Origin of the sequence: Vibrio scophthalmi LMG 19158 (assembly GCF_000222585.1) — a bacterium.
Lineage (GTDB): Bacteria > Pseudomonadota > Gammaproteobacteria > Enterobacterales > Vibrionaceae > Vibrio > Vibrio scophthalmi.
The window spans coordinates 1-51,384 of sequence record NZ_AFWE01000156.1; the positions used below are offsets into that span (position 1 = coordinate 1).

A 51,384-nucleotide genomic window follows, 5' to 3' on the forward strand; every position below is an offset into this window, starting at 1 on the left:
AAGTTTGCGAGCCTAAAAATAGATCGTTCATTTTTATCTTCTGAGAACATTGAAATATTAAGGGCGATGATAACTATGGGTTCTTCGTTAGGGTGTGACATTATTTCTGAAGGTGTCGAGTCCAAAGAGCAGTGTGACATATTAAAAGAATTAGGTTGTAAGATGGCTCAAGGATTTTATTTCGAAAAGCCATTGTCAGGAAAAGAATTTTCCGAATTTATAGAAAACTCAAATTGTACAACATTGTAATTTAGAGTTTGAATCGAATTTAATTTATGTGTTTTTAAGGTTATTAAAGGTTGAGTTGTAATGTTCTCTTATTTGAATAAAAATGAATCAGACTTAAAAATGTCTGAACTTAAACAGTTATTAGATGATAAAGATCGGTTAATTTTAAGTTTGAAAAATGAAATCGAACAAAGTGATTATGTTTTGAAAGAATCTAATAATCAAAATTACATCCAATCATCGATCGTTAGTAACTTAATTAGAACTATGGGGTCATTGAATAGTATAAGAGATAACATTGCTCAATCAGCTAATGGACTCAAAGATTGTTTGGAGAATCACGTTAATGAACGTAGATCTGGATTAGACATATTGAGTGGCTTTAATGTTTCTATTGAGTCACTTATGAATCATTTAGATGAAAATAACGTTGCTATTGACGAATTGAATTTTAGCTCTCAGTTAATTGATAAGTTGGTTATCAACATTACAAGAATTTCAGAGCAGACAAATCTTTTGGCACTGAACGCTACAATAGAAGCGGCTCGAGCAGGAGAACACGGCAAAGGGTTTACTATTGTTGCTGGAGAAATAAGAACCCTAGCATGTAATGCATCTAAGTCAGCTAAACAGATTAATGATGTAGTTGAAACGATTAAAACCAGTTCAAGCTCCACCTCTCGTAGTTTTCGTATAATGGATCAAGAATGTAAAAAACTACACGCAAGTATATTAGAGTTGATGGAAATTGTTAGTTCGCTCATTATTAAAGCTGAAGACTTATTCTCTCTAGTTGAAACTAGTTACAGTTCTATATTTTTGCGACTGGTTCAATTGGATCATGTTGTATGGAAGATTAGTATCTATCAAGCCATTGACAATGGTTGTTTTGATAGCATTAATTTAACTAATCATAAACAATGTCGTTTGGGATGTTGGTACTATGAGGGTAGAGGTAAGCAGTATTTCCACGACTGTAGATCGTATAAGCAGTTAGAAAAACCACACGAAGAAGTCCATCTTTATGGTAAAAAAGCACTATCTTATTTTGCAAATAATGATCAAATAACAGGAATGGAGTATATCCATAAGATGGAGTCAGCAGCTGATATGGTTATGCGTTATTTAGATAAGCTCGAATTGGAAATCAATGCTAAACGCTAAGACTCATACTTAGTTTTTATCTATATAACTTAGCTAACTATTGTATTTCTAGGACAATCTAATAGAATTAGATGTGATTCATTGAAGGGCATGTGACTTTTCCTATTCCAACGGAAAAACTTCCATTGAGTCAAAGACTTTGATTTTTATAGGTTTCAGTGTAGATAGTTTTCAAATCCCTATCTCTCCGCCACTAATTCTTAGAAAAAAGCCTTTGATTTTCAAAGGCTTTTTTCGTATCTGACGGGTGTCAACTTGCTTCAATCCAATGAGGTAAGTCAATGTACTTATACAAATCACCCCAAGGCGTCTATTACATCCGTATCTGCACGCCAACACACCTTAAAGCTCTCGGTTATCCGTTTGACTTCAAAATCAGCTTGCTGACTAAAACCAAGCAACAAGCCCACATAGACGGCTTTAAACTGGTCAGTCAAATCAAGCTCATACTTCATGCATGTCCTGCACTCAGTTTCGTTGACTTTAAGAGATATCTCTTGAGTTTGTTGGATGCTCATCGAAATCAAGACGTATGTCTTACGAAATTACCCTCGAATCTCCCAGATAAGAAAACGTGCAAATTACCCGATAGAAAAGTCACTGATAGCGAAGCTCAAGATTGGATTGATGCTTTGGATACCTTCATCACAAGTAAGCAGCAGGAGGGCGTCACACCATTGACTTGCCACCAGCTCAATCAGCGGGTGACGGCATTTTTTGATAGAACTGGGATAAGAACGCTAAAGCAAGTCACAACAGCGACGTTAATGAAATACGTCACTCATTTAAACGCCTCTGAGTTATCAACCAAAAGCTGCCGCGAGTACTATGCCGCTCTTACTCAGTTTCTTCGCTGGTGCGCTGGTATGGGGCTCATTGAGCGTAATGCCGCCGCTGATATTAGCCCTAGGTTTAAACAAGGTAAAAAGGCGAGTGAGCAACGCTCTCGCTGGACGATTGCACAGCTTAATCATCTGGTAAGGTCGGATGCTTTCCAATGCATCGACAGGCGATTCCAATGGGTAACATTGCTCTTAACTTATCAAGGCCTGCGTCCCAGTGAAGCATGCCAGTTACGCACTCAAGACGTTCTGACTAACGTTCACATTCCGCATTTATCTATTACTGACAAAGGAAATCATCAGCGTCTAAAAAATAGCTATACAATTCGCCGCGTTCCGATACATCACAGACTGATTGAGTTGGGGTTCATTGAATATGTCAATGAACGGCAAACCTCACGTAGAACGCAACTCTTCGATTATAAGCCTTCTGGACTTAATGATGATTGGAGTCGCCAGTACTGCACTCAATTTGGCTCTTTATTAACTCAAATTGGTTTCAAGGCAGGGCATCGGCCTACTGCGTACTCCTTGCGCCATACCTTTATCGACATTTTAAAGCAGCAGGGAGCGCCTGAGTCAACGGTGGCCGACATTGTTGGTCACCAGCATGCCTCTATGACTTATGGGCGCTATGGCAAGCGCACAACGCTTCAGTCACTTGCTGAAGTTGTGAATCAGTTTACTTTTGATGGAGAGCATGAAGATGAATAAATACACTCCCGAAGTACTAATACAGCTTTTCGATACCTTTGAAGAGAATAATTGGCGAGGTGAGCATGATGTATCAGCATCGCTAAATGTCAGTTTGCAGTGATAGTAAGGCGTTGCTTCAACGGATATCTGATGTTCTCGGGCGGTTGTCATCATTGACTCAATGTCGTGGATAGTTCTTCAAGAGTAGAATGAACCGCAATGACAGCAAGGTCTGATAAGGTAACTTACAACGAACGTATCACCATTCCATACTTTGGTTACTTAAGGGTGAGTATCTTTTTAGCATTTCTTTGGCATTGCATTTTTTGTCTGTACTGTCCTTTTTAGTCCTTTTATAAAAGTAGTATACGAAACCGATTTTTCTTGAGTTTTAAGGTGGTTTAATGGGAATATATACCCCTTTTTTTGAGGTAATTGTTGTTATATGAAATGTAAACCGCTGGTTGTTCTAAGTGTGAGTTTATTGCTAATGGCTTGTTCATCTTCTCACCAGTTAGAAAATCCAAATGGATGGTTTTACTGGAGTAATGGTGAGACAGAAAGTGTGCGAATGTCTGACAATCAGACTGCTTTTATTTTTCGAAACGCTAAAACTGGAGAGTACGTCAACTATATACGTAATAAGATGATAGACGAAAATGGATGTGCAGCATACTCCAATAACTCTGTGGTACATCTGTATATTTGTAATGATGGAAATGCATATTTAAAAACTAATGGAGTAGCAAGCGCTGTTGGTACAACCACCGTAAGGCTCAAGGGGAACGTTAATGAACCTTTGCATGTTACTGAACGTGTAACCCCAAAAGAAACAGCGCTAAAGATGTACGAAAGATTCGTATCAGAATGCATTTCTTCACCAGCCTTAAAGCAAGCGCATCGTCTAGCCTATTATTCAAATATGGACAAAGGAGCGATAGATGCACAAAAAGCGGCTTTTGAAAGTGAAGATGATTTTATCAAACAGTGTAAAAGCGATGCGATGTTAAAAATCCAGTTATATCAAATGGATTAGAATAACGTCTAAAAACACGATAATAGGAAATGTCACATTGATATGTGGGATTTATTGATTATAGAGAGTTGTGTTTTAATTTTACCTATAGTACCTAATTTAAGCACTTTTGTGTAAGGTACAATTCAAGGTTAACAAACGATCTGAAGTTAAAAGGGTGCTATATATGACACCCTTTTAATATTGTCGATAGTTAACTGTAAAATATAAATATGAGGCTGTATTAACTTTTTTCGCCAGACTTAGAGCACTCTATAACGTCAGTTTTTCTGTCAAAGAAACCGTCATTTTTCATTTCTTTGAGGAGCGTGCGGTAAATGTTTTTTCTGACGGCTGGCACCGTGTCAAAATTATTGAAAGGATAAAAAATAGCCATAGGAAGCCACTGGACGAGAATTGTTGAGTCTTTGAATTTATAAGTTTTATTTAGTCCATTATTAGAAATTACATTAGCTTGAACTTCAAATGTATCAGTTGCCCATGATGGAATAATATATAACGTTGCTCCCGTAATAAATGCAGGTATTACGGCAATGGGACTTCCACTATTTGTTATGGTAATATTCATAAAAATATCCGCAGTAGAGTCAACTCTAGATATACGACGGAAATATTGAGAACTTTCTAGGACGTTGAGTAGTTCACCTTCAACAACCCCATGCACTGTTTCTGAACTTTCGCTAAGAGTCACCAAGTCAGTATTTGCGTGAACGTTATAGGACAAAGTTGGTATAAAAGAATCTTGTTTTAGATAATCCAAGTTTGTATGAGGGATTTCGTTACCATCAAAAACAGCACATCCGTTAAGTAATAGTGCAAATAATGAGAAAATAAGTTTTAGTTTAGTCATGTTAAGTTATAAATTAATGATATGTAATCAAGCGGTTGAAATTGTAATCATGAAGAAAAGTTATAGTTTTAGATGTAACCTTCAACATGAAGTGAAGTATCGATTTAAATTTTTAATCGTTATTCTATGTCTATAGAATTATCGTAATAACTATTTTAAATTTATTCTTTTTTTTAAATGATGATTCTAATAGACTTGCAGATTAATTTCAAAGGGTATTTTTGACCAAATTAGGGGCTTTGCTTTCTAAATAAGGGAACTAAATCAACAACTTACGATCTGATCGGCTAAGTTTACTCAAATACTTAGATCAATGGCCAAGCCTCGCTACAAAACAACTAACTGGAAGCAGTATAACCAAGCTTTGATCAATCGTGGTTTGCTGACATTTTGGATTGATGAAGATGCAATCCAACACTGGAAACAGTTCAAGCAAGGTAACCGTGGAAGACCTCGTTTGTTTAGTGACTTAGCCATTACGACTGCTCTTATGGTCAAGCGAGTATTTTCAATGCCGTTGAGGGGGCTGCAAGGATTCATTAACTCGATTTTCAAGCTCGCTCAACTGCCGTTGTTATGCCCTCATTATTCATGCATTAGTAAGCGAGCCAAAACGGTTAACGTTGTATTCAAAACAAAGACGAGAGGAACAATCCAGCATCTAGCCATTGATGCTACAGGGCTAAAGGTCTACGGTGAAGGCGAGTGGAAAGTCAAAAAGCATGGCACCGACGGGAAGCGTCGAGTCTGGCGCAAGCTACATTTAGCGGTCGATACAAACACGCATGAAATCATTGCAGCTGAGTTAAGTTTATCGAATGTAAGCGACGGAGAAGCACTTCCAAACTTACTCAAACAGACCCGCCGAAGAATCAATGAAATATCTGGCGATGGCGCTTACGACACAAGGTCGTGTTATGCAGCTATTCACATCAAACGAGCCGTCCCGCAGATCTCTCCAAGGGAAGGCGCTGCCTTCTGGGAGCATGGTCACCCCCGCAATCTAGCAGTCGGTTGCCAGAAGCTCTATGGTTCAAATAAGCATTGGAAAAAGAAGTACGGTTACCATAAACGTTCTCTCTCAGAGACGGCGATGTACCGTGTAAAGAAAATGCTCGGTGGGACATTAAGCTTAAGAAATTACAACGCTCAAGTTGGTGAAACTTACGCCATGATAAAAGCATTAAATAAACTGACGGGGCTAGGTATGCCTAAAACGACAGTGATCGCCTAATATTATCCATACTAGGCGATTTGTGTCTGAACTCGAATTAGGAAACAAAGCCGTTTCCTCGTGGTCGAAACGTTACCTGAGGAACCAGTTATTAGTTCCCTTTCATACTTATGGGTTACTTAAACCAACCTTTAGATTGAGCATCTTTAGCCATACCTGCTAACTCACCAATACCAACAAAATATTCAGTAGTCCACCTAATGAATGTTGTATTAGCTTTCTCATTGTCACCGTAGTAACGAGATAATAAAGCCACAGGATACATAACAACCATTAGTGGAATCATGATCGTTAAAATAGTTAATGTTAGAGGTAAACGAGTAATTGCATTGGTGTCTGCGACACATACTGCAATAATTACCCAAATAATACCAAATGCGCCGAATGTTGCTGCTGCATACATCATTACTAATACTCTATATTGAAAATATCTTTCCCGTTAACTTTACACCAATTTTCTAAAAATAACATCAGAAATCTAATTTTTGACATACCCATTTAATATGTACCGTTAATTAATTTGCAGTTTAACTATCCAAGATGGAAGTATACTTTGTCTAAAATTCACTCAACAGATGAGTATATTCGAAATCTAAGTCAGATATCTAGAAACGCAATGTTTCCAGACTAAAAATAGAGCATTTTGCTCATTATTAGATCAAAAAAATTAGCATGCTCACACTCTGGTTTAGCGACCTAATACTCGCTAGTCTAAAATCATCCATAGTTCATCATTAAAAAATTAAACAGCAATAACTCTCTAAATAGCATTACTTTTAATTAGAAAAAAACAGTAATTTACATGTAATTAAAGGAAGAATATAATTTAGCTATCCTGAAAATCGTGATAAGGAGTGTCAACTTCCCAAAATTATATTTATGTAATTTTGTTGATAGAAAGGTTATTCTACTTAATATATCTTTGAAAAAAGTATTATTAGTGTTTTATTTAGTGAACGATTTTTACCATGCTGCTACACTGTCAGGAACTATTTTGTGTAAAAGCAAGGTTTGGTAATTAGACAATATAAGGTTTAAATGTGAATAATTATTTTCTAGCTTTTTTGATTTTATTTTCCAATTCTGCACTTGCTGCAGAATGGCAATCAACGAAAGATGGTATTGCTATTCTAGATAAGGAAAGTAACTATTCTTCGGTTGTTACTGGGTATGATGATGTTATATTTGTATTTAGACAATCTTGCGAGAGTGAACAAGATGCTCCTGTTATTGGTATGGTTCCTATTAATGGGTCGTTATACAGTTCTTTTATATATTGCGATCCTAAAACCAATTTAAAAATCATTAAGCCGAATGATGATGAAACTAATAAAAGTGTATATGAGTTACTAGAAAAAGAAAATAATTTGTTTATTAATAACAAGTTAATTTCAACCAAGAACTTTAATCAAGCCTGGATTGAATTTAAAAGTAAATAACTAAAAGCCCCTCAGATATAAGAGGGGCTAACTATATAGGATTTAATGAAGTTAAAAGCAGTCTTTAAGTCAGCCTGGTATATACTACAGAGCCCCAAAAACCGAGTCTAGTTTTTCTCTACACTTCGGATTCTGAAATAAAGATATTTCTATGTCACCTGTAGTTTGGCATACAACAGTATGTAATGCACTATCAATAATTCCTACAGCATAAATCCTTTTTGTATGAACATATCCGTCAGAACTTAAAGACTTTTCAGTCACAGTAACCGCACCAACTGGAATTTCATATAGATTGAACATTGACACTTTGCGACCAGTTAATTGAGGAAGTGCTTTTGTAGAATAGCCATCATTCTTGAATTGTGCCTCAAGTATTTTGTTAACGCTATCATGATAGGACTTCTCCAACGCATCCACAATATTCATATCGACTTCAATTCCATGTAGTTCTTCGTCTAGTTCTTTTGAATGAATTACCGTTACATCATTCTCGATAGCTTTTTTGGCTTCAGGAGTTGACTGAGTTTTATGTGTTTGCAGCAGTAACCTTTCGGCTTGAGATCTGTTATATTTGTTAATCATAATAGAACTTGAACCAACGATCACCAACGTAAGAATTACCATTTGTACTCTGCAAAAAGTCTTTGCAGTGCTTATGATGTTTCGTTTCGATTGAAATAGCCAAGAAATTATAATTATTGGGAGTGGTAATAATAACGAAATTACTGTTGAAACACCGATGAGTAAAAATAAACTGATGTTATTTTTTAAGCCGCCACCATAAATTGAAGTAATGACTACACAAAATGTACCAATAGCAAGCCATCCTAGCACTTTCTTTAAATGTGTTTTGCTAGTGCTTAAATTGCGAGAATCGTTCATAATCTAAATGATATAAATAAAAAGGATGGCGTTTATATGGCAAAATCAACCTTCTGTCAACCACTCAATATACGAACTTAAGATTAACATAACCACAACAAAACCCTAAAAATTACTTACCTTTTACAAAATTCAGAGTTTGTAACACATTCATTGAATGCGAAGGAAGAAAACAAAGTAAGTTTTTTATAAGGTTCCGTGACTACAATTACGGTCAATAAGTATGAAAGGGATCGAAAAGCAAGGAGTGCATGCATTAAGCACTATGGTCATACTTGCCAAGCGTGCGGGTTTGACTTTGGTAAGAAATATGGAGCACTTGGGGGAGGGTTTATTGAAGTACATCATTTAAAGCCAATTCACCAAATATGTGTTGAATATGTGGTAGATCCTGTTGCAGATTTACTACCACTTTGTGCTAATTGTCATGCCATGATTCATCGAGAGCATGGCATGACATTAGAATCTTTGAAAGCCCTAATTGCTTAGGTAGTAAGGTGGGGATCGCTAAAAATCACTCAACCCAAGCGCTTCGGAGTTGATCCTGTTCATAACGCTTTGAATGATTCTTTCGATGAACTCTGCCTTATCAAGTTGACTGTTAAGAAAATCATTTTTGAAAGCTTCAGCTTGAGTATTGACTTGTTTTAATACAGCATCTTCATTCGGAATCTGACCATGAATCTGTATGGTTGTTTTTATTATCTCAGAAAATGCGATTGATTTTACGTCTTTGAAGTCATGATAATTTGGTAGACGGTTATTGTTAGGAAAATACAATACATTCATATCTATCACCTTAAATGTAGGTTTATGAGTTGAATTATCGTAACGAATGTTGGTTTGAGCACCCGTTACGAAAGTTGATAACGGAATGCTAATATGCAAATAGTGTTCTAAACGATACTTTGCTGAGTAATAAGACTCTTACTTCATGCTGTTGAAAAAGTGCATTAAAGGTAATTTTTTCGGTATTGGAAACAGACTTTTCGCTAGCCGAAAATAAGGGGGTCACCAGAGAATACAGTGTTTCTTTGGAGTGTTTTCGTTTAAAACAGGAGTAATATTTCTTCATGAAGAACCTCAACTAATCAAATAAATAAAATCATTGCCTGAGAAAACTCAGACACCATCGTGTTTACAATTTATTTATTAATTAATTAAGGCTTCCAGCCATACACAAAGTAGCCACTTTGTTGCTAAAGCTTGTTAAGAATGCTGACATGGCCCCGAATGGGTTCACTGAATCAGCTAATGCAACTAGTTTTACAACGGTAAAACTTTAATGTCAATGCATTTTTTTGACTTTTTTCAATGGGTTAGTTAATTTATTTAAGATACTCACTCCTGAACGGTACTGAAGAGCCTCACTGGCGCATATCTGGTTCGATAACCTTGATCCAAAGCCGCTTGACTATCAAGTTTCCAATCAGCATTTTCAATTGGACAAAGATCTCTCAATGCTGTAGTTTTAACTCATTGATATAAATCAGCTTAATGCAGGTTTATGAGCTGGGGATGGTGTTCAAATCCCTATCTCTCCGCCACATTTAAAGAAGCCTGCTAAGAAATTAGCGGGCTTTTTGCTATTTGGATTTTGAGATAGATAGCAAAAAGCCCTAGGAAGGGTTCATTAGAGCGACGCGAAAAAACGTTGTCAGCCTTATCAATGGGTAGCCAAGGTGACAGTGTAAGCGAAGAAAGTGTGTAGAGAGTTACTAGATACGCTCTCTAATGGCTACAGACGTCGTTACGACGTATTGACTCAGCGCCACTAAGCAGTGAAGCCAATGGCATTTGCAAATTCAATGACTCTGTAAAACATCCGGCAATAGAATGATGCCGGATGTAATGGGGCGACTTACTTCAAACTGTGAGAGTGCTCGATAATGCTTGGGGATTGTTGAGCCAGCGCTTCAATAAACTCAGGTTCAAAATGCAGCGTACTGTCAGAGTAAGCTAAGCCAGTACCTTTATAGTGCTCTAGCTTAACAGCAGGAATGAATACGTACATGTTGTCAAATATGGCGCTCTTTTCATTGTAATAGTTTACAGGCAGGGCATTAAATGGCTCAGGAACCACAAGGTTGTCACGCACAAATATCCCTGGAGTAGGGAAAAACACCAATACTAAGTCACTCATCATCGGGAAAATGGACGTATTGGGTTTGCTAGCCAATAATCCATGTTGTTTATAGATTTGCTGGATCATGATGAAAACTCCATTGGTATAAAGGTTATGCCTGTAACGCCAGCGGCTTCAAGGGCGAGTTTGACTGGCTCACTCACATAGTAATTAGACTTGTAGGTCGATAGTGTGAAGCAGTCGTGCTCGATTTTAGTGGCGTCAAATTTCCTACGATCGATGATTTGGTCAAATACAAAAGAAAACCCACCAAGGGAATCAGTGAAATTCTCTGCTTCTGATGCTATTGGGTCTAGAAGATCATAATGGGCAATAGGGTTTATAAAGGCATAATCTATGAAATCCTTTTCATTCTTCACATACACAGGTAAAAATTGTAACCCTGTAAAGCCATGCTTAAAGAATATTTGCTGTACTTTAGAACTCGCGAGTAAGCCTATTCCTTTCTTTAGAAAATCAGACATACCCCGCTCATCATAATTCTCCTTTACTTGAATTAATGAACGCTTCTGATGCAATGCATAGGCCGGATGAGGAAAATTAAGTTTTTTAGGCTCTAGCTCTTTAAAAGAAGCTTCATTTTTCTGCAAGCGCCCGAAAATCAAATAATAATTCATTTTGTCTCCAATGCAGGGATAACCGGGCCGCGGTAAATTACGGTTTTAGGCTAGCCTTGTTGTTTCGTTTTAAAAACATGATGTTTATTGTTATCTGACCGTGCAGAAATGCAGGGTTTTCTCATTTCTGAACCCTGCTCTTTTGTTGCGCGAATCTATCAATACGGAAAGTTGTCGTTTTCGTTACTAGAACTATCCAAAACGTAGGTGTACTCGTTATTTCCCAGCGAGCTGCTGGAAACGATAAATAACCCTCAGCGATATTACCGACTGTAACTAAGATCAATGCGTTGCAGGTTGGCATCAATGTTTTGATCGCCTTTAAGGCGCTGCCACAGAGTTTCTAACTGCTGTAAGCCTCTTTCGCTTGGATGACGGGTAGGGGATTCGAGCAATTGCCATTGCCCCTCATCATCCATGGTCGCTAAAACAAATTGGAACGCGAGGTTGTTCGCCATACCAAGACGTAAATCTGTCACTATTAGTTTGCCATTTTCTTCTCGATAGTTGAGGAAATTATGCGAAAACGCTTTTAGGCCTTGCAGCGTTGGTGGCTTTTCTTCCAATGGCCAAACTCCCAGAGGTCGAGAGATAAAATCGATATTTTGGTCGTGGTCTAACAGCGAGGCTAAGCCTTCCCAGTACTGGTCACCGTCACGCACAATTACTCGCCATAACACGGTATTAAAGGGTGTAGGCATTATAAGAACATGATCTGCGGGAATGTTTTGTGCGGATAGGTTTTGTTCTACTCGATCGTTAATATTTTGCTGGGCGACATAGCCCCAACCCAGATAAAGAGTAGAGATCAACACAACGGCTTGGCACCATTTGCCACCTTGAGTTTTTGTTAGTAGCGCAACGATAATAGCGGCAATTAATGGCAAGGTATAAATAGGGTCAATAATAAAGATATTGCTGACTTCAAAATAGCCTTCGATTGGCCACAGTAGTTGCGTGCCGTAGGTTGTCATCGCATCAAGCAGTGTATGGGTTACCAGCACACTGATGGTCAGTATTGAGACTCGAGTGAAGGTCCAAAAACGGTCGGGGCGTAGGCGAGTGTAGAACCACGCAAGCAGTAACCCAAAAGGGGGAAGGAGCAGTAGTGAATGGCTAAAACCACGATGTTTAATGGTATTACTGATCGCATCGCCATAATCGAGTAGTACATCTAAATCTGGCAATGTGCCAAGCGCTGCACCCGCAAGTAATACTTTGGCATTGCATTTTTTGCCTGCAATCGCGCCAGCAACGGTTGCGCCAAGTGCGGCTTGGGTTATCGAATCCATGCGTGGTCTTCTCTTAATCGTTTTCTACACAAAAAGTAAAAATAAGGTGGCAGGTTGTGCTCGTCAATCTGTCGAGCAAAGAAGCCTGTTATCTTTACCTGATTTTACGTTGGGAGAACAATGAACCAATTTAATCGTATTGAAATGGTATTAAACCAGTCCTTTCAGTTTTGCTAAACCGTAAGCGGCGGTAGTCACACAGTCTTTGATTTCGCCGTTAATTAGCATCTGTTCAAACTGGTTAATCTCAAATGCTTGGCTGATGAGATCTTCCTCTTCTTGATCAAGTTGAGTGTTAGATTGGGTCAGTTCAGTGGCGAGGTAAATATGACAGGTTTGATTAAGAAAGCCATAGGCGATGAATTGCGAGCCTAGGTAAACCATCGTGTTGGCGATTAGCCCGGTCTCTTCTCTAAGTTCGCCCTTGGCGAGTTCAAGATGATCGGCATTTGGATTTGTTTCCCATGCACCTTGAGGCAGTTCCCAGTAGTTGCCTTGCACGGTATAGCGATATTGGTTAACCAGATGAATCTTGCCATTATCAATGGCGATAATGGCAGCGCAATCAGGCTTGTCGACCACGCCATAAATGCCTTGCTTGCCACTTGCGCGTTCAATTTTATCTTCTCTCACGGACATCCAGTTATTTTGGTAAACGACGGTGGATGAAAGTTGTTTGATCGGTGGCATAGGGCGTCCAGCGGTTGTCTTTAATGGGCTTGGTAGTAAACCATATTATTGAATTTGGGGATAAAGGCTATTTTCAATCTGAGTGTTAATTTGTGATCTTGTTTTGCCACTTAGTCTCAGATGTGGTGAAGCTCGGCATTGACGACCTATAGGGCAGGCAGCTTATTCACTGTCATTAAATCGCTATTTTGTGTGTTGTTTTAGTGGTGGAAGAAAGCCACTACAGCGCTGTCGCATTTAGTCTCTTGGATAAACATCAAGCGCCTGATGGCGCTTGATGTTTTTTTATCTCTAAAGTAATTATATTCAAAACAACCGGTGTGCAGTGTTAAGCGATTACGCTTTGGCGGCTGTCATAATGGGTTGATTTTTACGCATCGCATACAAGCAGAATATTAAGAACCAAGCGCCACTCACTGCAACCCCAATCCATGCAGAATGTGTGTAGCCAATCGCGATGTAACCCAGTAGGGCGCCGAAGGCCACTGAAGTCGCATATGGTAGCTGAGTTAGGACGTGATCCATATGGTGGCAGCCTGCGCCAGTGGCTGACAATATACTGGTGCTTGAGATAGGAGAGCTGTGGTCACCAAATACGGCGCCGGCTAATACAGCAGCGAGCATCGGCAATAGCATTTGGATGTCACTGGCAGCGGCAATATCACCCGCCAATGGCAGCATGATGCCAAATGTGCCCCAACTGGTGCCTGTTGCAAAAGCCATTGCACAAGATAGGACAAACACGACGGCTGGTAGCATTTCAACCGGGATATTACCGTTTGCCATAGAGGCAAGGTACATACCGGTTTTCATGTCACGTACCACCGCACCGATTGTCCATGCAAAGAACAGAATCACAATCGCTGGCATCATGGCACTGATGCCTTGAGGCGCAGCTTGTAGCCACGTTTTTGCACTGAGTTTCAAGCGCAATGCGAGAGCGATAGAAACGACTAAGCTACACATCGCACCATAAACCAGAGAAGAACCGACATTGGTGTTCTCAAATGAGCCGATTACGCTAAATGGCAGGCCTTTCTCTGTCAGTATTGCCGCTCCTGAGTCGATCATGAAGTACACAGTCGCCAATGTGAGGGTTAGGATCGGCAGAACCATATCGATCATGCCGCCGTTGCTGTTTTCAGGTGTTTCAATGTCTAGACCGGTTGGGCGACCGCGAGATTCATCCCATAATTTACCTTCTAATGCCCATTCTTCATGCTTGCGCATTGGGCCAATGTCTAGCTGAAATGCAATGACGCACAGTACCATCACTAAAGTAAACACCGCGTAGAGGTTCATTGGGATCATTTCTACGAAGGCTGAAATTGGGCTTTGGTCGGTCACGCTATGTGCCGCCATGATGCCGCCGATCAGCGCGATGATGTAAGCGCCCCATGAAGAAATCGGCATCAAAACACATACTGGCGCAGCGGTTGAGTCAAGCAGGTAAGCCAGTTTGGCTCGTGAGATTTGGAAACGGTCGGTTACAGGGCGACAAATCGCACCCACAGAAAGGCTGTGAAAAAAGTCATCAATAAAGAAGATGAACACCATCAAACCGGTTAGAGATTTTGCACTGCGGCGATCTTTACAGCGAACCGCTGCCCAGTCTGCGAAGGCTTGAGTCGCACCAGATACGCTCATCAAGCTGATCAATGCCCCTAACAACAACATGAAGATGATCATGTTGGCGTTTTCGCCGTTCAATGCCCCGTCGGCCCAAACGAGGTTGAGCACCTTATCGAACAAGTAATGCGCGGTTTCAAGTGGGGAATACTGGTTTAACATCAGTGCACCCGCCGTGATGCCGGCACCGAGTGACAGCAATACGCGACGTGTCGTCACCGCCAAAATGACCGCTAAAACTGGCGGCACAATAGACAACAAAGAGTCTGAATAATTTATGAGGTTCATAATCTCAACACCTACAACAACAAGGTGGAGATCTACCGAAAAGAGGTGTAACGAAGACGTCAGAAGGAATGACAAAGACTTGTTACCCCTTCAGGTAGCGCTCCATAGGAAAAATACTATGGCAGTTCTGTGCCTATTCGACACAGACCCAGCAACTGAGCGTGATAACTGCAGTCACTTCGGCGCTGACTCCTTTCTCCGGCATCATCGGGATCATCCTCCGCACGGGTACTGATAGGCAGCGCGCCTCTACTGATTAAGGGTTTACCGCGACATCATAGCAGCCAAGTGGCGCAAAACAAGCATTATGTACTGCTGATATACAACAACCGAAAGAACCGATTACTGAACTCAGCATAGAAAGACGGTTTGGTGCTCTCTTCAAGTTCGTACTGGTGAGCTTTATTTTAGTCGACAAGAATACTTATGATGCTTCTTAATCTTCTTCTATGTTTGTTCGGCATATTGAATGATCAATTTTTGAGCTTGGTGTTCATTCAGTTGTATGCGGTTGATAAGCCTTTGTAATTGTTCAGGTCTAGGTGTCTTACTCTGCTTTACTTGTTCTTCAATTTCCCGTGCCTGATTGGCCAAAGTGGGTAAATCAAAACTCAGTGCAATCCCTTTGGTGGCATGTAAGGTGGTCTTGAGTGATGTTAAGTCTTTGGCGGTAAAGAAAGTAATCAGATCATCTATTGATGTCTTAAATTCATTTACGAGCCCTTTGAGTAAATTCGCCAAGGCGTCGGGACTTTGTGAAAGAGAGTGAATCACTTCTGAGTGGCTTAATTCTTCTTCTACAAGGCTCAGTTTCTCAATTGTATGGTGCTGAAGTTGGTCCTGACCTAGGTGGCTCTCTGTCTGATAGTCTTTATTTTGATTGGGTAAGCGGTAGCCAAATAGCGCTAGTGCATCGATAAAGTTTTGCTGGCGCAACGGCTTAGTTAATACATGATCGGCACCCGCTTTGATAAAATCATCGTGTGTCTCACTAAAGACATCCGCGGTATAAGCGAACAATAGCGTTTTTATGCCTAATGTATCGCGAATAAAGCGCGTCGCATCGACGCCATTCATCTCGGGCATATGGTTATCCATTAGAATGATGTCATAGTGATTTTCTTTAGCTTTCTGTATTGCTATTAGGCCGTTATCCGCAATGTCGACGGTAAAACCGAGTGCTTCACAAAAGCCTTTTGCGACGACTGCGTTTACGTGATGATCTTCGACCAGCAAAATATGTCCGCTGATTTCATTTAAGTGGTTAATAGCAGGTTGTTCGACCTGTTTTGTTGGCGCTTGTTGTTGGCGCCACTGGAGAGGTAAATCAATACAGAATTGAGTACCACTTCCTTCAATACTGTTTACGGTAATGCTACCGCCCATCAAGTCAATCAGTTGTTTTACAATCGCTAGTCCAAGGCCTGTACCGCCAAACTTACGTGTCGTTGAGGTATCAGCCTGCTCGAAAGGGTTGAAGATTGATCTTTGTAAGTGCTGTGGAATACCGATACCGGTATCTTTTATCGAGATGAGTAGATGTTCTTTTTCTTTCTCGTGTGTGATTTCAATTAAAATATGACCAACAAGGGTAAATTTGACTGCATTACCAACTAAGTTGAATAAGATTTGGCGTAGTCGCGCTGCATCACCAATAAATTCGATATCGTCGGCTATGTTACTTTGAATTAATAAGGTGATATTTTTTTCATCAACAAGTGGTTGAATGGTGCTGCGAACGGGTTCGATAATTTGTGCTAACTTGAAAGGGCTGTTTTCTAACTCCAGTTTGTTTTCTTCCACTTTGGAAAAATCTAGAATGTCATTGAGTAAGGTCATTAGGTGACGACCAGAATCGAGAATTAAATCGATGCGCTGCTTGGTTGAGGTTTCTTTAGTCTCATTGGCAATGATTTGAGAGAGTCCTAAAACACCGTTCATTGGTGTGCGTATCTCGTGACTCATTGTGGAAAGAAAGTCTGTTTTAGCTTTAGCTGCGGCTTGCGATTTTTCACTTTCCTCCTTTAATTTCACTGTGTAGTCACGCATCTTTTTATCATTTTTAACTAAATTTAATGACATGAGTCTAAAGCTGCGACTTAGCTGAGATATTTCATCGATTCCACCTGGTTGCTCAACCAAATCGAGCATTGAGGCACCTTTATCCAGATTGCCGAGAGAGACTTGTTGCGTCGCATCGACGAGTCGATTAATGCGTCGCTTTATACGAGAAGCGACCAAAATAGCCACGATGATTGAAACGCCTGCCGATAAAAAGGTGCCGATAACCAGTGTTAAGCAGGTCTTGTGAGCGGATTCTTCCGATTTGGTGGTTCGAATCGTATTGAGTTGTTTTTCTGTGGAAATAAATTGGTCAATTTTTTCACGAATAGTATCCACTAGATGCTTGCCGGTTTTGCTTTGAATCAAATCAATGACACTTTGCATTGACGCTTGCTGTTCACTGACAAGGCGACGTTGATTGATTTCCGCTTCACCAGCCATTGTTAGCCATTGGCGGTACAATTCATTAATAGCCTTTAGGCGTTCAACTTGTAATGGATTATCAGAGACTTGCTGTGAAAGGGTTTGCCATTTTGAATCCCAAACCTTACGGGCATCCTTATAGGGGGCTAAAAAGTCATCATTTCCGGTAATCAGATAACCTCTTTGACCAGTCTCCATGTCAATGATCAGATTTAACAGTTCATGAGCCCGCGTTATTGCGGTATGGGTATGATTAACCCAGCGTTGATCCTCAACCATTGAGTTAGTGTTGTTGTATACGGTGATGGAGACCAAAACCATGAGTAAAACAGGAAAAGATAGACTCGCTAGTAATCTTTTCTGGATGGTTAGATTATCAAACCAACGTGAAAACCGCATACTCTCTCCATGTGTAAGGCAGGCTCATCAGAATTGTAGGATAAATATATAGTTTTGTTGAAATTCATTCTATTTAGCGTCGTTGGGGGGAGAAAAAATTAAACAGAGTGCCGATCTCTATGGTTAGTGATCCCCTTTGGCAGGCATCACCAATGTTGATGCAGGAACAAAAGAAAAGCCCGCTATAAAGTTAGCGGGCTTAAAGGTTTGGACAAGGTGAATTGCCGATCATTCGATTGAGTATTGAGTCGACCTTCGCTGAGCAATCCATTAGTTAGGATTGCAGAGTTATTCTCGTGCGAGTAAGTCTTGCAGTGTCGGAAGGGCTGTCATGGCGCCTTTTTGCGTGGTGGCCAATGCACCACAAATATTGCCCCAGCGAACTGCCTGCTCAATAACCGTGATGTTGTTCCATTCTGAGTGCTGAGATAACTGCGCCAAAAGGCCACATACAAACGCATCACCAGCGCCTGTGGTGTCGACGACATTCACTGAAATACCTGAAATAATGCGCTGCTTGCCTTCAAATACCACGAGTGCACCTTTCGATCCTAAGGTGATCACCACTAAAGGTATATTGTGTGATCCAAGCGCCGCCAATCCTTGCTCTAAATTTACGCTGTCGGTTAAAAAGAGCAGTTCCTCTTCAGAAAATTTCACCACGTCAGCCAAGGCAATAGCTTGCATTACCACGTGTTTGATCTCTGATGGATCTTGCCAAACTTCATCACGCAAGTTTGGGTCAAAACAAACAAATCCGCTTGCAGCTTTGATGGCCGATAGCGCGTATAGAGTCGCGCTTCGGCTAGGCTCATTCGCTAATGAGATCGAGCAGGTATGTAGCCACTCTCCCGATGAAAAGGAAGGCACATCCGATTTTTCAACGAACTGATCGGCACTTGGTTTTACCATAAATGTAAACGTACGCTCTCCGGTTTCATCCAAATCAACCAACACGGTGGAGGTTCGCTGTGCTTTATCAAGCTGAAGGTAGGTAACATCGACACCTTCTGCAGCCAATGTTTTGCGCATGAAGAGCCCTAAAGGATCTTGCCCAACTCGTCCAAAGAAGGCGCAATCACCACCTAAGCGAGCAACACCCACTGCCACGTTGGCTGGTGCACCACCGGGACATTTCAAATAGGTCGTTGATGTTTCAGGTATCAAATCGACGACGGCATCACCCGTTAACCAAACTTTATTCATTTTATTATTCACTTTAATAAATCGGCCCGAATGTGAACTTTCGGGCCTAAAACGATGCTAATGCAACAATAAATTATAGAGACTCTATTGGTGTTCGCTTGTTCTCTTAATTGGATTATAAATGCGAGTTAGCATGAATGAGGTCGCAAATGCGCTCACGATAACCGCTAAGTAACCAAGTACTGCCGTTAGGGAATGTGAATACAGTAAGATACCAGGAATAAAGGTAATGCCCATGCCAGTCGCGCTGATGTTTAGAATGTAAGTGACCAATCCACCCACCGCGCCACCAACCATGCCAAAGATAAACACTTTGCCATATTGAAGGTTTACGCCAAACAATAGTGGTTCTGTAATACCAAATAGTGTCGACATTGACGCGCCGTATGCATTGCTCTTTTTCTGTTTGTTCTTCAGCAGTGTTGCAACCGCGATTGCTGCCCCAAATTGACCCGCCATTGAAGCCGTACCTAGTGGTTGCAGTGGGTTTAAGCCGGTGTCATTCAATAAACCAATTTCAATCACACCCAGAGCGTGATGGAGGCCAGTAATGACAATCATCTGTTGGAATGCACCATATAGGATGTAACCAAAACCGAGTGGTAAATCTAGCGCCATGCGAACAAGTGATGTGCAGCCATGCTCAATGCTTTGCAGTAGAGGACCAAAGCCAAATAGGATCACTACAATCGCAATCGTAATGGTCATAAACGGGGTAATAATTAGGTCCATACTGGTTGGAACAAACGTGCGCAGCTTTCGCTCTAGATAAGAGGTGAACCAACCGGCGAAGATGGCTGGTAAAACCGTGCCTTGATAGCCTACTAATGGGAAAGAGAACCCAAACAAAGTGACCATCATTGGTTCTGCTCCACCACTGGCAACCGCCCATGCGTTTGGCAGTTGTGGGGCGACCATCATCAAGCCAACCACAATAGCGATAACAGGGTTGCCACCAAATTTTTTCGAGGCAGAAAAAGCAATCAACACCGGTAAGAAGGCAAACGCAGTATCCGTTAGCATGCTAAATAGGGCTAATAATTCTGGTGAGAACTCAACTCCTGAATGTAGCAGCATGCCACGCAAGCCCATTAGCAAACCAGTTGTCACGAGCGCTGGAATAAGTGGAACCAGAATGTCTGCGAGCGTGCGAACCACTTTTTGGCTGGTGGTCATATCAGAAAATGCGTCTTGCTTAAAATCGGCGCCTTCTGTAGCACCGCCAAGCTTTTGTTTCAATGCATTATAGACGTGAGTGACCTTGCCAGTACCTATAATGAATTGGTGTTGGCCTGATTGATAAAAGTAACCACTGATCTGCTCGATGGATTTGGCTTCGTCAACATTGACTTTGTCATTGTCTTTCAAAATTAAGCGTAAGCGTGTTGCACAGTGCTCTGCGTTTTTAATGTTACTAATGCCGCCGATACTATTAAGTATCTCATTGGTAATTGCATCATAGTTCATAGTGTTTACCTAAATCTTATTAATATATTGTAGGGTTGCTTTTATTTCAGAAATTTCATCAAACGTTATTTTTAAATATTGATTTCCGTTTGATGGGAAAAATAGTGACGTAAATACATTGCGTCCTTGATCTGAAAATAGTTCGATAATACTTTGGTCACAGGATAGAGTTAGAGCACTGCTTTTTTTGGTTAATATACAAGAACGAATGGAACCAAATTCATATTCTTTTGAATTATGATTGTAATGGGTTCGATCCATTACAAGCTTGTTGTTTTTATTGTCGACAGTGAAAATAAATTCATGGTCAAAATCATCAGAAATAATAATCGATAGATTTGATGTTTGAGCGTAATCAATGTCGAGTGAAAATGACAAAGACTCTAATCTAATCACTTCACCACTTGCTAGTTCTGAACTTGCCAAACTTGGCTTGGCATTATGTTCATTCATCGGTACTAGGGTTTGATGAAGCTTATTGTCTTGAATCGATAATTTTCTTGGTGCAGTTAAGCAGTTAACCCAACCATATTGCTCTGATGGCAAATTATTATCTGTGCCAGCCCAGGCGATTAACGTTGGCTCAATGGGTGAATTGGCCATTGTTTGTGGTGCGTAGAAATCAAATCCACGGTCAAGCTCATCCCAATGAGTGACGGTGAATGTGAGTGATGCCCAATCAATCTTGCCAATGCAGTACACAACGTTATAGCGGTTGTGGAATTTTTCTTGCTTTGGTGAAATGCCTTGCGGCGAAAAAATCAGCACATCTTTACCATCAACCTCAAGTAAATCGGGGCACTCAAACATAAATGCTTCATTAAAGTCAGCATCAATATCGATTGATAGCTCACCTTTTAAAGACCAATCAATCAAATTATTTGAGCTATAGATAATGATCGAACCTTTTAAATCCTTTTCTCGCTGTGCGCCAAGTAGCATGTAATAAAGATCGCCTTTCTTAACGATCTTAGGATCTCTTACATGGCCGGTATAACCTTTCGGGAATGATGAGATAATCGGATTATGGGACGATTTTTCGACGCGATTATCTTTATGCAAAGTAGCAAGGCATTGATTCGCATCACGCTCATTTCCGTGTTTTACGTTACCGGTATAAAATAAATATGCTGAATTATCTTCAATAAAAGCCGCGCCAGAATAAGCCCCATGTGATTCGTATTGTTCAATCGGTGTTATTTTACTTCCGTGCTCTTGCCATGAATATAAATCAGATGAGGTTAGATGCATCCAATGTTTCATGCCGTGAATAGTGCCAAATGGATACCATTGGTAAAATAAGTGATATTCATTGTTGAAATAACAAAATCCATTTGGATCGTTTAATAGCCCATGAGGAGGGGTGACGTGAAAGATTGGACGATATACGTTGTTGCAGCGAATTTTGTCAAAATTTTCACTTTCTTCTCTGGTAGCACTATTAATTGTTTTGTATTTTTCTAAATCCACTGTGATAGCCGATAACTAATTTGTTTGGGTGATAATAGGCATTCCTTATCGCTTTAGAAACCAGTTGCCAGAATCTATCGTTAAGTAAGTTATCATTACCGTAGGTTGGTGATACATCTGTGATGTAACACAAAATTTTGTTACATCATTCATCGTATGATGAGCACCATTATCCGAAATCCCATCATGAGTTAGAGAATGACTATCAGAGATATTGCTAAAGAATCGGGTGTTTCAATTGCCACAGTATCTCGAGTGATCAATAACAGTGGTAAGGTCTCTGACGCCGCCCGGCACTCAGTAGAGGCCGCGATTGCAAAGTTTGATTACCAAAAACCAGAGCCAAAGAAGAGAAAGGCCACTAAGCTGTTTGGTGTTATTGTGCGCAACATGAGCAATCCGTTTTTTTCTAAATTAATTGATGTATTAGAAGAAGAGGCTTATAGGCACGGGCGCAGCATTTTACTGTTCAATAGCCGCAACAACTTAAAGCTGGAACAGACCTTTTTAGAAGAGTGCAAGCATCATCGTGTGGATGGCGTGTTTCTCATTCCACGTTCGTTAAAAGAGCAACACATTGCTCCTTTGCAGAATACCTCTTTCCCAGTAATTTTGCTTACGGCGACGTCTCCTTTGTGTTTGAGTATTGGCACTCATCACCAACATGGTGGTCGTTTGGTTGCTCAACACTTTATTAAGCGGGGTTATCAACGCATTGGGTTTATTGGCAGTACAAACCAGCAATCGGACCGATTTATAGGTTTCAAAAGAGCCTTGTTAGATAGCAACAGAATGCTAAGCGATAAATGCATTCTTACGCCTTATACAACGCAATCCCTTCAACAATTCGTTGAGCAACAGATACTGCAGTCAGAGGTGCCTTTAGAAGCAATTTTCTGCTCTGATGATATTTCTGCCAGTCATCTCCACAACCAACTGAATCACACCCAAATGAGTAAGCGGGTGGATATTGTGGGATTTGATGATACCTATATTGCGCAATCTCTTGGTTTTTCGAGTGTTCATCAGCCAATGCACCAGATAGCATTGCGTGGTTTTGAATTGATGCTTGATGCGCTTAAAAATGGTTACCACGAGCAGAGGATCGCTAATAAAGCCGTTGAGTATTTGTTAGAACCGACATTAGTACTGCGTTCTTCCCCAACGATTGCGATACAAGATCGTCTCTACGAGATCCTTAAAGAGCCGTAAGAAGCGAGGGCAATCTGCTAACATCTCCCTTTGCATTGTGGTTGAGTTTTTACAGTTTATGTCACGGGGTTGGGATATAAACTTTATGCTTTCAGCGGATTAGAGTCGATTTTTTTGCAAAGTGGGAAGATCGCTTGCTAAGCTTTATCGATATATAAATCTGGAAATAGTCAATATACACACATTTTGCACTAGTCTCTCAATATTGATTACACGTTTCGTGAAACAGTTGCGGGATTGATTGTTTTCAAGCTATTTACTGATCTGAACTATTCATAAAACTAATCAATATCAGGTAAAGGTGTGATTATGAAAACAAAAATGTCAGTTTCGGCTCTGTTGATTGCTTCTGCTCTGTCTCTAGGTTTAGCCTCATCCGCGTTTGCTCATGAATATACGCTATCAGCAGAAGATGCTGCCCGCTACGGGATCAACGTACCTACGATTAAAGTGAATTATGATCTTTTACCGTACCAGCATATTTTGTACGGATTCCAACTGCATGTGGAGTTAGACGGTGCAACATTAAACACGACTAACGTAAACACGTTGCGTGACGCGACTCGCCTTTCAACCCACAATGTTGTCCGTCCGTATCGTGTTAGTCAAAATAAAATCAGCTATCGTATCTCCGGTGAATTAGATCACCGAGCGGTGAACTTTATCGATTTCACTTTGGATAAGAGTGTGCTTTCCACTGATCATGATCTTAGTATTCGTATTCCTGTTGAGATTGATGTGACGCCACCAGATACGCCGCATCTTCTAGCCAATAAAGTCGCGACTCTTAATGTCGATAGCGTTAAAGCGGAAGACTTCCTTATCGATTCTAATCGCACTTTATATAAGATTACTTTGAATGAGGGGGAGTTTTTACCGGGTTGTGCAGATCCTATTGCTCATAGCATTATTCGAACCAGCAATGTTGACGGAATGGTCCGAATCTGGAAGAAGACCAACAAGATGGTTGAATTTGTGGTTGAAGGCGGCTACCACACGCCGATCGTTGGTAACTGGAACTTCGAACTGGAGCCAAGCACGACAACGTTGAATAAAACCTTATATATCAGTACACCAATTCAGCACTAAGGTGTTGATATAAAGTTAAAAAGCACTCATTGTTGAGTGCTTTTTTATGCTCTAAGAAAGGTAAGTTTGGGTGTGCTGAACTTGGTAGGATTAATTCAGCCGAAGGTGGTTTTTCAATAGTGCGATACGCAACCAATGGTGAACCAGCCAGATCACCATTGCGGTTAATGTTACCGCAACAAAAATAGAACTGAAGCGATATAGGATCGAGAATAGGGCATCTTTTTGCTCTGGCACCAAAGAGGTTGTTAAAGGGACAGAGAGTGCCGACATGGCTGAAAATGCGATAGCGGCTTTCACTTGCCCTTTGGTTAGCCAAAGGCAGAATGGCCCCATCGCGATGGTAAAGGCGAGCCAAAACAATAAGCCATTGCTAAACCAATGCCCCAGAATAAGTTGAACCCCCAAGCCTGCGATGCAGCCAAGCGCCGTGCCTATTATACGAATTTTCGCCATGCCCATCGCTCCCGCTAACGTCATCGGTGTGAGAATAATTAAGATGGAAGCCTGTGCTGAGAGAGAATCATATAAATCCGCTACTTGAAATAAAACAAAGGCGACCATCGCAACCACCCAACCCATGGCGACTTGGCTGATGTAATCAATATCACTTTTAACCGGGGTTATGACTTCTTCTTGGGAAGGGAAGTTTGTCTTTTCGGGAAACAACCAATACGCCAAGGCGCAAATAATGATATTGCTGGCTGCGATAACCCAAAGATTGATGTTAAATTCTTCAATATCAATAAAGCCATAGCTAGCAAAATTGAGCACAATCGATCCGACCAGCAGCCCCATATAACCAAATAAATAGGTTTGCGGCTTCATCATGGCGATGCATTCGAATAGCATCATGATCCCAACTGCGACGGTCATGATCAATGGGTGAAACTGCAAATACTCTAAAATGAAGGTGGCTTGCAGTGTTGTCCATACTGCTGAAAATAAGATGCTGAGCACCATCGGTAGATGGAATTTGTCCATGCGGCCAAGTACAAACAGGGGCAGCATGATGGCAAAAAATCCATAAGACCAATTGAATAACATGCTCAGAGCAAGGCCTGCTGAGCAACCAAACCAAATACGTAACACCTTCATTTGTTCGCCTTTATCTGCTTAGTAAACATAATGAAGCCAGCTAGCTAGATGAACTTGCGCTTCTGCCATTGTTTGCCAAAAAATGCTATTGCTCGGATACAAGACCACGGTAGCGCGAGAACCAATAAAGAGGGCAGTTGGCAGTGACTGTTCGCTGGTTAAATTCACGCGAGTTCGTTGTGCATCGCGTACCCAGCGGTTATTTACTTCCACTTTGGTTAATGCCCCATTTGGTGTCTGTTGTGCCGCGGCGACGCCATAATCTCGGCTGGTGAGTGCAAAGTTATACACTTGGCTAGGTAGTGCATCAAAGGCAATCAATGCTGCATATTGTTCTGTTACTTGGGCCACCGATTTTTCGCGAAAATCTGCAGCGACCCACATGGAACCGGTTGGAATAAAGGTCAGTAGCGGCATATTGGTATTAGCGGTCGTTCCTTCTTCCAACTGTACGTTGGTCGCCACACCATCGCTTGGTGCGACGATTGACGTGTTGGCAAGATCAAGCTGCGCTTTAGCGATCTCATTTAAGGCGAGTCGTACTGGAGTGCTTTGCCCTTTGCCATTGCCTAATTGAGTTTCGATCACTTTTAAGGCTTGTTGTTCTGCTTTTAAAACGGCTCGTGTTACTTGATCTTGGGCGAAAGCGCTATCAAGACTGGATTGTGAGATGATGTTTTTCTTCGATAGAGTTTGTAAGCGTAAGTACTCATGATGAGCGTTATTAAAGGTTGCGCTGGCGCGTGCAATATTGGCCAGTGCCGCATCACGTTGAGAATACAAACTGGCTTCCTTTTCATAAGCCGATTGTAGGGATAACTGAGCTCGCTCGAGTGCAATTTCATATTTGCGAGGATCGATGGTAAACAGCGCTTCACCTTTCTTAACCGTTTGGTTGTTGGTGACCGTTACTGAGGTGACTTTCCCAGATACTTCTGGCGCAATCTGAACAACGTAGCCTTGTACGCGTGCTTCTGTAGTGAGTGGGACATATCGATCAGCAACGATGATGTATAAAAATAGAACAATAAATAGGACAATTAGTGTGCGCATCCAATGCTTGAATTTCTGATCAGCCGTCATGGTATTTCTGTTTTTAGGGAGGTGGGGGTGAATTATAGAGATCGGCGTCACATTTCGGTAGAATCATAAATACCACATGAATGAACTAAAAGTAGGACAATGAAAGCCAGTATTGATGATATCTACCTATTTACCCAAACGGTTCTCCATGGTGGGATCAGCGCGGCTGCTGAAAAAAATCAGCTACAGCGCTCAAAAGTGAGCCGACGCTTGCAAGAATTGGAAAAAGCGATGGGATGTCAGTTGTTGATACGGACCACTCGTACCATTGAATTAACCGAACATGGTAAGCGGTTGTTCGAACTGATGGCGCAGCCGATTGAGCATATTCAGCAAGGGGTTCGCTTGATGAGCCAATATCAACATAAGTTGGGCGGTAAGGTACGCTTGGCGATTCCTGCGGCATTGATGGCATCACCAACGCTTACCGCGATCATCGATGAATATACATCAAGTTTTCCTGATATCAGTGTTGAAATTGAAAGCCATCAAGAAAGTGTCGATTTAAAGCGGCAGGCGTTTGATATTCAGTTATTACCAAGCATGGTGAAGGTCAATGATGATAGCTATGTACAGTTCAGCTTACTGCCTTATCGAAGCCACTTTGTTGTGGCTAAGAGCTATTTTGACCATCACCCTGCGATTAACTCGATCGAGGACTTAGCCGGCCATCGTTTACTGACAAATCGATATAACGCCGATTTACTCGATCCGTCGCTACCTATCGCATTGCGTTCTGACGATCTCAATTTATTGCGTTCGATGGCGATAGCAGGTAACGGCATCGCTTTTCTTCCCCATGTACACGCCAAGCCGGCCTTAGCTGAAGGGCTGCTGGTGGAAGTTCTGCCGGATTACCGTCATCCACAACAGCACCTAACCTTGATTTACCCTTCAGCGATGTTCTTACCCAACAAGGTCAAAGTTCTGATTGAGCTTTTTCGGGAGAAGTTTGGGTGATTTGATCGTATGTCATTATTGGCTTTTAGATATGTACGTTTCATGAGGGAAGGCGATAAAAACCTCTAACGTAATTTCCATTAGCGGAGGAGTATGTGATTCGAAATGAAAACGGTAGTCTGTGTATGATTGGTTTTGTTTGGCGACGAAATCATATGACAGACTACCGTTGTTGTTCCTAGCCTGTGGTGAGGCTATTTTTGAGGGCTTAGAGACCTTCATCGAATAAAGATAACGGTCTCTAAGGATGGTCTAGTGTCATTATGTAGATGAACAAATTTGGTTAGACAACTCGAAGTAGCGTTGCATGACCGATATCGAAATTGCATCTTCAATCAGAGGGTTTTGAAACTGATCAATGTATTTGTGCGCATTTTTAATAATGAGCTTTGCTTCTTGAGGGTGTGCTAAATAATATTGAATTTTATCTTCAAGATCCGAATAGTCTTCATTTAATTCGACATAGTGAACACCGGGAATCAACGTTCCTTCCATAAACCAGGTTTCAAATTTTGGTTTGACCATCAAACAAAGTGAATTTGACGATAATGTCCATTTTAAACTTGTGGCGACATCATTACCTTCAATTGACAAAATGAACTTATATTGTAATTGTTCATCAATGGACAATTTGTCTTTTTGCCATGGCACGTTTTCGACAGGTTTGTTAGTCTGACCAACATTACACAGAGGGCTTAGATAGTACTCTTGAATAAAACGCTTGCGATGCTCTTGATAGGCCGCACCTCGCCACACAAGTAGATCTTTCTTCTGCTCGTACGTATAAGGATCGTTTAAAAAATGAAAGTGGCGATTTTTATCGAGATTTATAAGCACAGCGTTTTCATTATTGCCATTAATTGGGCGAGCTTTTACGAAAAATGGATAAGATTCTAAATGTGTTTCGTCACCAAAACGATGATTAAACTTCAAGTTGGATGGAAAATATTTTAAGTACTGTTTTAAATCATAATAGTAAGCACTTGGTTTTTCATTTTTAAATTCATTAATCACTTTTGCATCGGAAGTTACGGAAAAATGATTGTGTTTTTTTAAATAATAGTTAACTCTTCTATCAATATCTTCGTTGTCGATAAATGATAATAACTGTTCTTTTCTTCTTTTATAAAAATAAGAAGGTATCAATTCTCTCAAAATGGCTTGAATATAAAAAGCATGTTTTGAAGAATTACTGTATGAAGACGAAAAAACCATAAATACCTGAGTGTCTAAGCCTAGTTTGTTGTTTTCTGTAACTAACATTGCTGAATCTGTGGCAAGTGTACTATATGTTGATTGTCGAATCTCTGAATTTGTCGCCCTTAAAAGGGGGATCTCAAATTTAGTAAATGTTCGCGATGCCCATTCAATAAGGCTAGGTTACTTAATCATCAGTAAGTCTCGTTTTCTACAGCTGTGGAGCTTACTTTCAATTTAAGCGGTGCTTCATTAAGAGTCTTCTGGCGTACTTATTTTAATGATGACTTGGTTTCGTCCATTGTGTTTGGCTTCATATAACGCTTGATCGACCCGATTTAAAACCGTGTCTATAGAGTCTTTAAGCTGACAAGATGTCACCCCTACACTCACGCTGACGTTACCTGCTTCCAATAAGTTGATTTTTTCCATATTGCGTCGGATTCGTTCAGCGCGCTCGGCGGCGAGTTCAATATTGGTTGAGCACAGAACGATGAACTCTTCGCCTCCCCAGCGTCCTTGGATATCGCCAGGTTGGGTTGAATTAATGATGGTATCGGCAACACTAACAAGCACCTTGTCACCCATGTTATGACCATAGGTGTCATTAATGGCTTTAAAGTGGTCAACATCCAACATCAGAACGCAAATGGTCTGGCTGCTCTCTGTCAGAGAATCGATAGCTTGATCTATATGTTCTTCCACATAGCGTCGGTTATAAAGGCCGGTAAGTTGGTCGGTCGTGGAAAGCTTGTAGAGAGAAGCATTTTGCTCTGTTAATGTATCGTTTGCGTCATGCAGCGCTTGAGTACGCTCTTGAACAATGGCTTCTAGATTTTGGTTTAAACGAGCAAGATCTTGATAAATAGTGGCATTTTCGAGCGAGATGGCCGCTTGAGAGGCGATGATTTTCAATGTCTGTACTCTGTCGGCGTGGAAAGCATCGGCCATGTGATGGTTCTCCAGATAGAGCATGCCAGACATTTTTTTGCCGCGTAGAATCGGTACGCATAATACCGAAATACCTTCTTTTGCTGCTAAGTATGGGCAGCGGTCAAATTGTTCGTCATGATTGGTCGGGGTGTAAACCACGGCTTCACCAATATTTACCACATAACGAATGACGGCATGTGAAAATATGACATCTGTAATACCTGGTGAGGGTGAATTTGAGTGCAGAGGAGAATCTTCAGAGCAACTTACTCTGCTACCGACGTTACTCCCAAAGGTTAAGTCTTCTACGATCAATTCGTCAGAGTCGTATGAGGATTCAATTTGATGGGTCACAAGAAACTCGCCGTTTTTCTCTAAAAGCAGTAACCCACGCGTTGCTCCTGCATTTTCAACCGCTAAACTAAGAAGTTCTTCCGCGAGTTTCTCAATATGGATATGTTGCGAAACGGCTTGCGAAGCTTTCACGACGGAAGCCATATCAAGAGTGGCTGAGAAGTCTTCTGTCCCTAATGTTGAACTAATCGCGGTACTTAGTGGTTGGGGTTGCTTATCTCTTGCAGATTGAAGATCAGGATAGTGCTCAATGAGCGAATTAACCTTACCGGTAGCCCCCCATTGCTCGTAGCCTGCTAAGGCGCGGCTGAAATAGGTATTGGCTTGATACGTTTTGTTCTGCTGTTGCCAAAATAGTCCCGTGAGTTCGTCGGCTAAAGCCGCATCGAGAAGAAATCGTGATTCGAGGGCGTTATCTCTTGCCTGTTCAAAATAGTCAATGGCTAACATCGGCTGATTATTAAGCCTTGCGATTTCAGCTTTTAACAATAGGTACTTATGTCGATAGTTAGTAGGGCAGAGATCGGCCCAAAGTTCAAATTTAGTTAAAATGCCTCTTATCGACGTGAGTAAATCTTCCCGTTCTTGACCGATTAACGAACTGCAATTGGCAGTCAGGTGTAGCCCAGTATAGAGGTAACTATCGACCAAAATAATCTGTGCTTGTACGGTATTTTCTATGACTGGAAGCCATTCAAGCAACTGACTTGTTGGTTGTATTTCCCGCGCAAGTAGTGTGGCTCGTAAAACCGAGTAGACAGTGTGACCATAAAAGAAAGGGGCGTCTTTAAAAGCAGCCAAGGTGTCAGTGGTTGAAAACTGGTCATCGTCAAGAGAGGAGAATCGGTGGGTTTCTCCTTTTAGATGGCGTAGAGGCTGATTGACAATGATGTTGAGTAAATCAGCCATGTCATTCAATCGGTTTGAAGAAAGGTAGCTTAAACTATCTTCAGCTTGTGATTCGACAGCCTTTAAGTGCGCGCCTGATGCCAATAATAAGTGAGGAAGTTGTAGAAACACCCAGCCAGCATAGGGAGAACCCGATTCCTGTGACAATTTTGACGCTTCAAACCAATAGTGATAGCTCGAATTTAGTGGCGCTAACCAGTGATTAATTCCCAACGAAAAGACATGATAAGTGTAGTTTTTGAATGCTGGATTTTGATACTTATCTGCTAATTTGATCGCTAAGCTGCCAATCGCGTGGCCTTGTTGATATTCACCACTAGAGCATAAAACAGTCGCGTAGTTGATGTAACCAACAGATGTAATAGGGCAGTTTCCTCGTTCAATTGAAATCCGAGCGCTAATGGCAGCCGCAACGGCAATGAGTGGTCCTTTCCCAAGTAGATAGGCGTCACCGAATAGGTCAAACAGCAATTCTTGAGTGAGCATGAATTCTGCATCATCGATTTCGGGCTGTATAAATAGCGCGTCTAGTTCGGTTTGTTGGAGTTGAGCTTCTATTTGCTGTTTTTCACTTGCAAACAGCGCCAGTAGCGCTTCATCATTGTCTGGTAAATGAATGCCAAGCAGTGAAAGAGCTTCGCATTCAAACTCGACAGATTTTTGATATAAGCCTTGGTGATGGTACTGCTTTGCTTGAATTGTCGCGAGGCGAAGTTTATCTCTTTTGTTTTTTAACGTCTCTCTAAGCTGCTTGTACAACGTTTCAGCTTTCTCAAATCTCGCCACTAAATAACACGCTTGGGCATAAGCTAAATTCACTTCAACAGAAATGTCATCAGCGACGTTTTCGCGATTAATCGCGACTAATTGATATGCATTATCTAAACAGGAGTAAGCAACACTATACGCCGCTGACTGATTGGCTTTTTTGCCCGCTCTTAGATTCAGTTTTATCAGTGTTAATTGCTGCTCACTGTTAGCATTACAGCGTCCTTGATTGAGATGTTCAACAGCATCAAACAGTTTATAGTCACAGTGTTGCTGTTCAATTTGGCTAAGTAAACATTGACCGATTTTCCAGTGCAAATTGACTTGTTGTTGGTCAGAAACGCTGGTGTAGGCGGCTTGTTGAATTCGGTCGTGAGCGAAGCGAAGTGTGATATCGGGTAATTGACCGGTTGTTGCAATAGTATGGAGCTCAAAATCATCGTCTAAAGGCAGCAATAGCCCTTGAGTCACGATTGGTAATAGAGCCGTCGCGACCGAATCTGTTGGCAATTGGGCTAAATTCGCCAATAGTTTGAGACTAAAAGTATTGCCGATACAACTGGCTAGTTGCAGCAGTTCAAACGTGCTCATCTCCAATTTGTTCATATAACTTTGTAGCATCGAAACGGAGTTTTCCGCCTTAGCTAATTTGGTAACTTGCTCTTTATGCCAGTTCCACCTCTTCTGCTTGTAGTCAAAATACAAGTGCCCCTTATGATGAATGGTTGCCAGCATGGTTTTAAAAATCAATGGATTACCATTGGTTCGTTCAAATAACATCTGGTTGAGTTGCTTTGCATCTGATGGGGGTAACTCGACCGCATCATTGAGTATGTTGTGCAGAGTCGATGCAGAAAGTGCAGACAATTCAATACTGCTTATGTTCGGACAACTTGCTTTGATCCCCGGCATTGCGATTGTGAGAGGATGAGTCTCGGCAACTTCATTGTTGCGATACGCGCCGATAATCATCAGGGAAGAGTGGCTGAGTGTCGGCGCCATTGCTTCTAGCAGTGTAAGGCTTGGAGGATCAATCCATTGCAGATCATCAATAAACAGGACGATGGGTTTACCCGCTGCTCCAAGACTGGTCAGTAGATTTTGAAAGGCAGTATTGAAGCGAATCGAGGCAGCTTCCATAGAGAGCTCTTGCGGGGATGGCTGTTCTCCAATTAACCAAGCTAGCTCAGGCAGAGCATCGATCACGACTTGTGCATTGGCCCCTATGCCGCAGAGGATCTTTTGTCGCCAAAATTGCACGGTTTCGCCATCTTCCGCCATGACTTGTTTGATAAAACCTGACAGCGCTTGCAAGATGGCAGAGTAGGGTTGGTGACGCAGAACTTGGTCATATTTTCCGCTGGTGATATAGCCGCCTTGTGCGGTGAGTGGACGGTAGAGTTCACGAATTAGTGATGTTTTGCCAATGCCTGAATGACCTGAAACAAATAGGAGTTGTCCATTACCAAGGCTAGTTTGGTGGAATGCATCGAGAAGCTGTTTGGTTTCTTTTTCTCGCCCATATAGCTTTTCTGGAATTAAGAACCAGTCATGTTGTTCTTGGCTAGCGAGCTCAAAATCATCAATGTCGCCACCTTGCATCCAATTATTCAAGCAACGTTCTAAATCTGCATCAACCCCTTCCGCGCTTTGGTAGCGAGCATCGGGAGATTTCTTCATCAGTTTTTTGACTATTTTTGACACAACGCGAGGAACGCTTGGTTGAACTTGATAAATGGGCGTCGGCTCTAAAGCAATATGACTATGAATAAGTTCATTGTTATCTTTTGTCTCAAACGGTAAACGTCCGGTAAAGAGTTCATACAGTAAGACGCCTAATGAATAAAAATCGGTTCGAAAATCAAGCCCGCGATTCATGCGTCCTGTTTGTTCAGGAGACATGTAAGCTCTTGACCCTTCGATGAATTTAGGGTTGATTACGGTTCGAGACCTATTTGGAAACTCAAGTGAAGAGCAAAAATCGATGAGGGTGACATTACCGCTATCACGGTTAATGAGCACATTGCCTGCTGAAATGTCCCGATGGCAAAAGCCTTGTTGATGTAATAAGGCAATCAGTTTGGTTACTTTGGTGCTGATTTCGAGCGCGGCCGAGAAAGAGATGGTGTTGTGCTTAATATAATCACGTAAAGATTCTCCTTCGACCCATTCTCTGACCAGAAAAGCGCTATTTTTAGCTTCAATATAGTCGAGTGCCAATGGTAATCCATTACCGTCGAGTGCCGAGAGAATCAGGTATTCGCGCTTTAAAGCCGCTAGTTGATGGGGGGTTGGAAAGGCACTGGCGGGTGTTTTAAGTGCAACGCTAACCTGATCTGCCGTTCTTTTCGCACGGTAGACGTAATTTTGATGACCTCGATAAACGAGCTCTATCTGTGAGAATCCCTCTAACAGCATCCTTTCTCATCCTTGACAGTTTGCTTTTAATTCCAACGACCGATAAATTTTGTTTGTTATTATTTTGATTTACCACCTTAATCGATATGTTTAATATCATCAATAATCGACATTTCATTAACAAATATTTATCTAATCGATCGCATTTTTGTGATTTATTCTTTGCTGTTGCTTTGGAATGACGGCTTGTTAGTTCGAGAAGAAAATCTGTTATGTGGGGGCGAAGTCGCGGACATTTGCAGTGAACGCAAGCGAATGAGATGCTCACTGCAAATAGAGGAAATGCAAATAGAGGAAATATTTAGACTATCGGTGTTATTTTCGCAGCCTAATTATGCATGTTTTTTGGTGATCTTTCTCTTGTTACCCACCAACAAAGCAGTGAGCCGAGAGTGACCATAGCCACACCTTGCCAAAAGCTTTGGCTTAAAGCGACACCGAGCAATATGGATGAAAACAGAGCTGAAAAAATAGGGGTGAAGTAAGAGAGGGTTGCGAGAAATACCATGTTCCCACCCACGATGGCAATATTCCACAACCCGTATCCGCCGGCCATAAGAAAGGCCGCTGAGGCAAGATAGCTAAGGCCTTGCCAAGAAAAGCTGATTGCGGGCTCATCACTGGCCGCATACTTGATCCATAGCGATAGCGCTGTCGCAATAAAAAACACAGTAATGGCATTGTGTTTTGATTGCTGTCTTTTGGTTAGGTTGCAATAGCAGGCCCAAATAATGGCGCCGCTAAAGGCCATTAGGTAGACCAATGGGTTAGTACCGATATTGGCACTAAGCTGCTTAAGCGATAAACCATTATCACCACTGACGGTCCAAGCTACGCCAATAAAGGCGAGGGTAATGGCTGGATAAAGTAGCCAGTTTGGTTTTTTGTTGCTCCCTAGAACCGCAAATAATACCGTTAAAGCAGGCCATAGATAGTTGACGATGGAAATTTCGATTGCTTGGGCTCGAGAGTTTGAATAACCCAGTGACAGTGCGAGGAATATTTCATAGCAGACAAAAAGTGCGCCGCCCATCAGTAGATAGCGAGTGGAAAAGTACGAGAGTTTTGGAATTCCCACTACGCAGAGCAGAAATAGCGAACTAAGAGAGTAAAGTAGTGCACTGCCACCAATTGGGCCGAAGCTTTCCGTGACAAGTCGCGTACTGGCAAGTAAGCAGCTCCAAAATAAAATGGCAAGACAGCCGTAGATGGTGAAACGGATTTGAGATGAAGCCTTCAATGTTAGAGCCTAATAGCGAGTAATCGTTGGATAGCGCATAGAGTAGCGTAAAATTTGAGAGGCTCAATAAAAATTACAGTGATCAAGACACGATATCCTCTTGGCTGGTGTTTATGGAGTGGCGCCAATAACGAGCTTGAATGAAATATAAGAATCCAGCCGACATCGGGTATGGAATGTCGCTAAACTAAGCTTTTGTCGTTGAGCTAATATATTTAACAGGATAACCGCAACACAATGGGGTGGTTAAACGATTTATAGTGAACGTTTGGTGCTTGTTTGTCACAAGCTGAACGCGGCAACCTTCATAAAAGTGAAAAGATAGGCCTAGTATGCAATCAACTCAATTACCTGCAGATTTTCCACATCATCTATTTGAACAAAAGTGTTACATCAATGGTCAGTGGGTAGAGGGCGATGATGAAGATTGTGCTGTATTGAACCCATCGTCGGGGCAAGTGATAGGTCATGTTCCTAATTTGGGCGAAAAGCACGCCAAGCAGTGTATTGACGGAGCCCAGCAGGCGTTTAGCCAATGGAAACTGACCACGGCAGATCAGCGCGCGCTGTTATTACGCCATTGGTATGACTTGATTATCAAACACAGCAATGAATTGGCGATGATTTTAACCCTTGAGCAAGGCAAACCTTACACAGAGGCTCAAGGAGAGATCGCTTATGCGGCCAGCTTTGTGCTTTGGTATAGCGAAGAAGCTCGCCGTGCTTATGGTGAAGTGATCCCAAGTCATCGCAGTGATGGAAAAATCATTGTAACCAAAGAACCGATAGGTGTGGTCGCGGCGATTACACCATGGAATTTTCCAGCCGCAATGATCACGCGTAAATGCGCACCCGCATTTGCCGCGGGTTGCTCGGTTGTGTTGAAGCCTGCGCCAGAAACGCCATTTACGGCGTTGGCATTGGCGAAGCTTGCTGAGGAAGCTGGATTCCCAGCTGGATTGTTGAATGTCATTACCGGTGATGCAATCGCGATTGGCTCGGTATTAACCAGCGATAAGCGCGTGCGTAAGGTATCGTTTACTGGATCGACTCACGTCGGTAAAATTTTGATGAATCAATCGGCCACGACGATCAAAAAGATGGCGCTTGAGCTTGGTGGTAATGCGCCATTCATCGTATTCGACGATGCCGATCTTGATGCCGCCGTTGACGGTATCATGGTGGCGAAATTCCGCAATGCGGGGCAAACTTGTGTGTGTGCCAACCGCATTTTTGTGCAAGATTCTGTCTATGATCAGTTGGCAGAAAAATTGGTCGAAAGAGTACAAACATTGAAAGTCGGAGATGGTTTTGGTGAAAACGTCGCTATTGGTCCACTGATAAACGCAGCAGCCTTGGAGAAGGTTAAACGCCATGTCGACAATGCGATCGGGTTAGGTGCAAGATTGCTTTGTGGTCGGTTGCCTGCAGACGATTCTTTGTTGGTGGAGCCTTTTGTTTTAAGCGATGTGTCTGATGCAATGTTGGTCGCGAGCGAAGAAACATTTGGCCCACTCGCTCCACTGTTTCGCTTTACCGATGAGACTGAAGTCATAGAGCGTGCAAATCAAACGGAATCAGGTCTTGCCGCTTACGTATATACACAATCATTAGGCCGCTCATGGCGAGTCTCTGATGCGTTAGAGGTTGGAATGGTTGGGATTAATGAAGGATTGATCTCAACAGCCGCCGCCCCTTTTGGTGGAGTGAAAGAGTCGGGCTTGGGTCGAGAAGGTTCTCGCCATGGCATGGAAGAGTTTTTGGAAATGAAGTACCGCTTAATGGGTGGACTCCATCAATGACATGCCCAGCTTATTTGCAGTAGTGATGATTTGTTGATGATTTATTCGTCAATTTGGTGAAATTGTTAGCTGTGCACGAGTAAAATAAAACACCATTACCTACTATGGCTAGGTGAGGCATCGTTGATGCAATGATCTTTTAGGTTTCAAGCATTGAATTGGTCGAATACAACAATACCTTTCGCCATATTCAGTGCTTGTGCTTATCCGCAAGTAGAACATAAATACTGACCAATGGAATTGCGATTAAGCAGCATTACAAGGAGATGGACATGAAACATTTGGCAATGGCGGTTGTCGTCAAACAAGGGAAAGTCCTGGTGCAAAAACGCTACCGCGTTGATAAAGGCATGGTGTTGGAATTTCCTGGTGGAGAAGTTGGGGAAGAGGAAAATGGTACTAAAGCTGCTGCGCGAGAACTTGCCGAAGAAACCGGATTGTCGGATCTCAAGCATGCCGCCACTTACACCAAGGTCAATGACTATGGTGGTCGTATCTACTTCGTGGTTTTTCGTGCTAATCCAAATGATGAGCCCCAAGTTATCGAGCCGGCTCGTCAACAACAATTCATGTGGTTTGAACCGACCAAAATCCCGTTGGATGATTTCTATCAAGCTGATGTTGAGTTTATCACGTCACAGCTTAAGCAATATGCGTTGTCGCCAACATTAGTCTAAATGTGATTATGGGTTCGTGGGTCAGTGTTTTTGAGAGGCCTTGAAAAGAAAAAAGCCAATCACAATAGGTGTGATTGGCTAAATTTAGTGTGAACAAATTAGGTTCACTAACAACGTCAGTTGGCTAGGTGACCCTCGGCTTAAAAAGGGTCACTTTTAATAATGCATGATGCGTGCCACTTTTTAATGTGCCTTTTTGTTCATATGCTCGCGTTTTTCCATCAATTACCATGGTTATTTTTGCATATTGCAAATGCATTTTGCTAATTAACCAAAAATGCTATTGATAATCCAGATATTAACTGGTCTTTCATCGTTCTAAATTGAGTAGAAAAAATACAATTGGGACTTCATACGGATAATGATGCCACGTATCGCATCGAGAAAGTTAAGAAAACCGATTGGTTTCTCTGCACTGACCCATGCTAATCCAACAGAGCCGACAGGAATATCATAATCTTGCGGTTCTTCAATTTTCAATCGAACAAAGTGATGCTTGTTTTGCAGATTATTACCTGTCGTAGCTCGAACCGATTGGTCCAGTCCAAGTAGATTACTTTGTGCTTCACCAGTTGCTTCAACGATACCTTCAACATGCGCTGAAAAGATTTTTCCTGGGTAAACAGAGGAGGAATACTCCGCTGCTTGACCTGGTTTAATGTTACGAATGGCTTGATGATTAACACGCATGAGTACGTATTTTTCGTTCGTGTACATTTGTAGACGGGGTACCATCGAGACTCGCTGACCTTCGCGTAAAATGAAGTTAGTGACAAATCCATCCGTCGGAGCGTGCACTTTGGTGCTATCTAAATCCCATTTGGCTTTCGCGACATTCTGTTGTGCAGAGTGCCAATCAGCAGTGCGGCTTTCAATCGATAACTCACTTTTGACGATGGCGACTTGTGCTTTTTCTAGTTCGACCTGTTTGGTCAATATTTGTGACTTAATGGTTTCAATATAATGACTCGCTTTGATTACCGCAGTGTTTTGCTTATCGATATCACTCTCGGTAATGGTGTTCTGCACAACGCTATTTTGTTTCTGGTAACGAGTGAGAGTATTTCTTTGCAGTTGGTAATCTGCTCTTGCCGTTGCCAGCTGGGCTTCACTCGTGTGTAGATCTTGTTTAATCGACTGATAGCTTGCTTGCGCTGTTTTAACGTCTTGCTTAGCCACGTTGAGTGCTATTTTGGCCGCTTGTTCAGCGACTTGCGCTTGGCTATAAGCGATTTGGTATTGGGTATCATCAATTTCATAGATCAACTGTCCTTTTTCAATGGTTTGATTAGGTTGAATATAAATTTGAGTGACTTTACCTTTGACATTCGGGGAGTCAGGACGCAATTGGATGTGTGGTGACTGCACCAGCGAACCACCCGAAAGGTCCATCGGTGCGTAGTTAATCAGCCCAACCCAAACGAACATCAGCCACCCACCACCACCTAAATAAGCAAAAGATTTGGTGTAGGTGTTCCAAGGCATACCGATAAAACGCAATAAATAGATGAAAAGAGCCCAGACCGCTAAACCTTCTAGCATGTTTTATCCTCATTATTGGTTGCATGTGATGGTGCATGACGCCATGTATCGCGCAAATTGATGATTGCTTTTTCCATATCGACAAATGCTAAAATGACCGCAACGACCCATACCCAATGCCAAATAAACCCAATCCACGTGAGTGCAGTAATTAAGCCAATTTGATGATGTTCTTTACTGTGAGCTTTGCTTATTGGGAGTTCATGAAAGCGCCAAAAACCATAAGCGGCGGCGCCAACGGTGCCGACAAGTACAATGGTAGCGACAACATGCAATGCAGTATCAGCGCCGGAGCCAACAAATGGCACACTTAATAAACTCATTTTTTACCTCTCTGTTATTTCTCAGAAAGGATTGTGATCTATATTTGATTAATTCCTTAAAATGTGACAGATTTAATCAATTGTGGTTGGTTATTGACTAAATCTGAGATGAATAAAGTAAGGTTCATACGCGCACTCGGCTTGAAAAGTGTGCACAATCAAGTGCGACGACGTTATGGGCTAGAGCCTAATGCTCTGGCAATTCCAGAATCGGCGCTCAATAACCCAATGACACTGATCCCAATATCTGAAGTTAATTTATGGTATCAAGCGTTAGAAAAAGTAACGGGTAACGTCGATATCGTACTCGAAGTGGCGAGTGATATTAAGCCTGATGAGCTGGGGGCGGTTTCTCGTTGGCTTCTATCAGGGATCGATCTTGCTTCCGCTATTCGTCGTTTAAATTACGGCATCGGCAGTCTGCAATCAGGGGCTTTCCTTTCCGGTACGCAAAGCGGCCACATTATTAAATGGGTTTATCAAAATCCGTTTATCGATCCTCATAACAAAGTTCATGATGGTATGCGAGCGGCGATATTCATGACTAAATTAATTCGTCATTATGTTGGAGAGCAGTTTTCGCCAATGCGAATCATGATGCCAGGCATACGACAAAATGACGCTAAATATAAGCAATATTTTGGCTGTGATATTGGTTGGAATCACTCAAAAACAGAAGTGTGGTTTCATTCCGATCTGCGTATGGCGACGCAATCGATGCGACCATATCGTAGCAATAAATCGTTAGCGATGAATTTTACCGACCTCGATGAATTTCTAAACATGCCAGAACCGGATGATGAGATAAAGGTTATCTATGAGGTGATTAATTATAGCTGCCATTACGGTTTTCCAACCGTAGAGAAGGTATCAAAATTAGTTGGTTTGTCATCACAACAGTTCCAACGACGCTTGCATGCATTGGGAATGAACTTTACCAATGTTATGGGCTATGTGATGAGTAACATTGCGGTTGATATGATGGTGAAAGGTGCGACAGTTGATGAGGTTGCCGCACGCCTTGGATACCTAAATGTCGCGAGCTTTAATCGTATGTTCAAAAAGCAGCGGGCATTAACCCCTAAACAGTTTATTCAACGTTTACAAGAGTTAGACTAGACATTACTTATTACTTATTACTTATTACTTATAGGCTCGGGTTGGGATACTTCGTTGGGATTGATTTTGTACATCAATAGCGCAAATAAGCCAACCGCATACAACATTGACCAACCTAATAACGCGAGCATGATAGCACACGTAATTAGGGCAATTATCGCCAGTAATCGCGCGAACCCTTGCAGCAGTTTTACCGCGGCGAGCATAGCCATGAGATAGACCAAAATAAATACACCATTGGCGAGCTTAACAAAAAATTCTAAGTCTAATTGGGTCAGCTCGCCAACGATGCATGAGAGCAGTAATACACCTCCGACCGCGAACGTTGCATTAGCCGGTACGCCTTTAGTCGACAGATTGGCAAGACGACTACTTGGTGTGTACTCTCGCGCTTGTGCCCAAACCATACGGGCGAGACTTTGCGTGTATAAGTTGATGCTGGCAAAGCACGCAACAAAACCTAATCCACTGATCCACGGTTTGAATGTGTCATTAAACAGCAGTTGTGCAAGGTAGGGAATTGACCCCGTATCAAACTCGGTACTGCCGTAAGCATGGTATTTTATAACGACCACTGAACAAGCCCAGTAAGCGGCACCTGCGATGCCACAACCGACCAAGATAGCGATTGGAAAGTCACGTTGAGGGTTTTTAAATTCTTCTCCCATATGAGCAAACGCTTCAATCCCAACAAAACACCAAAACATCACCGCTAGCGCACTACCAATCATTGGCAAGTCTGACGACGAGATCGTTGGCATAACAAGATCTTGTGGGGAAATACTGCCAAACCACCATAATGCGGCGACAAGCATAAAAATACCCAGAGCAATGAGAGTCTGTAGTTGGCCTGAAGACTTTGCGCCGGATAAATTGACGATGACGAGTAAGAAAACGGTGAAGGTTTGAGCCAAAAGGGGGCTATTGAGTTGTGTGGGTAACAATGGTTGTAGAAAACCTGCGGCCAGTGCAATCGCCGCTGGGACACCGACAGGAATAACACTCAGAAACAACCAAGCAATGCTTTTTTCTAGGCGGCGATTAAACGCCTGACGGACGAAAAAAGCAGTACCTCCTGCGCTGGGATATCGCTTACCTAATTGAGCAAAGGTGAGGGCGATGGGGCAGATACCAATCAGTAAGAGTAGCCACGACCACAGTGATAATGAGCCTGCGATCCCTGCAGCCAGTGCTGGCACCATGAAAAGACCAGTGCCAAGTAATGTGGTTGATAACTGCCCTATGCCGGAGATAAGGGTTATTTCCTTTTTCAATTGTGCCATCGCTTGTTCATTGACTCCTTGTCGTAGGCAAAGCAGAAACAGATAACCTTGGGATAGAAAGGTTATTTGAAGATGATGAAATAGCTTACGCGGTATTACCACTAAGATCACTGCGCAAACTGTTCGTCTTTGGTGTCACTTTGACGTTATTTTCGATAAAAAAAGCCACAATGACCGTTAGATTACACAGGAAGATCGGGTATTATCATTTGAATTCAACACGGATTAGTTGGGCTATTACTAGGAATCATATGGATCAGTTTGACGAAAAAATTCTTACCCTGCTGAAATCAAATGCACGCTCACCGATTAGTGAACTGGCGAGACAAGTGAACCTGTCGCGTTCGGCGGTGACGGCGAGAATCCAAAAGCTCGAAAAGGACGGCATAATATTGGGTTACCATGCCAATATTAAAAAAGTGGATAATCAGCCGAAGATTAAAGCCTATTTGGCATTGAAGTTTGACACCTCTAGTTCAACCAAACACTGTGAGTCTTACGCTGCGCAGTTTTATCAGATTGATGGGATCAAATGGAGCCACGCGATCAGTGGGGAGACGGATATGATGCTTTATGTTGAAACTGAAACGATGGAAAGTCTTAACAATATTCGCAATCAACTGCACGCCATTCCTGAATTACGTCATTTGACGACTCACACTGTATTAACCGAGTTCTTCAATACTTTACACCATGATTAATCATATTAACTTAAACCTGCTGCGCTCATTGCAAGTCCTACTTGAAGAGTGTCATGTTAGTCGCGCTGCGCAGCGACTTAATATCACTCAATCGGCAGTCAGTCGACAACTCGCTCAATTACGCACCTTATGTGATGATCCTCTATTGGTCAGAAATGGTAATGTATTGGTTGCGACGCCAAGAGCTCAAGTATTATTGAGCCGCGTTAATTCACTATTAACCCAGGCGGATGAATTGTTTAGTGACATACCGTTTGCACCTGATATTTGGCAGCAAGAGTTTGTGTTTTCCTCTAGTGATTATGTGGCGCAGTTTATCGTTCCTGAAGTGGTTTCCTTGCTAAGCCAACAAGCCCCGCTTGTCGATTTGACTTATCGACTATGGCAGCCTGATTATCTGACACAAATACAATCGACGGGCATTGATCTCGCGTCGACGATGCTAGCACAGCCACCGGAACAGCTTTCAAGTATCCTGATTGGTCAGGACAACTCAGTTTGCCTAATGCGCGAGCATCACCCTTTAATGGCAAAGTCGCTTTGGTGCAGTGATGATATTGTTGGCTTTCCTCATCTAAAGGTCACTGGGGGAGGAGATAAAGATAGCCACGCCGATTTCGCTTTGTCTGCATTGGGGCTTAAACGTCGTATCGCCGTGAAAGTGCCTTTTTTCTCCGCGGCGGTTAATGCACTACAAAGCAGCGATCTATTGATGATTGTGCCTGAGCACATTGCGATTAACCTGGCCAAGCAAGCTCCATTGTCTTACCGCTCTTTACCTTTTGAAACGACAGCCCATCTTTATTGGCTAATGTGGCATCCTAAGTTTGATCAGGATAAAGCCCATACGTGGATGCGTAATAATGTATTGCAAGTGATGCAACACTCGCCGTTTTCGATAGGTATGATCTGAAATCATGTAGAATATGAAAAAGTTTGATTTCATTGCATGATCAATTGGGCGTAGTGTAGCTGAACTTTAAACTTATCTAAGATAATTCGATGACATTAACAATCTGGCTTTCGCTTTTTACTGTCTGCTTACTCGGAGCTATGTCACCAGGGCCAAGTTTAGCGATGGTCGCAAAACATAGCCTTGCTGGAGGCCGTAGCAACGGCCTTGCCACCGCATGGGCGCATGCGTTTGGTATTGGTATTTATGCGTTTATTACCTTGATTGGCTTGGCAGTAGTATTGCAACAATCCCCACTGCTGTTCAAAACCATTAGTTATGCGGGAGCGGCTTACTTAGCCTATTTAGGCGTCAATGCGTTGCGCTCTAAAGGCGGTGTTGCTGCTAAACTGCAGTCAGGTGAGCAAACAAGCTTATGGCAATCGGCGAAAGAAGGTTTCTTGATTTCTATCTTAAGCCCTAAGATTTCTCTGTTCTTCATTGCTCTATTTAGCCAATTTATCGCGGTTGGCAGTGATTTCAACAGTAAAGCTGTGATTGTGATTACCCCTCTCGTTGTGGATGGTTTGTGGTACACCCTTGTGACGTGTTTGCTTTCTAGCGCTCGCTTTATTGACAAAATAAGGACTAAGGCACAGTTGATCGATCGCCTTTCTGGCATCATCCTGATTTTGTTAGCCGCGCGAGTGGTCTTTACCCTTAACTAAAGACACATTATCTCGCGATAAAGATTATGCACGAAATTAGGCCTATTATGATTAGACTTGCCGTTATAGGTACCAATTGGATTACCAAACAATTTATCGAAGCAGCACTGTTTACTGAGAAGTATCAATTAAGCGCGATTTACTCACGTTCTATGGATTCGGCGCGCTCTTTCGCGCAACAGTTTCCAACAGCGGCCCCCTTACTGTTTGATGATTTGTCTGCTCTTGCTGCGAGTTCTGCAATCGATGCGGTCTATATCGCCAGCCCTAACTCGTTTCATGCCGAGCAAGCGATTCAATTATTGCATTCGGGCAAGCATGTGATTTGTGAAAAGCCGTTAGCGGCGAACTATGCACTGGCACAACGTATGTTTGAGACAGCCGAACAGAACCAAGTTGTCTTGTGTGAAGCGTTTATGTCTCCTCACACGCCAAACTTTAAAACACTAGAAGCTGAGTTACCTCGCATAGGTCGATTAACCAAGGCGTTTATTAGTTATTGCCAATACTCGTCACGTTATCCGAAATATCTAGCCGGTGAGAATCCCAATACCTTTAATCCCGCTTTCGCAAATGGCTCGATGGTTGATATTGGATTTTATTGTCTTGCTTCGGCAGTCACGCTATTTGGTGAACCGCGACAAGTGAGTGCACAAGCGCAACTGCTACCTTCCGGAGTGGATGGCAGCGGTAGTGTTATTTTGGCTTATGACGGGTTTGAAGTGGTGCTACAGCATTCGAAAACCAGTGACTCGCTATTGCCGAGCGAATTCCAAGGCGAAGATGGCGTGTTGCACATGTCGATGATATCGATTGGCAAACAAATCACCAAAACGCTTCGTGGCCAAGCAACAGAAGACCTTTCCGTACAGCAACATAGTAACCCGATGATCTATGAAGCGCTCGATTTTGCTGAGAAGATCGTCAATAATCACATCGACCCAGAGGCGAAACAACGCTCGCTGGTGGTTGCTAAGTTATTAACGGAAATTCGTCGCCAAACCGGGGTGGTTTTTCCCCAAGATTGATGAGAGATAGAAATGCAAGCTGAAGTAAAGTGGGTTGAAGATTTTAAGTTCCTAGGTCAATCGCAGTCAGGCCACTCGGTCGTCATGGATGGTAATGGTGGTGCGACAGCACCAAGTCCAATGGAAATGGTATTGATGGCTGCTGGTGGCTGTAGTTCAGTCGATGTTGTCGATGGTTTAAAAGAAGCAGGCCAGAAGGTGACGGCATGCACTGCAAAATTAACAACAGAACGTCGTGAAACGGCACCGCGCATATTTACGCAGGTTAATATACATTTCGAAATTTCGGGCGATAACATCGACCCTCAGATTGCCGCTAAAGTCGCCGCCGACTCACTAGAGAAATATTGCTCGGTTTGCCTGATGCTAGGTAAAGGGGTTGAAATGAGCCATAGCTGGGAAATTATCTAACCCATTTCTTTTACCGATTATCATTGAGTCGAGTACTACGCTCGGCTCTTTATCTTGTTTAGTGATTTGACTAAAGCATGACTGACTAATTGGATACGGCAATGAGTTGTCGCTAGACTCACGGCAAAATCTCTATTGGGGTACCTTGTTTTACCAGTCGTAGTAATTCATCCATTTCTTCATTGGTTAGCGCAATGCAACCATCTGTCCAATCAAAGCTCTGTACAAATGCACTCGAACGGGCCTCACCATTCTTTTGACCGTGAATTTTAATGTCACCGCCGGGATTAACACTCAGGCTATTGGCGACAGCCATATCGTTTAGATTTGGGTAGTCGATGTGTATTGAGCGGTAAAACTGCGAGTTCTCCATCACATGGCCAAGGCTATAGTTGCCTTCAGGTGTACGTTGGTCGCCTTCTTCTCTTTTATGACCAATTGGCTGTTTTCCGAGTGCGATACGAAATTCGCGGATAACTTCGCCATCTTTGAATAGGTATAAGCGACGTTTTGATTTATCAACGCTGACTTTATCGACACTGGCATTATCGGTAGCGACTTGATTGGCCGTCGATTCATTTGCAGGCGCATCAATGATGAGCGTAAGTTGTGCTAGTGATGGCGTTGAAGCAACGAAAGCGAGTAAGAGAATCCATCGTTTCATTGAAAAGCATAATTCCAGTTGAGGTCAATACATGGAGTTTAGCCGTTATAGGTTCACTGTCTACAATATCTTGGTCGAGGGATGGGTGAAAGAGTGGTTTTTATCGCTGTCCTTTTCTAAGCATTAAGAATGAAATAGCAGCTTAATGTTCCTGCACGAGTTTTAGACGATGCATGAAACTAATGTAAAAAATGGACAGAAGATCAAAAAAATGCAATTAGAATCATGTATATGATATTTATACGCAACTAAGTGCGAGGTAGTTAACACGACGTCTCGAATTCTATTTGATCATCGTGAGGTCAGTGCTAATTTTGTAATGCGAAATTACCATTCAAGCGAAAGAAAGGATCTCAATGTTTGCGCGCGCATTGCTAAAAAACATCATGTCAGCAAGAAATCATCGCTTTCTTGCGCATTCACTGTTTCAGTACATTGATGAACTGCTCGAACCGCAGTCGGCGAGTATTGTTTCTGAACCCCATTCGAGCGAGCAACCGCAAAGTTTATACGAGCAAGGTGATCCCACTACACTTAGTAACTATCCTGATACTTTTTGGTCTTGGGTTGCTCAATTTGATACCTCTGATGGTCTTATTCCTTTAGCGATGGCAACCTGCCAGTGGGAAGGAAATAGTATCATCAATCATGATAGCTACATTTTCATGATCGACAATTTCTCAGAAGCGCGCACCTATCTGATTTTGGAAAATGTCGAAGCAGATAAAATGCAGCAAGCCAGTCTGGAAAATTCACTTGATTTATTACAAGTTATTGCATCTCGTTGGCAATGTGTCCGTGCCGAATTAGAAGCCGCGAGTGAATACAAACAGCGGGACATTAAAGAAGCCAAGTATCTTGATGTGATCCAGCAGCGCGAAAAATTCATTGAAGATATGAAGCTAGTACAGCGCATTTCGGTTGAGATATCTAACCCAGAAACCATTGATGATTTGCACCGTATTGCGGTTGAGGCGATTCGCGAACAATTGGGTTTTGACCGTGCGGCATTTATGCTACTTGATATTAAGAAGCGCTGTTTTAGTGGCACTTTTGGTACTGATGAGAATGGAAAAACAGTTGAATTACAACACACCCAATATGATCTTCATCAGCTAGAAGAAGCTTATATCAATGCACTCTTTGAAGGGCAAGATGGGTTAGTTGTGCTTGAAGATGCTCCTCTTTACAACGATGGTGCAGTGATTGGCCAAGGTTGGAACGGTATGCTGATCTTGCGCGATGGCGATGACATCATCGGCTGGGTTGCTCTTGATAATTACATTAATCGTTCACCTATTACCTCTTATCAAAAACAGATGCTGGAGTCATTTGGCTCGCTGTTAGCGCAGATCTACATTCGCAAGCGTCAGGAACAGAATGTGAGAATGTTGCACGCTAGTATGGTTGAGCTTTCACGTTGCATGACGGTGCGTGATGTCTGTAAATCTGCGGTAACATTTGGTATTAATCGTTTGGGCATCGATCGCCTAGCGGTCTTCTTGACCGACGAAAATTGTTCTTACATGCAAGGTACTTGGGGAACGGACATCCAAGGTAACGTGGTCGATGAGTCTTATTACCGCTCTGAATTAGTTGATCGTTCTATCGTGAACAATGCGCGCTCGAATCCGAATGAAGTGGTGTTTGAAGAGTCGGTACCGATTTATCATGATTATCACATTGTTGGTTTCGGCTGGACGGCAATGACAATGTTAACCAGTAGCAGCGGTGAGCCAGTTGCTTTTATCGCCGCCGATAACTTGATCCGACGTATTCCTTTGACCCATCAGCAACGCGAAATGATACGGATGTTTGCCTCGAACCTGACTGAGGTATTGTCACGAACTCGCGCTCAAGAAGCGGTGCATGTACTCAATGAAACATTGGAGCAAGAGGTCAAAGAACGGACGAAAGAACTACAAAAAGCCAATGAGCAACTTGAATTGATGGCGAAGATGGATCCTCTTACACGCCTTGGTAATCGTCGTATGCTCGAATCATTGCTAGAGGATATCTGTGTTGATGATAAAGGCCGTGGTGCAACTTATGGCCTAATTTTGGTGGATATTGATCATTTCGGTTTGTACAACAATTATTATGGTCATATGCAGGGTGATATCGCACTCATGCGCGTTGGTAGTATTTTGCAGTATCACGCCCAACTCTCCAATGAAGTATTTTGTCGCATTGGTGGCGAAGAGTTTGCATTATTAGTCGTTAATCAGAATGAACAGCAGGTTGTTGCATTGGCAGAACGAATTCGTTCCAGCATAGAAGAAGAGGCTATACCTCATGCTGATAACGAGGGACGCAGCGTGTTAACAGTCTCTGTTGGTTACACTGTCACAAGTGTGGCGGGTGATGAGTTTAACTTTGATGCACTCTATGGGCAGGCTGACCAAGCGCTTTATCAAGCCAAAGGCAGTGGACGTAACATCATTCGTGGTTACAAAATGCCATTAGAAGCCGTTGAATAATAAAAAAGCAGCCGTATGGCTGCTTTTTTATGGAATGATTGAAAAGATATCGCTTGGTGCAAATCCATTCTGTTTCAGTACGGCGATCGCTTCATCTCTATTTTCAGCAGAAACTAATAATTCCGCTATTTTGTCGCCATCAAAATAGAGAATTCGATATTGCTGGCTTAAATACTCTTTTTTTACTGCAGACATACTACCCCTCATTGAATTACCGCCTAATACTAATCCCCTATAGTGTAGATGGATACTGCGATAAGCGGCAAAACTATACTGGTCTGAAAGATGATGCAATAATCAATCTGTTGCAGAGCTTTTGTTTGTCTAAAGTTTGGCCAATTGAGACGGTTGCTGCTTTTTTATTGGTGTTTGTTTCGCCAGTTGTTTGATCAGTTTGATGAGTTGAGCATTGCTCCACACCGAATCGCCTCCCCCATAGATATGGTTGTTCATCGCTTCAAGCTCAGTTTTGATTTTGTCGATGAGAGGGGAGTCCTGACATTCCCGCTCCGCTAGCCAGACTCCAATTAGGTGCTGAATACGAGGCGCATCTTGTCGCTCAATAGCAATGAGTATGGTTTTAGTTGTGTCGAGCGCTGCACTTGAAAGGTGGGGAGCCTCCTTTTGTCGGCCTAATCGCGTTTTGATATGCCAAGCAAGAGTAGTTATCCATAAAAGGGCAAAGAGCGCAGTTAGGTAAGGCCAATAACCGCGATCATACTCAACCACGATGCTGTGCGTAGGCAGAGAAGGAGGCGTGACTACGGCAGGAGCCGCGCTTAACTCATTCGGTTCTATTGTCAGGGATAGTGCATTAAGCGAAGTGACGACTTTACGATCACTGGCGGTATTCCACCATTCAAGATCAATGTTTGGTAAGACATACTGGCCAGATTTTTGGGCAATCAATACTTGTTTTACCGTCATCTTAAAATTGCCATCAGAGAGTTGAGTATACTGAGGCTTTTCAGCGTATTGACGAATGGCACTAGGGTAATTGACGATAAACTGTGGGAATCGTTCTGGCGCTAAACCCTCGACAGTCAAAGTCAATTCGCGAGTAATCGAGTCACCCACGGTAACCTTGAGTTCGCTGTTGCTTTTATCTTTTGAGACTTTCGAGAGCACATTGCCATCAGCATCTAACCAACGTTGTGTTAAATCCAGCGACGGGGTCGGGATCCACTGTTTACCAAAACCTTGAGGTTTTGCTTTGACTTCCAATGGGAAGGCTTCTGGTGCAATGTTGATAGGAATGAGTTTGGTACTGCCAGTACGGTTACTGCCGTGTACTAGAGTGGCTGAAAAACCAAGGCTATTTAACGTGTAGTGACCAGCTTGTTCGGCTGTGACCAAAAATCGTTGTTCAAAGACCGTCACTTCAACACCGTTAACAACTTGTGTTGTCTGCTTGGCTTTTCCCTGTTCAGTAACAGATAGGCCCGGGCTATTATTGAGCGCAGCGGGGGCGATAAAGTTTGGATTTTGTAATCGACGTAGGTCAGCTTTAAAGATTAGGCGTGTGGTCAACTCTGCGCTTTGATCAGGATAAAGCGTTGAGCGAGATAACTGGCTTTGAATCTCAACGAGATCATTTTGCTTTGGCAAGTCAGTATCAGCATTTACCGTCATCTCTATCGGCTGTGAATAGCTACCCTCTATTTCGAAGGCTGGAATAGTCAATTGACCGAGCGATTTGGCTTTTAGGGCGATCGTCCATTCACTTGAACTACTACGTTTACCGTTAGTAAAGTTCAATGAGCTGGCAAAGCTTGGTTGCCCAAGAAAAAAATTCGCTTCTAGTGGTTTGAAATCAATGGCGTCAGCATCTACTTTTTCATCAAAAATAAGGCGCAACTGAAAGACTTCGGCCTGAGTCACTTGATTGCTTTTAACCACCGCCCAAAGGTTTGCAGCAAAAGCGTTACTGGTAAAGGCTAGGAGACTCACGAGAGTCATCATCAATGCCAAGAGAGTGCGATGTTTGAATATTACCATTGTTTGTTCGACTCTTTAGGTGGTTGTTTTTGTTGTGCTTGTAGCTGAAGCTGAGCACGGATCAGTTGGCTAGGATCTCTCGCGGCTTCCACTTGTTCCAGTTTCCGAAAGGCTGCGTCTTCGCGAGGGGGCTGATCTGGTGTTGAGGAATTGGCTTGTGCCATGCCTTCACTCTCATTCTGCTTCTGCTTTAGCAAATCGTTTTCCGAATTAAGCTGCGGATCTTTTTCATTACTGTTATTGGCATTGTCTTGGGAGTGCGATGCCTTTGGTTTAGATTGTTTTTCCGCTTGCTTGCCCTGAGCTTGATCGCCATTCTCGGCTTGCTGAGACTGCTGAGACTGCTGAGACTGCTGAGACTGCTGAGACTGCTGAGACTGCTGAGACTGCTGAGACTGCTGAGACTGCCT

At 42.3% G+C, this 51,384-nt stretch carries 43 protein-coding genes, 1 pseudogene and 1 riboswitch; of the genes and pseudogenes, 19 read left to right on the plus strand and 25 right to left on the minus strand.

Annotated features, from left to right (window positions below; translation table 11 throughout):
• From RH88_RS12025 to RH88_RS12040, 4 genes are all read left to right on the plus strand, one after another.
• Positions 1-249 (plus strand): EAL domain-containing protein (locus RH88_RS12025; RefSeq protein WP_005596284.1); only part of this gene is annotated, 249 nt, incomplete at its 5' end.
• Positions 250-309: 60 nt separating this feature from the next.
• A complete protein-coding gene (locus tag RH88_RS12030; protein ID WP_005596286.1) occupies positions 310-1,392 on the plus strand; it encodes a methyl-accepting chemotaxis protein in 1,083 nt (360 codons plus the stop codon).
• Between the two features lie 281 nt (positions 1,393-1,673).
• Positions 1,674-2,948: a tyrosine-type recombinase/integrase gene (locus tag RH88_RS12035; protein WP_005596288.1), complete on the plus strand. Its 1,275-nt coding sequence runs from the start codon at positions 1,674-1,676 to the stop codon at positions 2,946-2,948.
• Between the two features lie 427 nt (positions 2,949-3,375).
• Complete coding sequence (locus RH88_RS12040; protein ID WP_005596291.1) at positions 3,376-3,966, plus strand: hypothetical protein; 591 nt, start codon at positions 3,376-3,378, stop codon at positions 3,964-3,966.
• A 223-nt stretch (positions 3,967-4,189) separates the two neighbouring features.
• Here RH88_RS12040 and RH88_RS22740 read toward each other — a convergent pair whose 3' ends face one another.
• Positions 4,190-4,816: a hypothetical protein gene (locus RH88_RS22740; protein ID WP_005596293.1), complete on the minus strand. Its 627-nt coding sequence runs from the start codon at positions 4,814-4,816 to the stop codon at positions 4,190-4,192.
• Between the two features lie 313 nt (positions 4,817-5,129).
• On the opposite strand from RH88_RS22740, the gene RH88_RS12050 reads away from it, so the two are divergent.
• Positions 5,130-6,050, plus strand: coding sequence for an IS5 family transposase (locus tag RH88_RS12050; RefSeq protein WP_005596296.1), 921 nt, complete (start codon positions 5,130-5,132; stop codon positions 6,048-6,050).
• Between the two features lie 115 nt (positions 6,051-6,165).
• Here RH88_RS12050 and RH88_RS12055 read toward each other — a convergent pair whose 3' ends face one another.
• Positions 6,166-6,456 carry a hypothetical protein gene (locus tag RH88_RS12055; RefSeq protein ID WP_005596297.1) on the minus strand — a complete coding sequence of 97 codons (291 nt, stop codon included), beginning with the start codon at positions 6,454-6,456 and terminating at the stop codon, positions 6,166-6,168.
• 634 nt (positions 6,457-7,090) lie between these two features.
• On the opposite strand from RH88_RS12055, the gene RH88_RS12060 reads away from it, so the two are divergent.
• Positions 7,091-7,489: a hypothetical protein gene (locus tag RH88_RS12060; protein WP_005596298.1), complete on the plus strand. Its 399-nt coding sequence runs from the start codon at positions 7,091-7,093 to the stop codon at positions 7,487-7,489.
• A gap of 84 nt (positions 7,490-7,573) precedes the next feature.
• Here the strand turns inward: RH88_RS12060 and RH88_RS12065 are convergent, their stop codons facing one another.
• Positions 7,574-8,374, minus strand: coding sequence for a hypothetical protein (locus RH88_RS12065; protein WP_040757951.1), 801 nt, complete (start codon positions 8,372-8,374; stop codon positions 7,574-7,576).
• Positions 8,375-8,572: 198 nt separating this feature from the next.
• Between RH88_RS12065 and RH88_RS12070 the strand changes: the two genes are divergently transcribed.
• Positions 8,573-8,863: an HNH endonuclease gene (locus tag RH88_RS12070; protein ID WP_050798508.1), complete on the plus strand. Its 291-nt coding sequence runs from the start codon at positions 8,573-8,575 to the stop codon at positions 8,861-8,863.
• 18 nt (positions 8,864-8,881) lie between these two features.
• Here the strand turns inward: RH88_RS12070 and RH88_RS12075 are convergent, their stop codons facing one another.
• The 10 genes from RH88_RS12075 to RH88_RS12120 all read right to left on the minus strand — a co-directional run bounded on the left by RH88_RS12075 (position 8,882) and on the right by RH88_RS12120 (position 22,065).
• Positions 8,882-9,163: a hypothetical protein gene (locus RH88_RS12075; RefSeq protein ID WP_005596301.1), complete on the minus strand. Its 282-nt coding sequence runs from the start codon at positions 9,161-9,163 to the stop codon at positions 8,882-8,884.
• 1,072 nt (positions 9,164-10,235) lie between these two features.
• Positions 10,236-10,586: a hypothetical protein gene (locus RH88_RS12080; protein ID WP_005596304.1), complete on the minus strand. Its 351-nt coding sequence runs from the start codon at positions 10,584-10,586 to the stop codon at positions 10,236-10,238.
• Positions 10,583-11,137, minus strand: a complete 555-nt coding sequence (locus tag RH88_RS12085; RefSeq protein WP_005596305.1) for a hypothetical protein — start codon at positions 11,135-11,137, stop codon at positions 10,583-10,585. The genes RH88_RS12080 and RH88_RS12085 overlap by 4 nt, the downstream gene beginning before the upstream one ends.
• A gap of 263 nt (positions 11,138-11,400) precedes the next feature.
• Positions 11,401-12,429 (minus strand): metal-dependent hydrolase, encoded by a 1,029-nt coding sequence (locus RH88_RS12090; protein ID WP_005596307.1) that lies wholly within the window; start codon positions 12,427-12,429, stop codon positions 11,401-11,403.
• Positions 12,430-12,579: 150 nt separating this feature from the next.
• Positions 12,580-13,119 carry an NUDIX domain-containing protein gene (locus RH88_RS12095; protein WP_005596309.1) on the minus strand — a complete coding sequence of 180 codons (540 nt, stop codon included), beginning with the start codon at positions 13,117-13,119 and terminating at the stop codon, positions 12,580-12,582.
• A 336-nt stretch (positions 13,120-13,455) separates the two neighbouring features.
• On the minus strand, positions 13,456-15,036 hold the full coding sequence (locus tag RH88_RS12100) for a Na+/H+ antiporter NhaC family protein (protein ID WP_005596311.1): 1,581 nt from the start codon (positions 15,034-15,036) through the stop codon (positions 13,456-13,458).
• Positions 15,037-15,123: 87 nt separating this feature from the next.
• A riboswitch (Lysine riboswitch) is annotated at positions 15,124-15,296 on the minus strand.
• Positions 15,297-15,483: 187 nt separating this feature from the next.
• A complete protein-coding gene (locus tag RH88_RS12105; protein WP_005596313.1) occupies positions 15,484-17,922 on the minus strand; it encodes a CHASE3 domain-containing protein in 2,439 nt (812 codons plus the stop codon).
• Positions 17,923-18,210: 288 nt separating this feature from the next.
• Positions 18,211-19,128, minus strand: a complete 918-nt coding sequence (locus RH88_RS12110; protein WP_005596315.1) for an aminoimidazole riboside kinase — start codon at positions 19,126-19,128, stop codon at positions 18,211-18,213.
• Between the two features lie 84 nt (positions 19,129-19,212).
• Complete coding sequence (locus tag RH88_RS12115; protein WP_005596317.1) at positions 19,213-20,595, minus strand: PTS transporter subunit EIIC; 1,383 nt, start codon at positions 20,593-20,595, stop codon at positions 19,213-19,215.
• A 9-nt stretch (positions 20,596-20,604) separates the two neighbouring features.
• Positions 20,605-22,065 carry a glycoside hydrolase family 32 protein gene (locus tag RH88_RS12120; RefSeq protein ID WP_005596319.1) on the minus strand — a complete coding sequence of 487 codons (1,461 nt, stop codon included), beginning with the start codon at positions 22,063-22,065 and terminating at the stop codon, positions 20,605-20,607.
• A 198-nt stretch (positions 22,066-22,263) separates the two neighbouring features.
• Here RH88_RS12120 and RH88_RS12125 point away from each other — a divergent pair, with 198 nt between their 5' ends.
• Positions 22,264-23,277 (plus strand): LacI family DNA-binding transcriptional regulator, encoded by a 1,014-nt coding sequence (locus RH88_RS12125; RefSeq protein ID WP_005596320.1) that lies wholly within the window; start codon positions 22,264-22,266, stop codon positions 23,275-23,277.
• A 309-nt stretch (positions 23,278-23,586) separates the two neighbouring features.
• Entirely contained in the window at positions 23,587-24,366 is a 780-nt protein-coding gene (locus RH88_RS12130) for a hypothetical protein (RefSeq protein ID WP_005596323.1), read from the plus strand.
• Between the two features lie 90 nt (positions 24,367-24,456).
• Here the strand turns inward: RH88_RS12130 and RH88_RS12135 are convergent, their stop codons facing one another.
• Together RH88_RS12135 and RH88_RS12140 are read right to left on the minus strand one after the other, a co-directional pair.
• Complete coding sequence (locus tag RH88_RS12135; RefSeq protein WP_005596324.1) at positions 24,457-25,464, minus strand: DUF2955 domain-containing protein; 1,008 nt, start codon at positions 25,462-25,464, stop codon at positions 24,457-24,459.
• 18 nt (positions 25,465-25,482) lie between these two features.
• Positions 25,483-26,547, minus strand: a complete 1,065-nt coding sequence (locus RH88_RS12140; protein WP_005596325.1) for an HlyD family secretion protein — start codon at positions 26,545-26,547, stop codon at positions 25,483-25,485.
• A gap of 99 nt (positions 26,548-26,646) precedes the next feature.
• Here RH88_RS12140 and RH88_RS12145 point away from each other — a divergent pair, with 99 nt between their 5' ends.
• Entirely contained in the window at positions 26,647-27,507 is an 861-nt protein-coding gene (locus RH88_RS12145) for a LysR family transcriptional regulator (protein ID WP_005596326.1), read from the plus strand.
• Positions 27,508-27,768: 261 nt separating this feature from the next.
• Here RH88_RS12145 and RH88_RS12150 read toward each other — a convergent pair whose 3' ends face one another.
• From RH88_RS12150 to yddG, 3 genes are all read right to left on the minus strand, one after another.
• Positions 27,769-28,770, minus strand: a complete 1,002-nt coding sequence (locus RH88_RS12150) for a glycosyl transferase family 90 (protein WP_005596327.1) — start codon at positions 28,768-28,770, stop codon at positions 27,769-27,771.
• Positions 28,771-28,956: 186 nt separating this feature from the next.
• Entirely contained in the window at positions 28,957-34,086 is a 5,130-nt protein-coding gene (locus RH88_RS12155; protein WP_005596328.1) for a diguanylate cyclase, read from the minus strand.
• A gap of 328 nt (positions 34,087-34,414) precedes the next feature.
• A complete protein-coding gene (yddG, locus tag RH88_RS12160) occupies positions 34,415-35,326 on the minus strand; it encodes an aromatic amino acid DMT transporter YddG (protein WP_005596329.1) in 912 nt (303 codons plus the stop codon).
• A 332-nt stretch (positions 35,327-35,658) separates the two neighbouring features.
• Here yddG and RH88_RS12165 point away from each other — a divergent pair, with 332 nt between their 5' ends.
• Positions 35,659-37,128, plus strand: coding sequence for an NAD-dependent succinate-semialdehyde dehydrogenase (locus RH88_RS12165; protein WP_005596330.1), 1,470 nt, complete (start codon positions 35,659-35,661; stop codon positions 37,126-37,128).
• Positions 37,129-37,400: 272 nt separating this feature from the next.
• Positions 37,401-37,805, plus strand: a complete 405-nt coding sequence (locus tag RH88_RS12170; RefSeq protein ID WP_005596331.1) for an NUDIX hydrolase — start codon at positions 37,401-37,403, stop codon at positions 37,803-37,805.
• 318 nt (positions 37,806-38,123) lie between these two features.
• Here the strand turns inward: RH88_RS12170 and RH88_RS12175 are convergent, their stop codons facing one another.
• Both RH88_RS12175 and RH88_RS12180 read right to left on the minus strand, forming a co-directional pair.
• Positions 38,124-39,347, minus strand: a complete 1,224-nt coding sequence (locus RH88_RS12175; protein ID WP_005596332.1) for an HlyD family secretion protein — start codon at positions 39,345-39,347, stop codon at positions 38,124-38,126.
• Entirely contained in the window at positions 39,341-39,670 is a 330-nt protein-coding gene (locus RH88_RS12180; protein ID WP_005596333.1) for a hypothetical protein, read from the minus strand. Before RH88_RS12180 ends, RH88_RS12175 begins: the two co-directional genes overlap by 7 nt.
• A 108-nt stretch (positions 39,671-39,778) precedes the next feature.
• Between RH88_RS12180 and RH88_RS12185 the strand changes: the two genes are divergently transcribed.
• Positions 39,779-40,789, plus strand: a complete 1,011-nt coding sequence (locus RH88_RS12185) for an AraC family transcriptional regulator (protein WP_005596334.1) — start codon at positions 39,779-39,781, stop codon at positions 40,787-40,789.
• Between the two features lie 17 nt (positions 40,790-40,806).
• On the opposite strand, the gene yjeH is transcribed toward RH88_RS12185, so the two are convergent.
• On the minus strand, positions 40,807-42,072 hold the full coding sequence (yjeH, locus tag RH88_RS12190; protein WP_005596336.1) for an L-methionine/branched-chain amino acid transporter: 1,266 nt from the start codon (positions 42,070-42,072) through the stop codon (positions 40,807-40,809).
• 251 nt (positions 42,073-42,323) lie between these two features.
• Between yjeH and RH88_RS12195 the strand changes: the two genes are divergently transcribed.
• The 5 genes from RH88_RS12195 to RH88_RS12215 all read left to right on the plus strand — a co-directional run bounded on the left by RH88_RS12195 (position 42,324) and on the right by RH88_RS12215 (position 45,832).
• Positions 42,324-42,773 carry an Lrp/AsnC family transcriptional regulator gene (locus RH88_RS12195; protein ID WP_005596338.1) on the plus strand — a complete coding sequence of 150 codons (450 nt, stop codon included), beginning with the start codon at positions 42,324-42,326 and terminating at the stop codon, positions 42,771-42,773.
• Positions 42,766-43,686 (plus strand): LysR family transcriptional regulator, encoded by a 921-nt coding sequence (locus RH88_RS12200; RefSeq protein ID WP_005596341.1) that lies wholly within the window; start codon positions 42,766-42,768, stop codon positions 43,684-43,686. The genes RH88_RS12195 and RH88_RS12200 overlap by 8 nt, the downstream gene beginning before the upstream one ends.
• A gap of 89 nt (positions 43,687-43,775) precedes the next feature.
• The gene (locus tag RH88_RS12205) at positions 43,776-44,393 is read left to right on the plus strand and encodes a LysE family translocator (RefSeq protein WP_005596343.1); all 618 of its coding nucleotides are present in this window, start codon (positions 43,776-43,778) and stop codon (positions 44,391-44,393) included.
• A gap of 47 nt (positions 44,394-44,440) precedes the next feature.
• Positions 44,441-45,421: a Gfo/Idh/MocA family protein gene (locus RH88_RS12210; RefSeq protein WP_005596345.1), complete on the plus strand. Its 981-nt coding sequence runs from the start codon at positions 44,441-44,443 to the stop codon at positions 45,419-45,421.
• 12 nt (positions 45,422-45,433) lie between these two features.
• Positions 45,434-45,832: an OsmC family protein gene (locus tag RH88_RS12215; RefSeq protein ID WP_005596347.1), complete on the plus strand. Its 399-nt coding sequence runs from the start codon at positions 45,434-45,436 to the stop codon at positions 45,830-45,832.
• A gap of 118 nt (positions 45,833-45,950) precedes the next feature.
• Here RH88_RS12215 and RH88_RS12220 read toward each other — a convergent pair whose 3' ends face one another.
• Complete coding sequence (locus tag RH88_RS12220) at positions 45,951-46,496, minus strand: L,D-transpeptidase family protein (RefSeq protein ID WP_005596349.1); 546 nt, start codon at positions 46,494-46,496, stop codon at positions 45,951-45,953.
• 356 nt (positions 46,497-46,852) lie between these two features.
• On the opposite strand from RH88_RS12220, the gene RH88_RS12225 reads away from it, so the two are divergent.
• On the plus strand, positions 46,853-48,976 hold the full coding sequence (locus tag RH88_RS12225) for a sensor domain-containing diguanylate cyclase (protein WP_005596352.1): 2,124 nt from the start codon (positions 46,853-46,855) through the stop codon (positions 48,974-48,976).
• Positions 48,977-49,003: 27 nt separating this feature from the next.
• Here the strand turns inward: RH88_RS12225 and RH88_RS23730 are convergent, their stop codons facing one another.
• The 3 genes and pseudogenes from RH88_RS23730 to RH88_RS23605 form a co-directional block, all read right to left on the minus strand.
• Positions 49,004-49,171 (minus strand): hypothetical protein, encoded by a 168-nt coding sequence (locus RH88_RS23730; protein ID WP_005596353.1) that lies wholly within the window; start codon positions 49,169-49,171, stop codon positions 49,004-49,006.
• A gap of 129 nt (positions 49,172-49,300) precedes the next feature.
• A complete protein-coding gene (locus tag RH88_RS12230; RefSeq protein WP_005596355.1) occupies positions 49,301-50,974 on the minus strand; it encodes a BatD family protein in 1,674 nt (557 codons plus the stop codon).
• Positions 50,968-51,384: pseudogene (locus RH88_RS23605) on the minus strand (hypothetical protein); the annotation flags it as partial. The gene RH88_RS12230 and the pseudogene RH88_RS23605, both read right to left, overlap by 7 nt.

What these genes read in the sequence shown, in the direction of transcription:
- RH88_RS12030 (WP_005596286.1), top strand. Translation starts at nt 310, where the DNA reads ATGTTCTCTTATTTGAATAAAAATGAATCAGACTTAAAAATGTCTGAA.
- RH88_RS12035 (WP_005596288.1), top strand. Translation starts at nt 1,674, where the DNA reads ATGTACTTATACAAATCACCCCAAGGCGTCTATTACATCCGTATCTGC.
- RH88_RS12040 (WP_005596291.1), top strand. Translation starts at nt 3,376, where the DNA reads ATGAAATGTAAACCGCTGGTTGTTCTAAGTGTGAGTTTATTGCTAATG.
- RH88_RS22740 (WP_005596293.1), bottom strand. Translation starts at nt 4,816, where the DNA reads ATGACTAAACTAAAACTTATTTTCTCATTATTTGCACTATTACTTAAC.
- RH88_RS12050 (WP_005596296.1), top strand. Translation starts at nt 5,130, where the DNA reads ATGGCCAAGCCTCGCTACAAAACAACTAACTGGAAGCAGTATAACCAA.
- RH88_RS12055 (WP_005596297.1), bottom strand. Translation starts at nt 6,456, where the DNA reads ATGATGTATGCAGCAGCAACATTCGGCGCATTTGGTATTATTTGGGTA.
- RH88_RS12065 (WP_040757951.1), bottom strand. Translation starts at nt 8,374, where the DNA reads ATGAACGATTCTCGCAATTTAAGCACTAGCAAAACACATTTAAAGAAA.
- RH88_RS12075 (WP_005596301.1), bottom strand. Translation starts at nt 9,163, where the DNA reads ATGAATGTATTGTATTTTCCTAACAATAACCGTCTACCAAATTATCAT.
- RH88_RS12080 (WP_005596304.1), bottom strand. Translation starts at nt 10,586, where the DNA reads ATGATCCAGCAAATCTATAAACAACATGGATTATTGGCTAGCAAACCC.
- RH88_RS12085 (WP_005596305.1), bottom strand. Translation starts at nt 11,137, where the DNA reads ATGAATTATTATTTGATTTTCGGGCGCTTGCAGAAAAATGAAGCTTCT.
- RH88_RS12090 (WP_005596307.1), bottom strand. Translation starts at nt 12,429, where the DNA reads ATGGATTCGATAACCCAAGCCGCACTTGGCGCAACCGTTGCTGGCGCG.
- RH88_RS12095 (WP_005596309.1), bottom strand. Translation starts at nt 13,119, where the DNA reads ATGCCACCGATCAAACAACTTTCATCCACCGTCGTTTACCAAAATAAC.
- RH88_RS12100 (WP_005596311.1), bottom strand. Translation starts at nt 15,036, where the DNA reads ATGAACCTCATAAATTATTCAGACTCTTTGTTGTCTATTGTGCCGCCA.
- RH88_RS12105 (WP_005596313.1), bottom strand. Translation starts at nt 17,922, where the DNA reads ATGCGGTTTTCACGTTGGTTTGATAATCTAACCATCCAGAAAAGATTA.
- RH88_RS12110 (WP_005596315.1), bottom strand. Translation starts at nt 19,128, where the DNA reads ATGAATAAAGTTTGGTTAACGGGTGATGCCGTCGTCGATTTGATACCT.
- RH88_RS12115 (WP_005596317.1), bottom strand. Translation starts at nt 20,595, where the DNA reads ATGAACTATGATGCAATTACCAATGAGATACTTAATAGTATCGGCGGC.
- RH88_RS12125 (WP_005596320.1), top strand. Translation starts at nt 22,264, where the DNA reads ATGACTATCAGAGATATTGCTAAAGAATCGGGTGTTTCAATTGCCACA.
- RH88_RS12130 (WP_005596323.1), top strand. Translation starts at nt 23,587, where the DNA reads ATGAAAACAAAAATGTCAGTTTCGGCTCTGTTGATTGCTTCTGCTCTG.
- RH88_RS12135 (WP_005596324.1), bottom strand. Translation starts at nt 25,464, where the DNA reads ATGAAGGTGTTACGTATTTGGTTTGGTTGCTCAGCAGGCCTTGCTCTG.
- RH88_RS12140 (WP_005596325.1), bottom strand. Translation starts at nt 26,547, where the DNA reads ATGACGGCTGATCAGAAATTCAAGCATTGGATGCGCACACTAATTGTC.
- RH88_RS12145 (WP_005596326.1), top strand. Translation starts at nt 26,647, where the DNA reads ATGAAAGCCAGTATTGATGATATCTACCTATTTACCCAAACGGTTCTC.
- RH88_RS12150 (WP_005596327.1), bottom strand. Translation starts at nt 28,770, where the DNA reads ATGTTAGTTACAGAAAACAACAAACTAGGCTTAGACACTCAGGTATTT.
- RH88_RS12155 (WP_005596328.1), bottom strand. Translation starts at nt 34,086, where the DNA reads ATGCTGTTAGAGGGATTCTCACAGATAGAGCTCGTTTATCGAGGTCAT.
- RH88_RS12165 (WP_005596330.1), top strand. Translation starts at nt 35,659, where the DNA reads ATGCAATCAACTCAATTACCTGCAGATTTTCCACATCATCTATTTGAA.
- RH88_RS12170 (WP_005596331.1), top strand. Translation starts at nt 37,401, where the DNA reads ATGAAACATTTGGCAATGGCGGTTGTCGTCAAACAAGGGAAAGTCCTG.
- RH88_RS12175 (WP_005596332.1), bottom strand. Translation starts at nt 39,347, where the DNA reads ATGCTAGAAGGTTTAGCGGTCTGGGCTCTTTTCATCTATTTATTGCGT.
- RH88_RS12180 (WP_005596333.1), bottom strand. Translation starts at nt 39,670, where the DNA reads ATGAGTTTATTAAGTGTGCCATTTGTTGGCTCCGGCGCTGATACTGCA.
- RH88_RS12185 (WP_005596334.1), top strand. Translation starts at nt 39,779, where the DNA reads ATGAATAAAGTAAGGTTCATACGCGCACTCGGCTTGAAAAGTGTGCAC.
- yjeH (WP_005596336.1), bottom strand. Translation starts at nt 42,072, where the DNA reads ATGGCACAATTGAAAAAGGAAATAACCCTTATCTCCGGCATAGGGCAG.
- RH88_RS12195 (WP_005596338.1), top strand. Translation starts at nt 42,324, where the DNA reads ATGGATCAGTTTGACGAAAAAATTCTTACCCTGCTGAAATCAAATGCA.
- RH88_RS12200 (WP_005596341.1), top strand. Translation starts at nt 42,766, where the DNA reads ATGATTAATCATATTAACTTAAACCTGCTGCGCTCATTGCAAGTCCTA.
- RH88_RS12205 (WP_005596343.1), top strand. Translation starts at nt 43,776, where the DNA reads ATGACATTAACAATCTGGCTTTCGCTTTTTACTGTCTGCTTACTCGGA.
- RH88_RS12210 (WP_005596345.1), top strand. Translation starts at nt 44,441, where the DNA reads ATGATTAGACTTGCCGTTATAGGTACCAATTGGATTACCAAACAATTT.
- RH88_RS12215 (WP_005596347.1), top strand. Translation starts at nt 45,434, where the DNA reads ATGCAAGCTGAAGTAAAGTGGGTTGAAGATTTTAAGTTCCTAGGTCAA.
- RH88_RS12220 (WP_005596349.1), bottom strand. Translation starts at nt 46,496, where the DNA reads ATGAAACGATGGATTCTCTTACTCGCTTTCGTTGCTTCAACGCCATCA.
- RH88_RS12225 (WP_005596352.1), top strand. Translation starts at nt 46,853, where the DNA reads ATGTTTGCGCGCGCATTGCTAAAAAACATCATGTCAGCAAGAAATCAT.
- RH88_RS23730 (WP_005596353.1), bottom strand. Translation starts at nt 49,171, where the DNA reads ATGTCTGCAGTAAAAAAAGAGTATTTAAGCCAGCAATATCGAATTCTC.
- RH88_RS12230 (WP_005596355.1), bottom strand. Translation starts at nt 50,974, where the DNA reads ATGGTAATATTCAAACATCGCACTCTCTTGGCATTGATGATGACTCTC.